The sequence below is a fragment of the Sorangium sp. KYC3313 genome (assembly GCF_052075895.1).
GTDB classification, from domain to species: domain Bacteria; phylum Myxococcota_A; class Polyangia; order Polyangiales; family Polyangiaceae; genus Sorangium; species Sorangium cellulosum_B.
On record NZ_CP197255.1, the window covers coordinates 6723698 to 6781368 of the forward strand.

The window sequence follows — 57671 nt, forward strand, 5'->3', positions numbered from 1 at the left end:
CACTCGCGCAACTTCGTCGGCCGGCTGGTCAACTGGTGGACGTACAACAACGGCTTCCACTCCATCCATCACATGGAGCCCGGCCTCCACTGGAGCCTCCTGCCGGCCGCGCACGCGAGGCGCGTGGCGCCCTTCATCCACCCGGGCCTCGACCAGCCGTCGCTCCTCGCCTACCTCTTCCGCAGCTTCGTCTGGCCTGGCAAGCGCCTGCGCTACGACGGCGCCCCGGTCGTGCTCCCGCCGGAGGAGCCCGACGAGGAATGGATCCCTGGCCCGAAGGAGACGCCCAGCGACGTCTCGCTGGGCGCGATCGCGCCCGGCTGATCGCGCCCGGCTGACCGCCGGCTCCTGCCCGCGCTGAGGCTCAACGCCGCCCTCCTGGGGCGGCGCGCCGGGCGCCTGGCCGAGATGTGCTGGGGGGGGCGGGGCCACGCCGGCGCGGCGCGCGCGGTCCTGTGGCGCCTGGAGACCTCCGAGAGGCACCTCGCGGCGACGACCGGGAGGCCAGGGTCGTGGCCGTCGCGAGGGGATAGGGGGCTGGCCCGGCGCCGCCGGCGCCGGGCCCTGCGCGTCCCCCGGTCAGCGCGGCTGATTCTCCCGCGGCTGGTCTCCCCGCGACTCGCCACCACGACGGCCGATCTCGGCCATGTGCTGGCGATCGCCGCTCACGGCCTCGCCGCCTTTGCGGCCGATCTCGGCCATGTGGGCCCGGTCCTGGCTCACGCGCTCGCCGCCACGCCGACCGATCTCGGCCATGTGCTTGCGGTTCTGGCTGACGACCTCGCCGCCCTTCTTGCCGGCGGCGCGGGCCTCGTCGCGCGTGAACTCGTGCGCCGTCCCCTTCTCGTGGGCTGCCTTCCCGCCCTTGCTGGCGATCTTGCGCTGCCGGTCCTCGTCCATGGCGGCGAAGCCACGCTGCTGCCGCTCGTTGGCAGCCCGCTGCGACGCCGACGAAGGCGGGGGTTCGCTCGGCGAGGCCCCTCTCTCCTCCTGGCCCTCCTCACTCCTGGAAATCATACGATCATCCATGCTCGCCATCATCCTCTCCTTACGGTTGGCTCGCTCGATTCAGGTCTCCGAACGGGGCCTGCGAGCCGGTAAAGGACGGCGTTCCCCCCGTCCCCTCCTGGGCCGGTCGAGACCGGCGATGGCCGTTCTCTTCCGGTGTTGGTCGGGGAGCGGCGTTCGCCGTCCCCTTCCGGTGTTGGTCGGGGAGCGGCGTTCGCCGTCCCCTTCCGGCGCTGGTCGGGGAGCGGCGTTCGCCGTCCCCTTCCGGCGCTGGTCGGGGAGCGGTGTTCGCCGCCTCCTTCCCAGCTGCGGAAAGGCCGACAGACCCTTTCCGCGAAGGCCTGTTGTGCCGGGCGGAACAACGTCAAGCGGGCTGAAGGTTGGGACGCGACGAATTAGGGGGAGGTTCGCCGAGCGTGTTTTGGAAACAGCGGCGAACCTGGAAATGCCGAGAACGTCGTGCTCCCGCCGCGAGTCAAGCCCTCTTGGCGAAATCCCGCATGAACGCCGTGAGGCGCTCCACCGATGCAACGGGTACTGCGTTGTAGATCGAAACCCGGATACCCCCGGTCGACCTGTGTCCGGCGAGCCCCACCATACCCTCCTTTGCGGCTTCGGCGACGAAGCGTTTTTCCATCTCCTCGCTGGCCAGCCGGAACACCACGTTCATGAACGAGCGGCTCTCCTTCTCGACCGGCGCCCGGAAGACGTCCGGGTGCGCGTCGATGGTTTCGTACAGCAGCTCACCCTTCTTGCGATTCCGTCGCTCGACCTCTTCGAGCCCACCGATCTCAAGCGTATACGCGAGCACGTTGCGCATGAGGTAGATTGCGAATGTCGGAGGTGTGTTGTAGAGCGAGTTGTTGGCAGCGTAAGTGGCATAACGGAAAATGACGGGAATGTCTTTTCGCGCGCTGTCAACGAGATCCTTGCGGGCGAGCACGACCGTGATCCCGCTCGGTCCGATGTTCTTCTGGGCGCCGGCGTAAACCAGGGCAAACCTGGAGATATCCATCTTCCGCCACAGGATGTCGGACGACATATCCGCGACGAGCGGCACGTCGCCCGTGTCGGGCAGCCAGTGCCACTGCGTGCCGAACAGCGTGTTGTTCGTCGTCATGTGGACGTAGGCGGCGTTCGGATCGAGCGAGAGCTCTCCCTGGTGGGGGATGCGGGTGTACCGCTTGTCGACGGCGGTGCTCCCGGCCACGCGCACCGTCCCGACGCGCTTCGCCTCCTCCAGGGCCTTCTCCGACCAGCCGCCGGTCAGGATGTAGTCGGCGCTCCTGCCGGGCGGCAGGAGGTTCATCGGCGCGACCGCGAACTGCATGGCCGCGCCGCCCTGCATGAACAGCACGTGGTAGTCGTCCGACAGGCCGAGCAGCTGCCGGAGCAGCGAGATCGCCTCGTTGTGCACCGCCCCGAACGCCTTGCCGCGGTGGCTGTGCTCCATGATCGACATGCCCGTCCCCTCGAAATCGAGGAGCTCGCGCTGTGCGCGCTCGAGGGCGGGGAGGGGGAGCCCGGCAGGGCCGGCGTTGAAGTTGTGGACACGCGCCATGGTGCTTCTCCTGAGGTTCAAGTCGGCGGTTCCTGATACCGCCGTGTCGGCCGTATACCACGGGGGGCGCCGCCTCCGCCGGACGGGCCGAGCAGGAGCGCCGCCGCGGCGCGGATCGCGCCGCGCCCTTCGCCTCGGACCTGCCGGCGGCCGCGATCTAAGCTAAATTCACCGCCCCGGAGGGCGAGTGATGCTGGTGACCCGCGAAGAGATGGCGTTCGATTTCCAGGGCGCCAGGCTCGATCCCGTCAGGGACAAGGACGTGATCGTCTGGGCCGTGCAGCAGTTCCTCTACGGGGAGATCACCGGCGTCCAGATTGGGCACTGGCTCTACAACGCCCCCGACCTGGAGTCCGCGCGCTTCCTCGCGCGCCAGGCCGTCGAGGAGTTCCAGCACGTCGGCAACTTCCTCCGCATCCTCGAGATCCTGGGCGCGCCGCCGGACAAGGCCGCCTGGAGCGTGCGCTTCCTCGCGACCGGGCTGATGGGCGGGGACTGGGCCGAGCACGTCGCCCTCGAGATGGCCCTCGGCGAGGGCCTCGTCCTCCAGGCCTTCTACGCGATGATCGAGACCGTGGATGAGCCGGAGATCGTCGCCATCCTGAAGCGCGGCGTGCGGCAGGAAGAGCGGCACGTCGACTTCGGCGAGCAGCAGACGAGGAAGGCCATCGCGGGCAGGCCGGCGCTCCGGAGGCGGCTGCTCGGCCTCGCGCTGGTGTCGCTCTGGGGCGTGTCGCGGCTCGAGGCGTTCATGAAGAAGCGCCTGCCGATGGACCATCCGGCGCTCAAGCGCCTGCCCGATCTGGTGCGCCACACGGTGCGGATCGCGGAGCTCCGGCTCATGCGGATCGGCCTGACCGAGGCGCCGATCTCGTCGATGTCGGCCGGCCGCAAGCTCGCGCTGGTGGCGGAGGCGTACGGGGGCAAGCTCGCGCTCGGCCTCGCTTCGTGGGTGCTCTCGGTGCTGCTCTTCCCGCTCCGGCTGCTCGGCGTCGCAGGGCCGAAGCGGCTGACGGACACGTACCTGAGCGATCCCCTGCTCGCGCGCGGCGGCCGCCTCGGCGCTGGCGCGGAAGCTGGCGCGGAAGACGACCCCGGCGACGCCGATCAGCAGACGGGCCCGGGCGGCACGCAGGCGGGGCACGGCGCGGCGGCGCGCGCCTGAACGCGAGGTGGAGCGTGGCTGACGGCGAGGACGAGGGGCGAGCCACCCGCGCCGGGGCGGCCGGCGCGGCGGGGCCTCCGGGGGCGCGCTCCGCCGCGTTGCCCGCGTCGCGGGAGCTGCCGCTCTTCGCCGAGCTGCCCGAGCTCTCGGGGCGGGTCCCGTGGCGCCCCCTCGCGCACGCGCCGACGCCGGTCGTCCCGTGCGCCGCGATCGAGGGGTACCTCGGGCGCGGCGGCGTCTGGGTGAAGCGCGACGATCTGATCTCGCCGCTCTACGGCGGCAACAAGGTGCGTCGCTTCGAGTTCCTGCTCGCCGACGCCGAGCGGCGCGGCGCGAGGACGCTCGTCACCGTCGGCGGGCTGGCGTCGACGCAGGTCACCGCCACGGCCCTCTTCGGCCGCGCGCTCGGCTTCGCCGTCACCGCGGTCCTGTTCGATCAGCCGATCACCCGGTTCGGCCGCGGCGCGCTCCTCGCCGACGCGGCCAGCGGCGCCGAGCTCGTCCATGGCGGCGGGTACGCGACCACCGCGGTCCGGGCGATCCGGGCGCTGCGGCGGGCCGACCGGCCGTATTTCATCCTGCCAGGCGCCTCGTCCGCCCTCCCGTGCCTCGGCTACGTCGACGCGATGTTCGAGCTCGCGGAGCAGGTCCGGCGCGGCGAGGTCCCCCGGCCCGATCGCATCGTCGTCCCCTCGGGGACGGGCGGCACGCTGGCGGGGCTCACGCTGGGCGCCGCGGTGCTCGGCTGGCCGACCACGATCGTCGGTGTTCGCATCACCGAGCGCATCGCGTCGAACCGCGCCGTCGTCCGGTACGAGATCGGCAGCATGAAGCGCCTGCTCGCCCGGCGCGCGCCGCGCTTCACCCGGCGTCGGCTCCCGCCGGTCCGCTTCGAGATCGATCACCGCGCGATCGGCCCCGGCTACGGCATGCCGACCCCCGCGTCCGTCGCCGCCATCCCCGAGGTGGAGCGGCTGATCGGCGTGCCGGGGGAGGTCACGTACAGCGCCAAGGCGCTCGCCGCGCTGCGCGGGATCGCGCAGGAGCGCCCGCGGGAGACGATCCTCCTCTGGCAGACGCTCTCGAGCGCGCGACCGCCGCTCGCGGAGGGCGGCGCTGCGGCGCTCCCGCCGGCGTTCGCGCGGTTCTTCGACGGGGAGATCGCGTACTGAGAGGGCGCGGCGCGTGGTCGACGCGCCGCGCTGTGGCGTCACTTCACGCGCAGGCTGTTCACGAGCTTGTCGAAGTCGGCGCGCGCCCCGGTGACCGTCTTCTCGGGGCCCGTCATCTTGAAGAACCAGGGATCGCCGGAGGGCGTCTCGACGATCGCGCCGAGGAGGGCGTAGTTCGGCTTCGGATCCGACGCGGGCATGCCGGGCATCCCGGAGCCGGCGAACGTCCCCTTCACCTCGACGATGGTGACCTTGAGATCGCCGGCCTTGAGGTCGGTGCGCTTGGGGGAATCGTCGCTCTTCTGGGAGAACTGGCCGGCCCAGCGCGTGATGTTCGCGTCCACGCTGCCGCCCGCCTGGCTCACGCTGAGCTCGGCGTCCTCGGCGTCACCGGCGGCGCGCTTGATCTTGTACGTGGCCTTGCGCATCGAGTTGGGGTTCGGCGCGCTCTCGAAGCTCGCCGGGGCGTCCCACGCGAGCGCGCCGCCCGCCTGCTGGCCGCTGGCCGGCGCCGGCTTCGGAGCGGGCGCCGCCTCGGCAGGCTTGCTGGTCGCGGGCGCCTCGGGCGCGGATGTGGCTGTCGGCTCGGGGGTCTTCGAGCACGCCGCGGCGAGCGCGGCGACGAGCGGCAAAACCATGGCGGAGCGGAGCTTGATCATCGTGGGAGGCCTCGGCGGGGTTCGCGGCGACTGTAGTCGCCGTGCCCGCGGCCTCAAGCCGGATCGGATCGCGGGGACCCCCCGGCGCGCTCTTGCCGGAGGCGCCCGGCGGGCCGTTCAGCCGCGCGCGTTGCCGTGATACCACCAAAATACAAAACCATGGACCCCACCTTCCGGCGCGCGTTCAACGCTGCCTTCGGGCCGTCGACCTACGCGGACTACCTCGGCCGGCTCGAGCGGCGGCTCGGGTGCGCGATCCCGTTCCGCGTCGCCGAGACGCCGCTGTTCCTGCCCCACAGGCTGCGCGACGACCTCGAGCGCTCCGCGACGGAGATCGTGCGACAGATCTCGAGCCCGGCGCTCATCGCGCGGATGAAGTGCGCCATCCCTGCGCACCTCGACGTCCCGGGCATGGATCCGCTCCCCAACTGCGCGCAGGTCGACTTCGCGATCGTGCGCGGCCCGGACGGCGAGCTCACGGGCAAGGTGGTCGAGCTGCAGGCGTTCCCGTCGCTCTACGCGCTCATGCTCGTCCAGGTCGAGGTCATGGCCGAGGTGCTCGCCGGGATGCCGGGGCTCGACCGTCGCTGGTCGTGCTGCTTCGGGGGCCGGAGCTCCGCCGACGTCATCGCGCAGCTTCGCCGCGCGATCCTCGCGGGAGAGCCCGAAGAGTCGGTGGTCCTGCTCGACCTCGCGCCGGAGAAGCAGAAGACGTACCCCGACTTCGTGGCGACGAAGCTCCTCGTCGGCGTCGACGCCGTCTGCCCGACGGCGCTCGTCCGGGAGGGGGACCGGCTGTTCCGCCGCGTCGGCGGGCGGCTCGTCCAGGTCCGCCGGCTGTACAACCGCGTCGTGTTCGACGAGCTCGAGTCGAAGCGGGTCGAGCTCCCGTTCCGGTACGGCGAGCCGCTCGACGTCACGTGGTGCTCGCACCCGAACTGGTACTGGACCTGGTCGAAGTACACGCTGCCCTACATCGATCACCCCGCGCTGCCGCGAACGTGGACGCTGAGCGCGCTGGACGGCGCGCCGCTGGATCTCGAGCGCTGCGTGCTCAAGCCGCTGTTCTCCTTCGCGGGCTCCGGGGTGAAGGTGGATGTCACGCCCGAGGACATCGCCGCGATCCCGGAGGGGGAGCGATCGGGCTGGCTGCTCCAGGAGAAGGTCGCGTACGAGCCGGCGCTCGTGATGCCCGACGGGAACGGGGTGAAGGCCGAGGTGCGGATGATGTTCCTGCGCGCGCCGGACGAGCCCGAGCTCTCGCTCGTCCTCAACCTGGTGCGGCTCTCGCGCGGGAGGATGCTCGGCGTCGATCACAACCGCGACCTGACCTGGGTCGGCGGCACCGTGGGGATCTGGCCTGTCGACTGAGGTAGCGCTCAGGCGATGAGCGCGCGCCGCGCGCCGAGGACGAGCGCCGCCGCGGTCGTGCGCTCAGGCGATGAGCGCGATCTGCCACGCGCCGAGGACGAGCGCCGCCGCGGTCGCGCCCAGCGCGACCTGGACGACGGGGCGCCGCGGCGCGGGCCGGTTGCGCAGCGACAGGCCGGCGACGACCCCGATCGCGGCGCCGCTGAGCAACCCGAAGGCGTGCGCGCCCAGGTCGGAGCGTGGGCTCGCGCCGAGGGCGCCGAGGAGGGCGAGGCCTCCGACGAGCGGCGCGGCGAGGTGGAGGAGGTGGCGCTTCTCGCCGCTCTCCTTGTCGTGCGCGCGGTCGAGCATCAGCTGCGTGGCGGCGAGCAGCCCGATCGCGCCGAACACCGCGGTGGAGGCGCCGATCGAGGCGTGGTGCTGGCCCATGCTCTGGTGCCAGAGCGCGTTCGCGAAGTTCCCGATCGCGCCCGAGGCGACCACGGCGAGCGCGGCGCCGCCCGGCCCGAGGCGGCGCTGCACGGCGGACGCGAAGACCGTCCCGGAGATGACGTTGCCGAGCACGTGGGCCGAGTCGGCGTGCAGCGTGAGCGCGGTGATGGCGCGCCACGGCTCCGGTCCCACGACGAGGTTGGCGACGGAGGTGCCGCGCTGGAACCAGCGCCCGCCGCCGCTCGCGGGCCCGGTGACGAGGAAGAAGAAGAGGGCGAGCGCGGCGAACGCGACGCCCGCGACCATGGACGGAGGGTGGCGCAGCCGCTCGCGCGGGCGGATCGGGGGCCAGTTGCGGTTCTCCGCTTCGTACCGATCGATCGAGCCCGCGGCGAGGGCGTAGTCCTCGTCGCGCACGAGGAGCACCCAGCCCGCCGGCGTGTACCGCACGGCGTGCCAAAGCTCGCTCGACTGGAGCACGAGGGCCCACTCGCGGATCTTGCGCTCCGGCATGACGGGGCCGATGGCTGTGAGCCCGAGGCCGTGATTTTCCGCCTCTCCGGAGGTGGGTTCGCCGTTCTGGATCATCGCCGCCCTCTCGCCGCGCGCCGGCGGCAGGATCGCGATCGGGACGAACGGCTCGCCAGCTGCATCTCGAACACAGATACGGTTCTGTTCGCCCACGGCGGGTCCTCCACGGTTCGTCGACCCAAGGTTCATCGAAACGTGCGGATGAGCCCGGAAGCTGTCAACGCCGGGCCTCCGGGAGCCTGGCCGTCTTCGTCGTCACGCCGAGCCGCGGCGCTCCACGCCGAGCCGCGGCGCTCCTTGCCGGTTGCCGGCTCTGTGCGCGCGCTGCGCGGCCGGGCCCTTGTGCGCGCGCCGCAGCGGTGGCAGTGCGTGGTTGTGTCGACGGCCATCACGCAGGGCATCCGGGTCACCGTCTCGACGGTCTACGTCCCCACGCAGTCATCCCCGACGGAGCACCGCTACGTCTTTGCTTACACCGTGCGGATCGCGAACGAAGGCACCGAGCCCGCCCAGCTGAGGACGCGGCACTGGATCATCACGCACGGCAGCGGGAAGGTGGAGGAGGTGCGTGGCCCTGGCGTCGTCGGCCAGCAGCCCTCGCTCAAGCCTGGCGAGCACTTCGAGTACACGAGCGGCTGTGTGCTCGAGACCCCGCGCGGCACGATGCGCGGCACCTACCAGATGCACCGCCCCGACGGCCGCGTCTTCGACGCCGAGATCGCGTCGTTCACCCTGGCGATGCCGCACTCCCTGAACTGACGCCGCCCCCCATCCCCCCCACCCCCTTGGAACAGCCAGCGAGGAGGGGGGGGCCCGTGCGCGCGGGCGGCGGGGTAGGGCCCCACGAACCCGAGCGCCGGCCCGCATCGCAGCCTATCGCTCCCGACCCGCCACTCCCGCACCCACGGCAATCGCCTCCCAAAAGGCGCGAGTTCGTGGGAGGGGCCCCCGCCGCCCGCGCGCACGGGCACCCCCCTCCTCGCTGGCTCCGTCGCTGCCGTCCTAGCCGACGGCCTCCGGCTCGACCGCCGCCCCGTTCGCCTTCGCCTTCTCCGGCTCCCCCGCGCTCGCCGCCGAGAACGTGAACGTGAACTCCCCGCCTTCGAAGTCGACGGCGACGTTGCCCCCGTTCTCGAGGGCCCCGAAGAGCAGCTCGTCCCCGAGACGCCGCTTGATGTCGTTCTCGATGACGCGCCCGAGCGGCCGCGCCCCGTTCGCCGGATCGTACCCTCGCGTCGCGAGCTCCGCCCGCGCCCGGTCCGTCACCTCGACCGTCACCGACCGATCCGCCAGCATCGCCGCGAGCTCGCCGACGAACTTGTCCACGATGCTGCCCATCACCGACGGATCCAGCGCCCGGAACATGATGCGCGCGTCCAGCCGGTTCCTGAACTCCGGGCTGAACGTGTTCTTGTAGGCCTTGTCGTCGTCGCCCGCCGTCCCTCGCTCGCCGAAGCCGACGCGCGCCTGCGCGAGCTCCCGCGCGCCCACGTTGCTCGTCATGATCAGCACCATGTGGCGGAAGTCGCTCTTCTTGCCGTTGTTGTCGGTCAGCGTGCCGTGGTCCATCACCTGGAGCAGGACCTGGAACACGTCCGGGTGCGCCTTCTCGATCTCGTCGAGCAGCAGCACCGCGTGCGGCGTCTTCGCCGCCGTCTCCGTGAGCAGGCCGCCGCGGTCGAAGCCGACGTAGCCGGGCGGCGCGCCGATGAGCCGGGAGACGGTGTGGCGCTCCTGGTACTCGCTCATGTCGAACCGCAGGAACCCGATGCCGAGCGCCTTGGCGAGCTGCTTCGCGAGCTCCGTCTTCCCGACGCCCGTCGGCCCCGAGAACAGGAACGAGCCGATCGGCTTCTCCGGCGCGCGCAGCCCCGCGCGCGACAGCTTGATCGCCGACGCGAGCTGCTTCACCGCCTCGTCCTGCCCGAAGATCACCGAGCGCAGCGACTGCTCGAGATCCTTGAGCTGCGCCTTGTCCGACGTCGACACCTGGCGCGGCGGGATCTGCGCCATCTTCGCGACGACGAGCTCGATGTCCGCCGCCTCGACCGTGTACCCGTCGCCGTGGCGGAGGCGCGCCGCCGCGCCTGCCTCGTCGAGCAGATCGATCGCCTTGTCGGGCAGCCGGCGATCTTGCAGGTACCGCGCCGCCAGCTTGGCCGCGGCCTCGATCGCCTCGGCCGTGTACGTGATCTTGTGGAACTCCTCGTAGCGCTTCTGCAGGCCCTTCAGGATCTGCGTCGTGTCGTCGACCGAGGGCTCCGGCACCTCGATGCGCTGGAACCGCCGCGCGAGCGCGCTGTCGCGCTCGAGGTGGCCGCGGTACTCCTGGAACGTCGTCGCGCCGATGCAGCGCAGGCGGCCCGAGGCCAGCGCGGGCTTGAGCAGGTTCGACGCGTCCATCGTCCCGCCGCTCGCGGCGCCGGCGCCGATGATCGTGTGGATCTCGTCGATGAAGAGGACCGAGCCCGCCTGCTTCTCGAGCGCGCGCAGCACCGCCTTGAGGCGGTTCTCGAAGTCGCCGCGGTACTTCGTGCCGGCGAGGAGCGCGCCCATGTCGAGCGCGTAGACGGTCGCGTCCTTGAGCGGCGCGGGCACGTCCTTCTTCTCGATCCGCTGCGCGAGCCCCTCCACGATCGCCGTCTTGCCGACCCCGGCGTCGCCGATGAGCAGGGGGTTGTTCTTGCGCCGCCGCGCGAGCACCTGGATCGTGCGGGCGACCTCGTTCTCGCGGCCGACCAGCGGGTCGATGCGGCCCTCGGCCGCCTCCTTGTTGAGGTTCGTCGTGAACGCCGCGAGCGGATCCTTGACCGGCTGCGCGGCGCCGGGCTCGCCGCCCTCCTCCGGCGGCTCCTCCCGGAGGCCGTCGTCCTGGCCCGTCTTCGAGATGCCGTGCGAGATGTAGTTCACGACGTCGAAGCGGCTGATGCCCTGCTCGCCGAGGAGCGTCACCGCCGGGCAGTCGCGCTCGGCGAACATCGCCACCAGCACGTTCGCCCCCTTGAGCTCCTTCTTGCCCGAGGACTGCACGTGCATCGCGGCGCGGCCGACCACGCGCTGGAACCCGAGCGAGAGCGTCGGGCTCGTGTCCGCGTCCTCCGGCAACACCTCGATCTCCTCGTCGAGGAAGCGCTCGAGCTTCTTCTTGAGCAGCGGGGTGTCGCCCCCCGCGTGCCGGAGGACCTCGGCCGTCTCCTCGTCGAAGAGCAGCGCGTAGAGCAGGTGCTCGATGGTCACGAACTCGTGCCGGCGGCGCGAGGCCTCCCGGGTGGCGAGCGAAAAGGCGATCTCAACTTCGGGGCTGATGCGCATGGTCATTCCGGCTCGGCGGTCAACCGAAGGGGCATCGCGTGCTCCTTGGCGAAGTCCTGGACTTGGGCGACCTTGGTCTCGGCGACATCCTTCGTGTACACGCCGGCGACCCCGTGGCCGCGATGGTGCACGCTCAGCATGATGTGCGTGGCCTCCGTCTCGGTGCGGTGGAAGAACTTCATGAGGACGAGCACGACGAACTCCATCGTCGTGTAGTCGTCGTTGTGGAACACGACCTTGTAGCGGCGGGCCTTCTCGACCTTCCGTTCGCGCTCGGTCGCGAGGTCGCCCTGCTTGTCTTCTCTTTCCTCAGGATCGTTCGGCATAAATCCGTCGGGAAGGATAGCAAGAGCCCCGCCCCGGCGAGCGGTCGACGAAGCTGGCTCGTGCCCCGGAAGCATGCTCCGCCGCGGCGCCCTTCGCCACGCGCGGGCCTGGATTTTCCGTCCGCCGTGGCGCTCGGCTCATGGAACCGGGCCGAGGGTGCTGCTGGGTTCGTTCGCGGGCGCCGGCCTGGTCCGGCTGCTGGCGGGGCCACGCCGCCCCGCCGCGGGCGCGCGAGCGGCCCGCGGCGGACGGCGCGCCGGCGTGGTCACACGAGCGACATGGCTGTGCCGAGGTCGATCTCGACGGGCGTGAGGCCCCAGATGTCGCGCGCGTACTCGCGCACGGTGCGGTCCGAGGAGAACTCGCCCACGCGCGCGATGTTGAGCGCGGACTTGCGCAGCCAGCTCTGCCGGTCGGCGTACGCCGCCTCCACCTCGCGCTGACAGGTGGAGTAGGCCTTGAAGTCGGCGAGCATCATGTACTCGTCCCGGCCGAGGAGCCGGTCGAGCAGGGGCTGGAAGAGCTCGCGGTACTCCGGGGAGAAGAAGCCCGACGAGATGAGCTCGATCACCTCGCGGAGCTCCGGGTCGGCGGCCACGGCGGTGCGCCCCTCGAAGTGCTCGCCGCGGCGGGCGATGACCTCGTCGGCGGTCAGCCCGAACAGGAAGAAGTTCTCCGGGCCCACCGCGTCGCGGATCTCGATGTTCGCGCCGTCGAGCGTGCCGACGGTGAGCGCGCCGTTCAGCGCGAGCTTCATGTTCCCGGTGCCCGACGCCTCCATGCCCGCGGTCGAGATCTGCTCGGAGACGTCGGCGGCGGGGATGATGCGCTCGGCCAGCGAGACGCGGTAGTTCGGCATGAACGCGACCCGGAGCCCGGTGTGGCGCCGGTCGCCGTTCACCACGTAGGCGACGGCGTGGATGAACTTGATGATGAGCTTCGCCTGCCGGTAGCCGGGCGCCGCCTTGGCGCCGAAGATGAAGGTCCGCGGCATGATCTGCTCGCCGCGCTTCTGGCGCAGGTAGAGCGCGACGATGTGGAGCGCGTTGAGCAGCTGGCGCTTGTACTCGTGGAGGCGCTTGATCTGGACGTCGAAGATCGAGGAGGGGTCGACGTTGATGTCGAGCTCGTGCGCGATGACCTTCGCGAGCGCCACCTTGTTCGCGCGCTTCACCGCGGCGATCCGCTCGATGAACTCCGGGTCGTCGAGGTGGCGCTCGAGCTCGCGCAGCCGCTCGAACTCCGTCACCCACTTCGGGCCGACCTTCTCGGTGACGAGCGCGGCGAGCGCGGGGTTGCAGGCGAGCAGCCACCGCCTGAACGTGACGCCGTTCGTCTTGTTGTTGAACCGCTCCGGCCAGAGGTCGTAGAAGTCGCGGAGCAGGTCGCGCTTGACGAGCTCGGAGTGGAGCTTGGCCACGCCGTTCACCGAGTGCGAGCCGACGACCGCGAGGTGGGCCATGCGCACGTGGCGCTCGTGGCCTTCCTCGATGAGGGACATCCTCGCCACGCGGTCCTGGTCCTGCGGGTGGGCGTCCATGACCTCGCGCAAGAACCGCCGGTTGATCTCGTAGATGATCTCGAGGTGCCGCGGCAGGAGCCGCTCGAAGAGCGCGACGGGCCAGCGCTCGAGCGCCTCGGGCAGCAGGGTGTGGTTCGTGTACCCGAAGGCCCCGACCGTCTGCTTCCACGCGTCTTCCCAGGCGAGCAGGTGGTCGTCGATGAGGACGCGCATCAGCTCGGCGATCGCGATGGCGGGGTGGGTGTCGTTCAGCTGGATCGCGTTCTTCTCGGCGAAGCGCGAGAAGTCCGGGTGGACGCGGTTGTAGCGGTTCACGATGTCGGCGATGGAGCAGGCGACGAAGAAGTACTCCTGCCGGAGGCGCAGCTCCTTGCCCTTGTCGAAGTTGTCGTTCGGGTAGAGGACCTTGGAGATGACCTCCGACTGGTTCTTCTCGTGGACGGCGTGCACGTAGTCGCCGGCGTTGAAGAGCTCGAAGTCGAACTCCTCGCCCGCGCGGGCCGACCAGAGGCGGAGGGTGTTGACGGTGTTCGACTGGTAGCCCGCGATGGGCGTGTCGAACGGGACGCCGATGACCTGCTCGGACGGTCGCCAGACCACGCGGAAGCCGCCGCGCTTGTCGGGGACGCGCTCGGTGTAGCCGCCGAACGAGACCGGGACGGCGTGCTCGGGGCGCTCGACCTCCCAGGGGTTGCCGAAGCGGAGCCACTCGTCGGCGCGCTCGACCTGGTAGCCGTCGCGGATGACCTGCTCGAAGATGCCGAACTCGTACCGGATGCCGTACCCGTAGGTGGGCAGGCCGATCGTGGCCATGGAGTCGAGGAAGCAGGCGGCGAGCCGCCCGAGGCCGCCGTTGCCGAGCCCGGCGTCGGGCTCTTGCTCGACGAGCTCATCGAGGTCGAAGCCGAGCTCGCCGAGCACGGTCTTGAAGCTGTCGTAGATATCGAGCGCCTGCAGGTTGGCGACGAGCGCCCGGCCGAGGAGGAACTCCGCGGAGAGGTAGTAGCCGCGCTTGACGTCCTGCTCGTAGTAGGTGTGCTGCGTCTTCGTCCACCGGTCGACGAGGCGGTCGCGCGCCGAGAGGGCGATGGCGACGTACCGGTCGAACGGCGTGGCGGACATGGACTCCCGGGCGCGCGAGTAGTGCAGGTGATCGGCGAAGGCACGGCGCAACGCGATCGGGTGCATGCCGGTGCGGGCGTCCGGCGCCGGGTTGCCGCGGAAAAATGCGGCGGGGGTGTCGCGCTGCTGGGCGTTGCCGTCTCTCTGGGCGGGGGTTTCTCTCTGACGGTTGGGATCGGCGTCGATCGGGTTGGCCATGGCGGCGCACTTTAGACGGATCCGGCCCGCTCTGGTTGGCTGCGCGACGTGCTCGGATGAGGTTCCGTGTGGGCGGGGGTTGTCGAGGGTCCCCGGGCTAAATTATTGTAGTAACGGAATCCAGCCCGGCGACCTGGTGCGGGGCGAGCGCCGTCAGCCGGCGCGGCGGGCGAGCGGCGGGATGGTCGACGGCGGGCGGGGCGCGGCGGCGGGCTCACGCTCGCTGACGCGGGCGGCCATGTGCGTCGACCCGCTCCGGCGGTGAAGCCGGACGCGCTCGCCTCAGCGCGGGCAGCCGCCGAGCAGCGGCGCCCCGAGCAGATCGAGCTGCTCGACCGCCCGCTGCGGCCGGCGGCGCACACCCGCGCCAGCCGCCGGGGCGGCGCTCCAGGAGCTCGCCCGCAGGACGAGCTCCTCGCGGAGCGCCACGAGCTCCCGCGCCGGCAGGGTGCTCGTGTCCGTCACGAGCCGCGCCCCGTCACGGTAGCCGGTCCACACCGTGTAGCCGTCCCGCGTGACCTCGATCCCGAACCTGGGGCCATAGTCCATGATCTCGTAGCTGCGCCCCAGGGCCAGGAAGCTCCACTTCTTCATCGCGACGGTCTCGCCAGTGTCCGTCGACGCGGTCGGCTCGGCCAACAAACCGGGGCCGGGCTCCGCGCGCTGCGGGCGGCGCGCGTGATCTGCGCGGAATCCGTGAGGAGCCCGGGTCACCCGGGTCCGCGCGCCGGAGCGGCGCACCCACACGAGCCGCCTTCCCCAGCCGCCTCGCTTCGCGAGGTGCCTGACGTCGTGGGGTACCTGTCGTGATGGCGGACCCACGCCATCGTGTAAGGGAGCGCGGCCTCGTCCCGCCCCAGGGGCGTGAGATCCAGGTAGTTGTAGGTGCCGATCAGGACGTCGAGCCCGCGCGCGTAGGTCGAGTAGGTGTGGAAGACCTCGTCGCCTTCGCGGGCGAAGACGCTCAGCCCAGGGGCCTCGGGGAAGGGGGAGCTCGCCTTCTTGAAGTTGTACTCCATATCTCCTCGAGCGCGCTCCTCCTCACGGAACGAGACGTGATGATCATAGTTGAAGTCCGTCTCGCCCGAGGAGACCCACGGGAACGTCCAGCCCATTCGCGCCTTGAACGCCTCGAGCTTGGCGAGCGGCGCGCGGGAGACGGCGCAGTACGCCGTGTCGCGGGCGGCCAGGTGGACGTGGCCACCCTGGATGTTGTCGGCCACGTACGAGCAGCTCTTGCAGCCCTCGTCCCAGCTCGGCGCGAACATGAAATGATAAACGAGGAGCTGCCGGCGCTCGCCGAAGAGCTCGCGCAGCGTCAGCTTGCCTGAAGGGGCGTCGAACACATAGGCCTTGTCGACCCTCACCCACGGCAGCTCGCGGCGCGCGGCGCTCAGCGCGTCGCGCCGCCGGTCGTGCTCTTTCTCTCTCTCCAGCAGCGCGAGGCGCGCCGCCAGCCACTCTTCCCTTGAAACGATCGTGGCGCGGCTCATCGGCGCTCTCCCTTCGACGCGGGGGCGCCGATGGCGCTCCTGCTCTGGTTCCGGTTCCGGAGCTTCTTGACGGCGATCGCGGTCACGGCCCCGGCGGAGGCCGCCTGGGCGAGGACCCATCCGATGGACGCGAGGCACGCAGGGCACATGGGGATCTCCTCCTGTGGGCGGCGCGCGCGGCGCCTCGCCGCGCCGGCCGCTGACCCGTGGAAATGACCACGGCGCCTCTGGCCGCGACAGCAACATCGATGTCGCGATCCGTTGGCGCGCGCTGCCGGGCGTGCGACGCTGCCGCGATGGATGCGACGGCCGAGGTCCCCGCCGAGCTCGGCGCGCTGGCGGCCCGCTCGCTCGCGGCGGGCGACGCGCTCGACGCGCTGAAGGTGGTCGGCCCCTTCGGCGGTCCACACGCGCTCGCGCTCCGCGGGATCGCGCTCGCGCAGATGGGCGCCTATCCGGAGGCGAAGGCCGCGCTCGGCCGCGCCGCGCGGGCGTTCGCGGCGGCGGGCGCCGAGCGCGCCCGGGCGCGCGCGAGCGCGGCCCTCGCGGAGATCGCGCTCGCGCAGCGGGACATCGGCGAGGCGTGGCAGGGGCTCGTCGAGGCGGGGGACGCCCTCGAGCGCGCGGGCGATCTCACGAACGCGGCGTGGGCTCGCCTGGGCGCGGCGCGGGCCGCGCTCCTCGAAGGCCGCGTCGCCGAGGCGGAGCGGGCGCTCGCGGCCGCCGAGGCCACCGTCACGAGCGACGCGCCGGTGTTCACCAGGGCCGCGCTGGCGCTCGTGCGCGCCGAGGTGCACGCGCGGCTCGTGCGCGCGTCCTCGGCGCGGCGCGCGGCCGAGCAGGCCGCGGCGTGGGCGCGGGCGAGCGGACATCCGCTGCTCAGCGCCGAGGCCGAGCGCTTCCTCCGCGCGCACGACGAGCCCGTGGCGCGCCTCGTCCAGGGCGGCCGCGACGAGCCCGCGCGCCTCGCCGACGTCGAGGCCCTGGTCGCCGCGCCCGCGGGGCGGGTCGTCGTGGACGCGCTCCGCCGCCGCGTGCTCGACGGCGGCGAGGTGCGGGCCGACCTCGCGCGCCGGCCGGTCCTGTTCGCCCTGCTCGAGGCGCTCGCGCGCGCTCACCCGGCGGCGATCGCGAGCGACGACCTCGCGCGCGCGGCGTTCGGCGTCCGCGCGGTCAACGAGTCCCACCGGCGGCGGCTGCGCGTCGAGGTGGGGCGCCTGCGCGCCGAGCTCGGCGGCGTCGGGGTCGTGCGCGCGCTCGGGAACGCGTACCGCTGGGAGCTCGGCGCGGGCGCGGAGGTGGTCGTCCTCGCGCCGCTCGAGCCGGGCGACGCGGGCGCCATCCGCGCGCTCCTCTCGGACGGCGCCGCGTGGAGCGCCTCGGCCATCGGCGCCGCGCTCGGCAAGAGCGCGCGCACGGTGCAGCGCGCGCTCGCGGAGCTCTCGCTCGCGCGCGCGGTCGAGGTCACCGGCAGCGGCCCCTCGCGGCGCTACGCGAGGCCCAGAGCGGCGCTGTCGATCGCGTCACAAATGTTGCTCCTCGGGCTCGCGCTCCCTGGTTGAGTGCGCGTTGAGTGCGGGGCGAGGAAGGAGCGGACCGTGAAAGCCCGGCAGGCCGAGATCATCGCGGAGCGCACGTTCGAAGGGGTGGAGTCGATTCACGGGGTCGCGTTCGACGGACAGGCGGTGTGGTTCGCGCACGGCGATCGCGGAGACCTCATGTCGGCCGAGCCCGAGAGCGGCCGCGTGCTGCGTCGCCTGAAGGCGCCCGCGAGCGCCGGGGTGGCGTTCGACGGGCGCCACCTGTGGGTCGTCGGGGGCGGCAGGATCCGGAAGATCGATCCCGCGAGCGGGGCCGCGGTCGGCGAGGTGCCGGGCTTCGACGCGACGCCCGTGAGCGGGCTCGCGTGGGCCGACGGCGCGCTCTATGCGGGCATCTACCGCGAGCGGAAGATCCTCAAGATCGATCCCGAGCGCGGGGCCGTCCTCCGCACGCTCGTCTCCGATCGGCTCGTCACCGGCGTCACGTGGACCGACGGCGATCTATGGCACGGCGTGATGTGCGAGGCGGAGGGCGCGCCGTCGGAGCTCCGCCGCGTCGATTCCCGGAGCGGCGACGTCCTGGACCGGCTCGCGCTGCCGGAGAGCGTGCGCCTCTCCGGCGTCGAGGCGGACGCGAGCGGCCGCCTGTGGTGCGGCGACCCGGCGACAGGCAGGCTCCGCGCGGTGAAGAAGCCGCGAAAAGCGGTCTGATTCACCCTGGGTTCGACCTGCCGGCTGCGGTGGGCCAGGGGTTCGAGACAAACTTACAGCGTGAGTGGCACCGCGCCGATCGGAAACGGCAGGGCCGCTGCGCGCGGCGATGATCAAAACCGAAACCTTCGGGAATGTGAAGGCGCGCAAGGTGCGCGCGGATTTCTGCGTCGATACAATGCCCTCAGGAGAGGCGGTTCGAGAATGCGACGACATCGGGCGCCGCGAGTCGCCCGCCCGGGGCACGGCGGCCCCGCCGAGAGCAAAGTCAAAGAAGGCGCCGCGGGCGAGGGGAGCGAGGCCGCAGCGGGACCTTCGCCATCCACTGCAGCGCAACAATGACGCTGTATGGGCGGCTTCGGGCGGTTTGACGTACGGACAGCGTTTGGACTTCCAGCCTCCTCGACGGGAGCGGTCTCGATCGGTGCCGTGTACCCATGTGGAGATCCGATATGCATCTTCGATCGTTTGGCTGGATCTTCGTTTTGGGTTCTCTGGCGCCCGCCTGCACAGGGCAGCTCGGCGACCTGTCCTCGAGCGCGGTCGGCGGCGAGACCGGCAGCGACGTTCCCCCGCCTCAGGCCGACGGGAGCTTGCCGTACGCGGCGCCCACGCCCGCCTCCGCGGCGTTGCGCGCCCGCACATGGCTGCTCACGCCGGAGGAGTACGGCCGCTCCGTCCAGGGCTTGCTCGGCGTGTCGATCGACGTCTCGGACATGGATCCCGTGCCGGACAACGGCATCTATCCGAACATGTCCACCAGCGGGCTCGTCCGCGTGACCCTTGCCGAGCAGTACGCGGCCAAGGCCGAGGCCGCGGTGCTCGCGCTCAGCGATCGGCAGCTCAGCGCGCTGATTCCGTGCGGCAAGGTCGACGCGACGTGCAAGGCGGACTTCGTGCGCGCGGCGGTCAGCAAGGCGTTCCGGCGGCCCGCGACGGCGGAGGACCTGACCAATTATGGCGAAGTGTTCGATCTCGCCGCCGAGTCCGGGGATCCGGCGCTGCCATTCCGCTGGGTGCTGAAGGGCGTGCTGAGCTCGCCCTATTTCTTGTACCGGACCGAGATCGGCGCGCCGAGCGACGAGGCGAAAGCGGCGTTCCGGCTGACTGACCACGAGATCGCGACCTTCCTTTCGTACAGCGTGCTCGGCGAGCCGCCCTCTGCGACGCTGGTCGCCGCCGCCGATCGCGGTGAGCTGGCCGATCCCGCGCTGCTTCCTGGTCACATCGACCAGCTGCTCTCGACGCCGGGCGCCGCCGACCAGCTCGGTCACTTCCTCGTCCAGTGGTTGCGGTTGCACACGTTCGAGGCCGAGGTGGAGAAGTTCGAGGACGTGTTCCCCGGCTTCGCCGATGTGAAGGGGGCGATGTTCGCCGAGACGCAGCGCTTCCTCCGCGCGAACGGGGGCATGGAGGGCTCGATCGCGAGCCTGCTCACGGCGCCTGTACCCGAGGCCGATCCAGCGCTCTCCGCGTTTTACCGCAGCGACGCCTCGGGCGCGACGGACACCGCGCGGAGCGGCCTGCTCTCCCTCGGCTCCGTGCTCTCCAAGACCGCCAAGCAGTACCTCACGTCCCCGACGCTCCGCGGCCTGTTCATCCGCGATCAGCTGCTGTGCCAGCACATCACGTTGCCCGAGAGCTTCACGCCGCCGCCGATCGAGGAGAGCGAGCTGCGCATGACCCCGAAGACCACGCGCGAGCTGTACGAGACGCACAACGCGCAGGCGGTCTGCAAGAGCTGCCACGCGCTGATCGACAACGTCGGCTTCATGCTCGAGAATTTCGACGGCGCGGGCCGCTATCGGACGCTCGAGCAGTACAGCAGCCCGTCGCTCACCGCGCCCATGGCCGCGCCGCAGCCGATCGACGCGGTGGGGCGGCTGCTCAACACCGACGTCGACGGCGAGTACGACAGCGCCGCGGGGCTGGGAGAGGCGCTGTCGCGCAGCACCTGGGTCCGCGAGTGCGTGGCGCGGCAGGCCTTCCGCTTCTATTTCGGCCAGGTCGAGGCTGCGCGCGGTATTCCGCCGGTCGTGCAGGGCACGGCGGCGCTGGATCGCACCGGCCTGCTGCGCGACCTGCTCGTGGCGCTCCTGTCTTCGCCGAGCACGGTGGAGCGCGTGCGCGACTAGCTACGGCCATCGAGGATCGAACATGCCCAGGCGCTTCGACGTATCCAGACGAGACATCCTGAGGACGGCGGCCGGCGCGATCTTCCTCGGTCCGCTGCTGCGCCACCGCGAGGTCGAGGCGCAGACCGTCGTGCCCAAGCGGCTGGTGCTGATCTTCACGCCCGACTCGCACCCGCCCGAGTGGTGGCCGACCGGCAGCGGGTCGACGTTCCAGCTCCAGGAGCCGCTCGCCGATTTCCGCGGCCTCGAGAGAGACATGCTGTTCTTGCGCCGGCTCGACCATGCCTGGACGGTCGGGAATCACCACGAGGCCGGCATGGCGCAGCTGTTCACGGGCGCGCGCTTCATCGACGAGAGCTCACACCACGCGAACGGTCCCTCGCTCGATCAGATCCTGCTCAAGAGCTCCGACCTGCGCGGCGGCACGCCGATCGCGAGCATCCACCTGTGCGTCGCCGATCGCGGCGGCGCCGACAAGCGCCATATCATCTCGTACAGCGGCCCCGGTCAGCCCATGACCCACACGGCCGACCCCGCGCGCGCGTTCAGCACGATCTTCAGCGGCGTCACCTTCGACGGCGCCGCGCCGACGCCCACGCCCGGCGGTATGCCGGACGCCGTCGCGGCCGCGAAGCGCAGCGCCGACCAGCGGATCCTCCAGATCAACACGCGCGAGCTCAGGACCATCCAGCGCTTCCTCGGCCAGGCCGAGCGCCAGAAGCTGGAGCTCCACGTGGAAGCGCTGTTCGAGCTCGAGAAGCGCATCGCGGGCATGGGCGGCGGCACGTCGGTCCCGGCCGGCGCGGCGTGCGAGCGCGCGGACACCTCCGGCTACAACGGCAGCACCAACAACGCGACGACGATCACGCGCTGGGCGCAGATCCAGGCCGACATCATCGTGAGCGCGTTCACGTGCGATCGCACGCGGGTCGCGGACTACCACTTCAGCTTCTCCGGCGGCCACCACGAGGGCCTCCTCGGCTTCGGCCAGAGCTGGCACGACGTGGTCGCGCACGTCAGCCGCACGAACGACAGCGTCAGCGTCGGTGGTCAGTCGATGACCACGCGCCAGGCCTTCATGCTGTTCGATCGTTTCTGGGCGAGCCACATCGCGTACCTGGCGAAGCGGCTCGCGGGCATCCGCGAGGGCAGCGGCACGATGCTCGACAACACGATCCTGCTCTGGGGCGTGGAGAGCGGCACGAACCACAGCCACAACCCGCGGGACATGCAGTACCTGGTCATCGGCGGGAAGAACCTGGGCGTGAACGTGGGCCAGTACATCAACAACACCACCGCGCAGAGCTCGAACAAGCTGCTCACGTCCGTGATGAACGCGCTCGGCCACGCCGCGACGGGCATCGGCATCGAGCCGAACTGCGGACCGCTGCCGGGCTTCCTCGCCTGACGCCTGATCGAGGCGGGGCGGCGCTCGCTCCAAACAGTCCTCTCTTGAGTGAGAAACCGGGAACCAACAGCCGCGATCCCGTGCCCCATCGGCCCAGGTGGGCCCCGCGCCGCGGCCCCAGGTTACCGGACCCTCCGGGCCCCACGACGACCAGAGGACACTCCGGTCGGAGGAGATATACAAGGTTCCTTGCGCGATCCGCTCCCCTCCTGCAAGAGTGATGCTGTATCAACAACGTGTCCATGGTTCGAAGGGCCGAGGCCGCTCCGCCGCCTGCGGGCGGTTACACGCGACAGACAAGCCACGCGATGTTGAGAGGCCTATTGTTGAAATTTCCGTTGTTTAGGATGGTCGATAGGCGCACGCTATTTGCTCCGTTGTTGAGTCGAAAGACCATTACGTTGCTGGCTATGATTGTTGGGTGGCTATGGTACACGATGCCATTGAGTGGATGTATGTTGGTGTTATGGGCCAAGGTGGCAAAGTTTGCAGGGAGCCAGGGCACCAGATTGGGAGGTAGTGTTGGGTCTTGTAGCAGGTGCTCAGTTATCTGAGCTCCGCCGATTCTGCTGGACTTCTCCTGGGACCACCCCACTGGGATTGCGCCTGCGTTCGCAATGATGGAACTCATTGCCTCGTCGTATACCTTCGAAGGCTTCCCTTCTGCAGCCCAGAAATAGATCTTCGAGGCGTTTGCTGATGGCCTTCGAAAATCGAAGCTGGTTCCGGCCTGAGCTGCTCCGTGTCCAAAAAGCATGAGAGTGGGCATGATGGCTCCTGTTGTCTCGAAGAATAGAGTGTGGAATGAGGATTCATCCTAGTGGGCGTCGGGCTCTGGTGCAATCTTTGTGGGCGTGCTGGAACGGCAAGCGAGTTGAAAGCGCGGGCAAGCAGCAAGAATTCGAGCCGCCAAGGCGCCATGATACGCCAAGGTTGGTGTTTTCTTGGCGACTTGTGGCGTCTTGGCGGCGGTTTTCTCTGGTTTCCAGGCGGATCGATGCTCTATGGCCCCGCGCTTCCCGACGAGGTACGACGTGCCCCGCAGCGCGCGCAGCGCAGGCGCGATGACGTCGGCGACCAAGGGGCTGTGACAGGCGGCCAGCGCCGCGCCGGCGTACGCGCTCGTCAGGCCGGAGCGGCGCGCGGCGCGGCGCACCTTCGTCGCCCGTGGCCTCGTGCGCGGCCGCGAGCCTGTCCGCGGGGGTCCTGGCAGCCATCGACTCCAGCGCGAGCCGCGTCCTCACCTGCCGCTTGCTCCAGGCGGGACGGCGCTGGCTCCATTCCGTCCTCTCTTACGTGAGAGGCCGGGAACAAACCGCCGGGCCCCCGTGTTCCATCGGCCATGGCGCGACGTGTGATGGGCTGGGTCCTGATTCTGTTCACGCTGGCCCTGGTGGGGTGCGATCATGCCACCAAGGCGGTCGCGCAGGCCGCGCTCGAGCGGCGAGGTCCCCTGTCGATCGTGCCGGGGGTGCTCGATCTCCGCTACGCCGAGAACCGCGACATGGCCTTCAGCCTGCTCCGGGGCATCCAGTCGCCGGCGAAGGTGGCGGTCCTCCTGGTGTGCTCGATGATCGTCCTCGGCGTGGTGCTCCTGGGCTGGTGGAGCAGCCGCCGCGCTTCGGTCACCGAGCAGGCCGGGTACGCGCTCATCGTCGCCGGCGCGATTGGGAACGCGATCGATCGCGGCGTCCGCGGCTACGTCATCGACTTCATCCACCTTCACCGCTGGCCGGTGTTCAACGTCGCTGACATCGCCATCGTGGCGGGCGGGATCCTGCTCGGGATCGCGATGTTCCGGCGCGCGCGCCAGGAGCCGCGCGAGGTGTCCTGAGCTTCGCCTCATGAGACAGCCTCGCCCGAGCATGCCGGCTCCACGAGCAGCTCGGCCAGCGGCGGCGAGACCCGGAGGAAGAGCATGCGCGCCGCATGTCTTCCGGTCCGGTGTCTGAGAACTCTCGAGAAGACTCGCCGCCCGGTCGCGCCGCTGGGCTCAGTTGCAGAGCAGCCTCTTCAGCTCATCCCTGGTCTTGGGCTTCGCGCCGGCGAGGGCGGCGGAGGCGATCTGCTGCGTCTCCTTGGCCCTGGAGCAATCGTCAGGCCCGTTGGGCGCCTGCTCCAGCAAGGGGCCGAGCTTCTCCGTGGGGCCTTTCGCGTGCTTCTTGATGCAGAGCACGGGCTCGCCTTCGTGAACATAGTACCGGCGCTGCGTGACGCTGCTCGTCGTCGCCGGCTTGTCCGGCGTACCCCTCGTCCCGTCAAAGGCCCAGGATCCATCGTCGTGCAGCGCGAAGACCAGCTGGCCCTGGTCGTAGTAGAACTGGTACGCCGACTCGCCGTGCCCCGCGTCGGCGGCCGCGATCTCCGCCTTCTGGATCGCGCCGTCCGCCTTGTACAACCGGAGCTCGCCGCGCCCCTCGCCGCCGGCGCACTCGAAGCGGAGCTCGCTTCGCGTCAGGTCCTTGCGGGCCTGGATGTCCTGATACCGGGCCCTGATCTTCTGGATCCGCGGATCGTCGAGGCTCACCTTGGAGCCGCCGGCGGTGTCCGTGGCGACCCGGGGTGCTGCCGCGGGCGCCGGGCTTTCCACGACGGAGGTGCCGGCCGGGGGCGTGGTCGCGTCGGGCGCCGGAGCTCGGCCTGGCTCTGCAGGAGCCGCGGAGACGCTCGCCGACGGGCTGGGAGAAGGCGGGCTACACCCGATGACGGCGGCGACCAGCAGGGCGATGGAGGATCGGCTCATGAGGACCCGGAACGCCTGGTGCGACCGTCCCATTCAGCGGTCGGATTACCCGCCCTTGCGTCGAAACTCCACGAAGAACCGCACCGGGCCGTCGGGGTCGACGTGGTGCAGCACCTCGGGGACGACGATCCCTGGGCTCTCCGGATCGAGAGCGAGCTCTCGACCGCCGAGCCCATCGATCCGGTAGCGGAGCCGCCCCGAGAGCACGTGGATCACCCCCCATACGCCGGGCTTGGTGGAATGGTTCTTTCGCAGGCCGGAAGGGATCGTGACCTCGTCGAACTCGGCCGTCCGCTTGTACGCGACCAGCCCGTCGGGCATCTCGAGCCGATCGCAGCGCACGCAGTCGAGCTCGGTGCCGAGCATCGATGCGCGGCCCTCGGACGTGACGACCCAGGGGCGCGAAAAGAACGGCGGCTTGTGCCGGACGTGCTGGCCATGTCCACAGCTCAGCTCGGCCACCCAATCGTTCGCATCGTCCTGGTGGTAGCCTGTGATCGATCGACGCATCGTCTCGATCTATTGACCGTTTTCTGGATGTTTTTCCACTCGATCGGCGTGCAGCGTGTCCGGAGCGAGCTGCGCCTGCGCATCGTCCACCTTCCGGTACAACACGTCGGATCGCGTCCTTGCTAGGACCACGCGCCCAGCAGCGCGCGCATCGCAGGCGCGATGACCTCCGCGACCGCGCGGCGGTGGGAGGCGGCCAGCGCCGCGCCGTCAGGGCGCCCGTGGGCGGCGAGGGCGTCGGCCTCGGCGTCCGGCGCCGTGGCGGCCGGAGGAGGCGAGGCGAGGGCCGCCTCGAACGCCTCGGAGACCGCCCGGCGCACAGGCTCGCCGCCCGTCTGGAGCGCCCAGGCCACGAAGCGCCACGCGAGCTCGGCGTGCCGGGCCTCGTCCTCGGCGATCGTGGCAAGGGCGCTCCGGACCGCGGCGTCGGTGGCGCGCGAGCGCTGCTCGCTGGCTTGCGTGGCGGCGAGCGTCTCGCCGACGCAGCCCTCGCGGACGGCGCGCGCCGCGAGCTCGGGCAGGCCCGAGGCGACCTCGACTCGCCCGCCGAACGCGAACGGCGCCGGCGCGAGCGCCGCGCCGGCGTACACGCTCGCCAGGCCGAAGCAGAGCGCCGCGTGCCGCACCTCGTCGCCCGCGGCCTCGTGCGCGGCAGCGAGCATGTCCGGGGGGGCCCCGACCGCCATCAGCTCCAGCGCGAACCGCGCGAAGGAGGCGACCGACGCGTGCTCGAGCAAGGCGTCGCGGAGCCACGCCTCGGCCAGCGCGGCGCGGGTCGACGGCGTCAGCGCCGCCACGTCCGGGGGCGCCGCGGCGCCCCACGCGCTCGCCGCTCGCCGCTCTGCCCGCGCCGTGCGCGCGCGCTCGCCCACGAGGAACGGACGGCCTGAGCCGCCGCAGGTCGCGATGAACTCGTAGCAGCACTCGCTGCCTCGGAGGACGCCTTCCCCGAGGCTTGTATACCAGCACCCCGCGGGCGCACCGGACCCCGATCCCGGGACGGAGGAGCTGTAGGGGCCGTAGGTCGGGCACGTGCCCGCGGGTGAGCCGCCGATGCCGCCGTCGCCGGCAGTCCCCCCTTCGCCGGCAGCTCCCCCGACACCGCCCTGTCCTCCCTGTCCCGAGGTCCCCAGGGCGACACAGAGCGTTCCTTCCTCGGTCCACTGGACGCCGCCTGCCTGGATTGACGTGACGGCATCGCCGCCTGGCCCGGCATTCCCGCCCATCCCTCCGCGCGCCCCCGAGCTCTCGTCGCCCGACGCGGGGCCACCGCCTCCGCCCGACGCGCGCTCCAGGGTGACGTCGCCGCCGCAGGCGGCGCCTCCAACTGCCACGTTGAGCGTCGCGGTGGCGAGGATCGCGCGTGTCAGCTGGTGAGCGAGCGCGAACCGAAATTGAGCCGGAGAAGAGGGGGGACTGGCCATGGTGCCAGAGAGCAGCAGCATCCATACCAGCGCAGGATCCGCGGGCGCAGCCTCTCAGCGCGGGATGCCCGGCACAGCATGGCACAGGCCTGGTCTGCATCGATTGCGCCGCCGCCGCGGCGAGCCCTCGCGGGCGGCGTGACCCGCGCGCGCGTCGACGTCGCGCTGCGCTGCGCCCGCCTGGCGTCGAGCCGGCCGCCCAGGTCCCGGCGCGACGCGGCGCCTCCGGTTGCGCTCGGCGCCGCCGTCGCGCGGAGCTCGGCTCCGCAGTCGCCGCGTCGCCGCTGCGCCGAACCGCGGTCGCTGCTGGTATAGAGGCGCTCATGACCCTCCTCCGAGACGTCCTTTCAGCGCTCGAGTCGATCGCGCCGCTCCGGTTCGCGGAGTCCTGGGACAACGTCGGCTTGCTCGCGGGCGACCCGGCGCGGCCCTCGTCGGCGGCGCTCCTCGCCATCGATTACACCCCCGAGGTCGCCCGGGAGGCGCGCGATCTCGGCTGCGATCTCGTCGTCGCCTACCATCCGCCCCTCTTCGAGGCCGTGAAGCGCGTGGTCGCGCCGAGCCCGATCTTCGCGGCCATCCGCGACGGCATCGCGCTGTACTCGCCCCACACCGCGCTCGACGTCGCGGAGGGCGGCACCAACGATGTCCTCGCCGACGCGCTCGGGATCTCGGCGGACCGCGCGCCGCTCCGGCGGGCGCCAGCCAAGGCGTGGCAGCACAAGCTCGTCGTCTTCGTCCCGGAGGATCACGCCGACGCGGTAGCCGACGCCCTCGCCGAGGCGGGCGCGGGCCGGATCGGCCGGTATTCACGCTGCAGCTTCCGCACGCTGGGGACGGGCACGTTCTTCGGGGAGGAGGGCGCGAGCCCCACGGTCGGCGAGAAGGGCCGGCTCGAGCGCGTCGCCGAGGTGCGGCTGGAGATGGTCCTCCCCCGCGACCGGACCGCCGCGGTCGTGCAGGCGATGCGCGCAGCGCACCCCTACGAGGAGGTGGCGTTCGACCTCGTCGAGCTCGCCGCCGAGCCGCTCAGGGCCGGCATCGGGCGGATCGGGCCGCTCGCCGGCGCGGCGCCGGTCTCCGAGCTGCTCGGCCGCATCAAGGAGGGCCTCGGGGTCGACGCCTTGCTCGTGGCCGGCCCCGAGCAGCGCGCCGTCTCCCGCGCGGCCACGTGCGCCGGCGCGGGCGGCGCGCTCCTCGAAGACGCCATCGCGCAGGGCGCCGAGCTCTACCTGACCGGCGAGCTGCGCCACCACGACGCCCTCCGCGCGGCGAGCGCGGGTGTCACCGTGGTGTGCGCGCTGCACTCGAACAGCGAGCGCGCCGCGCTGAAGCGCCTCGCCGAGCGCCTGCGCGCCGCGGTGCCGTCGCTGCGCGTCGAGCTCAGCGCGCAAGACCGGGATCCGTTCTCGATCCGCTGACGCGCGGCTACCTTAACCTTGGTCGGATCGTTACCCGACAGAGTGAAGAAGGCGGATTTTGCATATGCGTACGGTGTTCAGACTCCTGCTTGCCGTCGCCGGGATCGCTCCCGCTGCTTGTTCTGGGTCGTCTCCCCCTGAGCCCGGCTCATGCACGGATGCGCCTCTCATCGGGTTCGCCAACCAGGGAGCATTGTACCGGCACGATGAGTCTGTCAACGTCTTCACCGAGGGGGTGAGTCGCGCTCGCCAGCTCGGCGCGCGGGCAATTCACGTCTCGCTCCGTCCCGACAAGTCGACCCACGAAGGGACCGTCGACTCCGAAAGGTGGCTCTCGGTCAGCAGTCCCTTGGAGGCGGCGCAGCGGCCCTTCGTCACCCGCGCGCTCGGCGACCCCAGCCTCAGCCTCGTTGCGATGAGCGTCTCCGCCATGACCGGGCCGGGGAGGTACATCGAGAGCATGTACCACGGAGCCAGCACCGGTACGCCGGAGACGGTGCTGCAGCTCGAGAAGCGACAGCACTACGAGCTCGCTCGCTACCTCCTCGAAGAGTACAACGGAACGAAAAAGACGTTCATCATCAAGAACTGGGAGGGCGACTGGCTGTTTCTCCGCGCTCAGGCGAGCTGCTTACCCCAGCCGCCAGCGGCAGACGTGAAAAAGGCGATTGAGTGGTTTCGCGCGAAGCAGGAGGGGGTCGCGCAGGCTCGTGCCGCCGTGGCGTCGGACGTCAACGTCTACTTCGCGGTGGAGGTCAACCGCGTGCGCGAGGCGCTGGGACTCGAGTGCAACGGCGAGCAGCTGCGCCTGTCGCACCTCCTGCCGTTCATCGGGCCGGACATGGTGAGTTACTCGTCGTACGACTCCATGCTGCAGGGGGTGAACGACGCCCAGACGCAGATGGCCTTGACCCAGGCGCTCGACTTTCTCTATGCCGACGTGGCGCAACGTAACGCGTTCATTCGACTCGTGCCGGAGCTGGCCGATTTGCCGACCTTTCCGACGGATCCGATGGCTCTCGGCAACGGGCAGGTCATCATCTCCGAGTTCGGCCTGCCGGAGCTGGAATATCCAGAGGCCGAGGTGCGACGTCGCATCAACAATGTGCTGAACGTCGCACGGGGTGGGCGGCTGGCTGCAGCGTTCTACTGGCAGCTCTACGATAACGAAGGCCGGGGGTTCTATCTCTACAAGCCGGATGGGACGGAGTCGGTCGCGCTCGACGAGCTGAAGCGCAACGCGGGCTGGTGCCCTGGGGGAGATGGAAGTGGGGGCGGCGGGGCAGGGGGAGATGGCGGCGACGGTGCAGGCGGCAGCGGCGGGGCAGGGGGAGATGGCGGCGACGATGCAGGCGGCAGCGGCGGGGCAGGGGGAGATGGCGGCGACGGGGCAGGCGGCAGCGGCGGAGCAGGTGCCGCCGGTGGGGCAGGGGGCGCCGGCGGCGACGGGGCAGGTGGCGCCGGCAGCGGATCGGGCTCGGGCAGCGGGGCAGGAGGATCGAGCGGAGGGATGCCTGGCGCCTCCGATGTGGGTGACCCCCACATCGTCACGTTCGATGGATTGGCCTACGATTTTCAGGCGGTCGGCGAGTTCGTCGTCCTCGAATCCACCTCGGGAGCACCGCTCGCCGTTCAAGCCCGCCAGGGATCTCTGGGCACATCGCGTCGCGTCTCCGTCAACACGGCCGTGGCAACCGCGCTGGGCGCCGACCGCGTCGCGCTCTATGCGGGGAGATCGCCTCCGCTCTATTTGAATGGAACCGCGACAGCCCTCGCGGACGGCGCCGCCCTCACCCTGGCCGGTGGAGGCCAGGTGCTCCTGGAGAGCAGCAAGTACACGCTCAACTGGCCTTCGGCCGACGGCGAGCGGGCCGAGATCACGGTGGCCTCGGATCACCTCGATCTTCGGCTCCTGCTCCCTCCATCACGGCGAGGACAGGTTCGCGGGTTGTTCGGCAACTTCAACGACGATGGCTCCGACGACGTCGCCACGCGGACCGGCGCGGTCCTGATCTCGCCGACGTTCCAGGAGCTCTATGCCTCCTTCGCCGAGAGCTGGAGGGTCGCCCGGGAGGAGTCTCTGTTCGACTATGCCGAGGGAGAGAGCACCGACACCTTCACGGATCGGACGCTCCCCGAGCGGCCCGCTTTGCTCCGCGATGTGCCGGACGACCAGCGCGCGTCGGCGAGGCAGGTCTGCAGCGACCGGGGCGTCACGGACCCCACGCTCCTGGAGTGGTGCACCCTCGACGTCGCGCTGAGCGGTGATCCGAGCTATGCCGACAGCGTCGCGGCGGCCCAGCCTCCGAGCTCGACCTTCGAGGTGCTCGTCAACCTCGCGGCCGCGAGGCCCGTCACGGCGGACGGAGCGCCGCGAGGAGATCTGCAGTTCGTCACCGATACGATGTTCGCGCCGGAAGGTCAGCCCTGGGATGATCCGATGTATTCCGTGGTCACCCCCGAGGGCACGTCGCTCGCGGTGGACCTGGGAGCGATCTACTCCCTCGCTCGCGTCGTGGTGCAGGCCGACAACAACGACGAGTACCTCGTCGAGTCGTCCACGGATGGGGTGACATGGGTCCCGCTGGCGGCTGTGCCCACGTTCGGGGGTGTCGGGACGCGCACGCGGCCGGCCTATGCGCTCCCGCGGAGGGTCGAGGCTCGCTACGCGAGGATCCGGGCGACCTCCGGAGACGCGTCGTACTCCGTCTCGGAACTCGAGCTCTATGGACCGGTGAATCCCGTCGGGCCGTGAGGTGAACCGCGCGCGGCCAGCGAAGCCGCTGGACGAAGCGGCCCGCAGCGATCAGCTTGCCGGCCCTCATGCGCGACCACGGCACGCCACCCGCCCCCGACCTGCGCGCGGACGCTCTTGCACCCTCGCCCGGCTCGCGCCGCGGCGCGGGCGTCTGGTCCACGCTCCGCGACGCGGTCCGCGGCGGCGAGCACGACTTCACCGCCGGCTCCATCGACCGGGCGATCGCCCTGCTCGCGATCCCGATGGTCATGGAGATGCTCATGGAGTCGCTCTTCGTCGTGGTCGACGTCTTCTGGGTCTCGCGCCTCGGGGCCGATGCCGTCGCCGCCGTCGGGCTCACGGAGTCGCTCCTCGCGCTCGTCTACGCCATCGCGATGGGCCTCGCGGTCGCCGCGTCCGCGACGGTCGCGCGGCGGGTCGGCGAGGGGCGCCACGAGGACGCGGCCGCCATGGCGGGGCAGGCGATCGTGCTCGGCCTGCTCATCTCGCTGCCCATCTCGGCGGTCGGCGCGCTGCTCGCCCCGCGGCTGCTCGCGGCGATGGGGGCGACGCCCGGGGTGATCGCGCTCGGCGCGCCGTTCGCCTCGATCATGCTGCTCGGCAACGCGACGATCCTGATGCTGTTCGTCATCAACGCGATCTTCCGCGGGGCGGGCGACGCGGCGCTGTCGATGCGGGTGCTCTGGCTCTCGAACGCGCTGAACATGGCGCTCGGCCCGTGCCTCATCTTCGGCCTCGGCCCGTTCCCGGAGCTCGGCGTGGCCGGCGCGGCGGTCGGGACGACCCTTGGCCGCGGGACCGGCGTCGCGCTGCAGGTCTTCTTCCTCACGCGCGGCAGCGGCCGGGTGAGGGTGCAAGCGCGGCACCTCGTCCCCGACCCGGGGGCGCTCGCGGCGCTGCTCCGGCTCTTCGCGAACGGCGCGCTGCAAAACGTCATCGGCATGGCGAGCTGGAGCGGCCTGGTGCGCCTCATCGCGCCCTTCGGGAGCGCGGCGCTCGCCGGGTACACGATCGGGATGCGCGTCATCGTGTTCGCCATCCTGCCGGCGCTCGGGCTCTCGAACGCCGCCGCGACCCTGGTCGGGCAGAACCTTGGCGCGGGGCGCCCCGAGCGGGCCGAGGCCGCCGTGTACCGCGCGGGCATCTGGACCACCGTCATGCTCGGCGCGGTGGGCGTCGCCTTCGCGGTGGGCGCCCGCGCCATCGTCGGCGCGTTCACGGACGACGCCGAGGTGCTCCGGTTCGGCACGCAGACGCTGCGGATCCTCTCGTGCGGGTTCCTTTTCTACGGCTTCGGCCTGGTGTTCACGCAGGCGTTCAACGGCGCCGGCGACACCTGGACGCCCACGCTGCTGAACTTCGTCTGCTTCTGGCTCTGGGAGATCCCGCTCGCCTGGGGCCTCTCGGGCGCCGCGGGGCTCGGCCCGGCGGGCGTGTTCGTCGCGATCGCGGTGGCGTTCTCGACGTTTGCCGTGGCGGGCGGGCTCGTGTTCCGCCGCGGCGCGTGGAAGCTGCGGCGCGTCTGAGGCGCCGCTAGCGCGCCGGCCGCGCGAGCCAGGCCTCGATGAGCTTCCGGGCGATGCTGAGCGGCGGCGGCAGGAGCGGCAGCGCGTCGCGGTGGAACCAGCGCGCGTCCTCGAGCTCGCGCGTGTCGACGCGCAGCTCGCCGCCGGCGTAGCGCGCGGTGAAGCCGACCATGATCTGGTGGGGGAAGGGCCACGGCTGGCTGCCGAAATAGACGATGTCGGCGACGTCGACGCCCGTCTCCTCGTGGACCTCGCGCGCGACGCACGTCTCCAGCGTCTCGCCCGGCTCGACGAACCCGGCGACGAGGCCGTACATGCCCGCAGGGAACCGCGCCTGGCGCGTCATCAGGACGCGCGGGCCGTCCTCGACGAGCACGATCGTCGCCGGCGTGATCCGGGGGAAGTAGTTGCTCGCGCAGCGGACGCAGCGCTTCACGCGCTCGTCCTGCCCGGTCTCGAGCGCGGCGCCGCACGCCGCGCAGTACTGGTGCGCCCTGTCCCAGTGCTGCACCTGGTACGCCGTGCCCGCGATCTCGAACAGCTCCGGATCGATGCGCCCGTGGAGGCGCCGCAGCGAGACGTAGGCATACCCGGCCGGCGTCGGCGCGCCCTGCGCGAGCTCGGCGGAGCGGCAGGCGCGCCCGTCGAGCTCGCCGAGCGGCTGCGCGCGCGTGACGATGACGCCGAGATCCGCGAGATCGGCCGCGATCGGGAGGTCGAAGCGATCGCCGCCGTCTTCGGACTCGCGCGCGCGGACGAGGAGAGCGTCGCCGTGGAAGGCGAACCACGCGATCTCGGCGGGCGCCGCGCTCGGACGGCCGAGCCCGGCGCGGAAGCGGGAGGACGGCATGGCGTTACCGGGGGCAGAGCCGCGCGGGCTCCCCGTCGAGGCGTCGCTCAGGTGAGCCGATCGGCTGCATGCGGGGGAGCCTAGCGTCTCGATGGAGGCGGCGATACCGCGACGTCGCGGGAAGGAGGAGGTATGGGCGTCGCGTCGCGGCTCAAGCGCCGCGGGCTCACGCGGGGCCGGCGAGCGTCGCGGCCCAGGCGAGCGCGACGAACGCGACCTCGACGTCGTTCTTCCTGGGGACGAGGCGCTTCGTCTCGATGCCCTCGCCGGCGCGGAGGGGGAGCTGCTCCAGCGCCGCGAGCTCGGCGGCCTGCGCGGCGTGGAGGTCGCGGAGCGCGGCGTCCGCCTCGGTCCACTCCTGCCGCGCGCGCTCGAGCTTCGCGGCGGCCTTGTCGCGCTGGGTCCCGGCGCGCCGGGCGGTGTCCCGGCCGGCGACGAGCCCGAGGAGCGCGGCGCCCACCGCGCCGGGGAGCGCGGCCACCTCGGCCTCGGCCTGGCCGTACCGCGCCTTCGCGGCGGCGATGCGCTCGCCGAGGCGCGCGATCTTGGGCGCGAACCGGCCGACGACCTGCTGCTGCTCGGCGGCGGCGAGCCGGGCCGCGGCGGCGCGGCAGCGGGCGGCGAACGCCTCGAGGGGCTCGCCGTCGTCCTGCGCGAGCCCGAGCTCCTTGTGGACGGCCACGGCGGCGTCGATCGTGCGGTAGGCGTGCTCCCGGAGCGCGCGCGCCGCGGCCTGCGCGGTGGCGCGCTTCGCGAGCGGGGCGGGCAGCTCGGCGAAGCGGGCGCCCGCGGCGGGCGATGTGGCGAGCAGCGAGGCGTCGAGCCGGGCGACGCGCGAGAGATCCGGCTTGCCGTCGGGCAGGAGCGGGGCGGCGAGGAGCTGGCTCCGGTTGAGGGCGACGCCGAGCTTCGCGTCGCGCAGGTGGGCGATCACGGAGGCAGCAACCCAGGGGATGTAACGGAAGCCCTCCGGCGCGGCGGCGGGGGCGTGCGCGTAGAGGCTCCGCCATCCATCGGGCGCCGGCGGGGGCGCCGTCGCTGCCCGGGGCGGCGGTGCGGGCGCGGGCGCGCCGGCGTCCGCACGAGCCGCCGCGCTGCGCCGCGCGGGCAGCGGGGCGGCGGGCGTGTGGCGCGGGTCGAGCACGACCGTCCCGCCCGGGCCCACGGGCGCGCGCGGGGCGGGGCTCCCCGGACCGGGCGAAGCGCACCTCGGATCAGGAGATGCAGGCCTGGGATCGAGAGAATCGACTCTGGGATCTGGATGTTTAGACCTTGAATCCAGAGAATCGACTCTGGGATCCGGATGTTTAGACCTTGAATCCAGAGAATCTGCTCTGGGATCTGGATGTACAGACCTGGAATCGAGAGAATCGCGTGTCGGATCGGGCGCGGGCGGGGGAGGGGAGATGCTCCGGACGAGGCGGCCGACCTCGCGCCGGGTGACCGGGCCACGCAGCCACGACAGGCTGAAGCGCGTCTCGGCGAGGAACGACGGCGGCTGCATGTGGACGTCGCGCACGAAGAACGTGCGCGGGGGGAGCGCCTTCAGCGTGGCCGACAGGGCCGCGGCCTCGACCCCGCCGGCGCCGCCGTCCGCGCCCGAGAGCCCCTCGACGACGCGCTCGCGGTCGGCGTCGGTCTGGAGCCGGCCCACGAACCACGCGCCGGCGTTCGAGAGCGCCTTGTAGTCGAGGTCCATCGGGTTCTGCGTGGCGAGGACGACGCCGACCCCGAAGGCGCGCGCCTGCTTCAGGAGCGCGAGCAGCGGCCGCTTCGTGGGCGGGTTCGCCGGGTGCGGGGGCAGGAAGCCGAAGACCTCGTCGAAGACCACCAGGGCGCGCAGGTCGCTCGTGCCTGAGAGGCCGCGCACCCACGAGAGCAGCTGATCGAACAGCAGCCCGAGGACGAGGAGCCGCTCGTCGTCGTCGAGGTGCGCGACGCTGACGATCACCGCCGGGGTCTTGCCGCCGCCGCTGCCTTCCTGCGGCGCGAGCCACGCCGCGACGTCGAGCGGCGCGCCCTTGCGCCAGGTGGCGAACGTGGGCGAGGCGAGCAGGGTGTTGAGCTCGCGGGCGAGCGCCTGGCGCTCCTTGGGGGCGAAGAACTCGTCGACGCCGAGGGCGCCCACGGCGGCGATCGGCGGATCGGCCAGGTCCGCGAGCAGCTCCTCGAGCCCCGCGGCCCGGCGCGCGCGCAGCCGCCGCTCGGCGAGGTGCGCGAGCAGCACGTGCTCGCGGCTCCGGGCCGGGTCCGGGTCGCGGCCGACGAGCCGGAGCAGGAGCGACAGCGAGGCCGAGAGCGCCTCGCGGGCGGCCTCCTCGTCCTCGTCCCAGAGCGAGGAGGGGGCCTCGAGCGACGACAGCACGTGGACCGGCTCGCCCGCCGTGGTGCCCGGCGTCAGCAGGCGCGGGGCCATGCGGGCGCGGAGCGCGGCGACGTCGCCCGGCCCGAGCCCCGACGAGGCGAGGCCGTCGCGCCAGCGCGCCGCGAGCCCCTCGGCGACGTCGGCCGTGGAGCGGCCGTCGCGCGCGGCCGCCGAGGGGTCGATCCACGGCTCGAACTCGGCCGCCGAGAGCTCCGGGAACGTGAAGAGCAGGTTGGGCAGGTCGCCCTTCACGTCGACCATGAGCACCGGGACGCCCGAGCGCAGCGCCTCCTCGACGAGGACCATGACGAGCCCTGTCTTGCCGCTGCCGGTCATGCCGACGACCACGCCGTGGGTCACGAGGTGGTGCGCCGGGAGCTCGAACGGGCGCGCGCCGGCGGCGCCGGGATCGCCCGAGAGCGGGCGGGAGCGGCCCAGGGTGAAGGGGCGGGTCGGCATGAGGGCGGGCTCGTGCCATGGCGCGAGGGCTGTCGCAATGCCGGAGGGGGGCGGGGAGGGCGTCCGCCTCGCGAGCGAATCAGCATGAAGTTCGCGCGACGGCGATGGCTCCGGACGCGCTGGGCTCACCCGAGCCAACGCTGCGCCGCGGCCCCCCTACGCGACCCTCGCGACCGCGTTCCGCTGCCCCCGCATTCTGCCGCGTTCACCCCGGACGCCCCGCATCTTCGCGTCAAAAAAAGCGAGAGCGCGGCTATAGTGTGCGCATGGAGGTCGGGCCATCGGAACCGGATGCCCCCGCGTCGACGGCGGGCATCCCAGCGATAGGCGAGGTCTTCGCGCAGAAATACCGCCTCGAGCGCAGCCTCGGCCGGGGCGCCATGGGCGTCATCTTCGCCGCCGAGCATGTCTCGCTGCGCCAGCGCGTGGCCGTCAAGTTCCTCCTTCCCCGCGCGATGACGCTGCCCGGCGCGAGCGCCCGGTTCCTGCGCGAGGCGCGCGCCGCGGCGGCGATCCGCAGCGAGCACGTCGCCCGCGTCATCGACGTCGGCACGGCCGATCTCGGCGTCCCCTACCTCGTCATGGAGTACCTGCGCGGCCGCGATCTCCAGCGGGAGATCGAGGCGCGCGGCCCCTTGCCCGTGTCCGAGGCGGTCGATTACGTGATCCAGGGCTGCGAGGCCATCGCCGAGGCGCACGCGCGCGGCATCGTCCACCGGGACCTCAAGCCGGGGAACCTCTTCCTCACGACCGGCGCGACCGGCGCGCCCATCGTCAAGGTGCTCGATTTCGGCCTCTCCAAGTCGGCCGCCGCCGAGGACGACGGCAAGCTCACGGCGTCGGAGGTGATGCTCGGCTCCCCCTGCTACATGTCGCCCGAGCAGGTGCGGTGCTCGAAAGACGTCGACGCGCGCACCGACATCTGGTCGCTCGGCGTCATCCTCTACCAGCTCCTGACGGCGCGGTTTCCCTTCGAGGTGTCGAGGATCTCGGCGCTCTTCGTCGCCATCGCCATGCACGCGCCCACGCCGCCGCGGGTGCACCGGATGGATCTGCCGGCCCGGATCGAGGACATCATCCTCCGCTGCCTCGAGAAAGAGCCCGAGCTGCGCGTCCAGACCGTGGCGGATCTGGCGCGAGAGCTCGCGCCCTTCGGCTCGGAGCACTCCGCCCGCGCCCTGGCGCAGATCGAGGCGATCGCCCGGGGTAAGGCCTTTCCGTCGTCTCGGCCCCTCGGGCCCTCGGGCGACGGCGTCGCGAGCACGCTCCCCGCCGCGGCCAACGACGGGCCGGGCGCGTCGTCGACCCTGCCGGACGCCGACAAGCGGGCGGGAGCCGGGGCAGGTCCCTGCTCGACGGCGCTCTCGCCCGGCGGCGACCACGTGACCACCCTGCCCAGCCAGGGCGCCGCGGCGGCGACCTCGTCCAGCGAGCGTCGCACGCTCCCCCACGTGGCCGTCGCGGAGCGGCCCTCGCTGGGGCTGGCGCGGAGCAGCGGCCCCACGACCCCGGCGCAGGACAGCAGGCCCACGCTGAAGATGGTGCGGAACGACCGGTCCTCGCACGGGGGGAGCTCCGAGGAAGGCCCCACGCTGACGATGTCCCGGAGCGACGGCCTCGCGCTGAAGATGGCGCAAGGCGGCGGTTCCGTGCTGGCGACAGCGCAGGGCAGCGGCGCCGCGCTGAAGATGGCGCAGGACGTTGGCCCCGCGCCGGCGACAGCGCAGGACAGCGGCGCCGCGCTGAAGACGGCGCAGGACAGCGGCATCGCGCTGAAGTCGGCTCCCGAAGACGGCCCCACGCTGACGATGGCGCGCGAGGACGCTCCGACGCCGACGCCGACGATGGCGCGCGAGGAAGGCCCCACGCTGACGATGGCGCGCGAGGAAGGCCCCACGCTGACGATGGCGCGCGAGGAAGGCCCCACGCTGACGATGGCGCGCGACGACTCCCCCACGCTGACGATGGCGCGCAAGCGGGGGGCGCCGCCGCGGCGGCTCGGCGCGGGCAAGCAGGCGGTGCCGCTGGCCCAGCCGGACGGGAAGGAGATCGCCTGGAGCCCGCGCGAAGGGACCGAACGCCGCCGCGATCGGTGGCGCTCCGGCGCGTTCCGCTGGCACCGCGGCGCGGGCACGTGGATCGCGGCCGCCGCAACCCTCCTCGCCGCGGTAGCGCTCGGCGCGGCGCGCTGGACAGCGAGCTCGAGCGCGCCGGTGGCCGCCAGGTCGCCGGCGGGCCAGGACGCGCCGATGGCCGTCGCAAGCACGGCCGGCCCTGCGCCGTTCGGCACGCCCGCGCCCTCCGGCGGCGCGCCGGCCCCGGAAGCGCCCTCGCAATCCGCGGATCCGGCCGGGGCCGACTCGCCCTCCGCGGTCGACGCCGCCGCCACGACGCCCGACCCCGCAGCGGTCCCCGAGCGCCGCCGGCAGGGGGGCCGGCCTCCCAAGGTGCGGCGGCCCGGCACCCTCGCGCCCTCGCGCTCGGGCGCCGTCTCGCCAGAGCGCGACGTGAACGGCGGAGGCGCCGACGACGTGTACGAGGGCCTGGAGTCGATCCGCGACAGGCGGTAGACCCGGCCTCGCGCTCCCCGCGCGGGCGGCGTCCCCGCGCCGGCGGGCCGCAGGGACAGGCATCATGGCGAAGAAGAAGCTCTCGGCCCGCGCCGCCCGGCGCGAAAGCGATCGCTCCTCGGCGAAGCTCACCCGCGACATCGAGCGGCTCGCGCTGCTCGAGCCGGGCTACACCCCCGGGCGCGCCATCGCCCTCGACGCCGCCTCGCAGGTCGAGGTGGCCGCCCGGTCGATCCCGTGCCCGCGCTGCCGCGGCGCCTTCCGCGTGGAAGACCACACGGCCGAGACGCTCGACGGCGTCCGCCTCCGCGTCGCGAAGGTCGCCTGCAGCGCGTGCGGCGCAGGCCGATCGCTCTACTTCCGGCTCGGCGCCGCCTCGCTCAACTGAGCTCGTCGATGGGGGATCAGTACCGCGGGACGCTCTCGTCGATGTGGATCGACCACGCGTCGATGCCGCCCTGGAGCGAGGCGACGCGCTCGTGGCCGAGCTTCTCGAGGAGGGCGGCGGCCGAGAGGCTCCGGACGCCATGGTGGCAGTAGGCGACGACCAGCGCGCCCTCGCCGGGGGCGACCTCGTCGGCCCGCTCGACGAGCTCGTTCAGCGGGATCAGCGCGCTGCCCGGCAGCGCGGCGATCTCGTGCTCGCCGGGCGTGCGCACGTCGAGGAGGTACACGGGCTCGCCCGCCTTCAGCTTCAGAAAGAGGTCTTTCACGGAAATCTGTTGGACCATGACCGTGCTCGCCATCCCGCCGTGGACGGCGGCGTAAAGGCTTCTACCTAATCCAAGGAGCTCCCCCGGAGCAACTGCCGCTCATTGGCCCGTCCGATCGGTCGGATCCGTCTGGCTGGTCTGGTTCGTCTGGTTCGCCCGATCCTTGGCCAGCGCCGCGATCACCCCGACGAGCTCCGCCGGATCCAGCGGCTTGGCGACGTGCGCCTGGTACCCGGCGCCGAGCGCCCGCGCCTTGTCCTCGACACGAGCCAGCGCGCTGAGCGCGACGGCCGGCGTCGCCCCGCCGCGCGCCTCGCCGAGGCCCCGCACCCTGCGGATGAGCTGGAAGCCGTCCTCGCCCGGCATCCCGAGGTCGCTGACGAGGACGTCGGGCCGATCCTGCGAAAGGATGGCCAGCGCCTCGGCGGCGGATCCCGCGGTCGTGACCGTCGCCTTGCACTCCTCCAGCACGCGCTGGGCGACCTCGCGCGCGTCGGGCTGGTCGTCGACCACCAGCAACCGCAGGCCGGCGAGCGACGCGCCCGGGTAGTCGGCCAGCGCCTCGACGCGCGCCTCGCTGGGGCGCTCCGCCGCGCCGGGCGCCTCCTGCGAGACGCCGGCGAGCGGCAGCGTCACGGTGAAGGTCGCGCCCAGATGCTCGCCCTGGCTCGCGACCTCCACGGCGCCGCCGTGCAGCTCGACCAGGTGCTTGACGATCGACAGCCCGATGCCGAGCCCGCCGTGCTTCCTCGTCGAGGACGCGTCCGCCTGCCGGAAGCGCTCGAACAGGTGGGGGAGGAACTGCGGGGCGATGCCCATCCCGGTGTCGGTCACCGACAGCGCGGCGTGCGCGCTCGCGCGCCGCAGCGCGACGTCGATCCGCCCGCCCGGGGGCGTGAACTTCACGGCGTTCGACAGGAGGTTCCAGACGACCTGGTGGATCCGCGCGGGGTCCCCCCTCAGCGAGCTCACTGAGGGGTCGATGCTCGAGGCGACCGCGATCCCCTTCGTCTCGGCCGCGAGCTGGATCGCCTCGAGCGCGCTCCGGATGACCGACGCCAGGTCGACCGGCTGCACGTCGAGCCGCAGCTTCCCCGAGACGATCCGGCTCATGTCGAGCAGCTCGGACACCATGTCGGCCTGGAGCCGCGCGTTGCGCTCGATGACCTCGAGCCCCCGCGCGAGCGTCGGCGGCTCGGGCACCCGGCCCCGCAGGATGCGCGCCCAGCCCAGGATGGCGTTGATGGGCGAGCGCAGCTCGTGCGAGAGCGTCGCGACGAAGTCGTCCTTGACCCGGCTCACCCGCTCCGCCTCGTCGCGCGCGGCGCGCTCGCTGTCGAGGAGCTTCTGGCGCTCTTCCTCGGCCAGCCGCTCCGCGGTGACGTCCTCGGTGATCCCCATGAACGAGTCCACGGCGCCGCTCGGCCCGAGCTCGGGGATGACCCGGGCGCGGAATCTCCGCTCGCCGATGCCGAACTCCAGCCGCAGCGGCTTGGAGGTCGCGAGCACCTCGCGGCACACGGCCTCGCTCATCTCGACCACGTCGGGCGGGAGCCCGTTCTCGCGGGGCGTCTTGCCGAGGTAGTGCTCCGGCGGGAACCCCATCACCGTCGCCGAGGTGGGCGACATGAAGGTGCAGCGCAGGTCGCGATCCAGGCGGTAGATCACGTCGGGCGAGTTCGCCATCAGCGACGCGAGCTCCCGCTCGCGAGCGCGGAGCTCGTCCTCCAGGCGCTCGCGCTCGGTGAGGACCCGCTGCGCCTCGTCGAGCGCCGCGAGGAGGCGGCCCTGGCTCTCGCGCAGCGCCTCCTCCGTGCGCTTGAGCCGGCTGATGTCCAGACAGATGCCGACCCAGGCGGTGATCTTGCCTCGCTCGTCGCGGACCGGGACGCCCCGGTTGAGGACGGGGTGGACGACGCCGCCGGGGCCGAGGTACCGGAGCTCCTCCTCGAACGGCTCACCCGTCTGAACGCACCGCTGGAAGATCGCCACCTTGTGCCGATCCTCGGGGTGGAGCGCCTCGACCCACCCGTGCTCCGAGCACTGCTCTTGCATCATCCCGGCCATTCTGAGGAACGCGTTGCTGGCATAGACGTTCCGCCCGTCGGCGTCGCTGACCCAGATGCCATAATCGATGGATTCCCCGATGGCGCGGAAGAACTGTTCGCACCTCCGGACCGCCGCCTCCGCCAGCGCCTGCTCCGCGGCCAGCGCCCGCTCCTCCGCGTTCCTCGGCTCGGTGATGTCCTCGACGAGCATCACCGCGCGATACGGCCTCTGCCGGAGGTCACGGACGAAGACGCCTGTCACGTGGAGCCAGCGGACGCCGCCGTCCTTGCAGCGGCAGCGCATCTCGAACGTGAGGTCCTCCTCGTCCGCTTCGAGGAGCGAGCGCCACGCCGCGAGCGAGCGCGTGCGGTCTTCCGGCAGGGCGAGCTCCGACAGCTTCTTCTGGCGCAGCTCGTCCTCCGAGTAGCCCAGCAGCAGGCAGAGCGAGCTGCTGACGCGCACGATCCGCCCGCTCGACGCGTCGATCTGCGCGGTCCCCCTGCTGGGCGATCGCGTCGCCCAGGCTGGCTGTCCGGCCGTCTCCCCCATCCCCGCCCGCCCCGATCCTCCATGCACCCGCCCGATCGGCCGTGTGTGCATGGCGCTCCCTCCCGCTGTTTCGTCCGGCCACGCTATCACGATCGCGTGACGCTGCGGGCGGCATGGCGACCCGATCGCCTCCGTCCTCTGCGCGTCCGGATCGCCTGGACGGAGCCTGCTGCGTCCGCTTTGCCTCTTCGGTCTGCTGTGTCGGTCGCGCCGGCGCGTCAGCGGTGTCGGTCCCGCTCGCTGCGTCGGTTCCGCCCCCATCGCGCGTCGCTGGCGATCCGACCTGGACATGGAGGAGTTTGCTTGCATTCTCGCTGAAACCAGGCTTCTGCATGGTGGGCGCGCGCCCATGGGCGCGCGCCCGACAGCCGCCATGGATCAAGCCGCCGCACCGCTCCTCGCTCGCCTCCCGCCGTCGCCGCACGACTTCACGGCCGACGATCTGCTGAACGGCTTCCTCGACTACGTCGCCGAGCGGGGGCTCGAGCTCTACCCGGCGCAGGAGGAGGCCATCCTCGAGATCTTCGGCGGCAAGAACGTGATCCTCAACACGCCGACCGGCTCGGGCAAGTCGCTCGTCGCGGCCGCGATGCACTTCAAGGCGCTCGCCGAGGGGATGAAGTCGTACTACACGTGCCCGATCAAGGCGCTCGTCAGCGAGAAGTTCTTCTCGCTCTGCAACGACTTCGGCCCCGAGAACGTGGGCATGTTGACGGGCGACGCGGCCGTGAACCGCGACGCGCCCATCATCTGCTGCACCGCGGAGATCCTCGCGAACATCGCGCTCCGCGAGGGCGAGAAGGCGCTCTGCGACTACGTGATCATGGACGAGTTCCACTACTACTCGGATCGCGATCGCGGCGTGGCCTGGCAGATCCCGCTGCTCACGCTGCCGCAGGCGAGGTTCTTGCTCATGAGCGCCACGCTCGGAGGCACCGAGTTCTTCCAGGAGGAGCTCACGCGCCTGACGGGCGAGCAGACGGCCGTGGTCAAGTCGACCGTGCGCCCGGTGCCGCTCGACTTCGAGTACCGCGAGACGCCGCTCCACGAGACCGTCGCGACGCTCGTGAAGAGCGGCAAGGCGCCGATCTACATCGTGAGCTTCACGCAGCGGGGCTGCGCCGAGGAGGCGCAGAACCTGATGAGCCAGGACTACTGCACCAAGGAGGAGAAGCGGGCGATCACCGCCGCCCTCGCGGGCGCAGGGCCGGGGTCCGCGTTCGGGGGTCCGTTCAAGTTCTCGAGCCCCTACGGCCGCGAGGTGCAGCGCTTCGTCAGGCACGGGATCGGGCTCCACCACGCGGGGCTCCTGCCGAAATACCGGCTGCTCGTCGAGAAGCTCGCCCAGCAGGGGCACCTCAAGATCATCTGCGGCACGGACACGCTCGGCGTCGGCGTCAACATCCCGATCCGCACGGTGCTGTTCACGAAGCTCTGCAAGTTCGACGGCGAGAAGACGGCCATCCTGAGCGTGCGTGACTTCCAGCAGATCAGCGGCCGGGCCGGCCGGAAGGGGTTCGACAACCAGGGGAGCGTCGTCGCCCAGGCGCCGGAGCACGTCATCGAGAACATGAAGCTCGAGGCGAAGGCGGGGAACGACCCGGCCAAGCGGCGGAAGATCGTCAGGAAGAAGCCGCCGGAGAAGGGCTATGTGCACTGGGACCGGCAGACGTTCGAGCGGCTGATCCAGTCGCCGCCCGAGCCGCTCGTGTCCCGGTTCCAGGTCACGCACGGCATGCTCGTCAACGTGCTCGGGCGCGAGGAGGGCGGCTGTCAGGCGCTGAAGCGGCTCATCCGCGGAACCCACGATCGGCCGGCGGTCCGGCGCCAGCACGGCAGGACGGCGATGCTCCTCTTCCGCTCGCTCGTGGAGGCGCGCATCATCGAGTTCGTCCCCAGGGAAGACGGGCCGGGCAAGCGCCTCCGCATCAACGCGGATCTCCAGGAAGACTTCTCGCTGAACCACGCCCTCTCGCTCTACGTCCTCGAGACGGTGGGCAAGCTGGATCCCGACAGCGGCACCTATCCGCTCGATCTCTTGACGCTCGTGGAGTCGATCCTCGAGAACCCCGATCTCATCCTGCAGAAGCAGCTCGATCGGCTGAAGACCGAGAAGCTCGCGGAGCTGAAGGCGGCGGGCGTCGAGTACGAGCAGCGGATGGAGGAGCTCGAGAAGCTCGATTATCCGAGGCCGAACCGCGAGTTCATCTACGGGACCTTCAACGACTTCGCGCGGCGGCACCCCTGGGTGGGGCAGGAGAACATCCGTCCGAAGGGCGTCGCGCGCGAGATGTACGAGCAATACCTGTCGTTCAGCGAGTACATCCGGGAGTACAACCTGGAGCGGGCGGAGGGGCTGCTCCTCAGGTACGTCTCCGAGGTGTACAAGGCGCTCGTCCAGACGGTGCCCGAGTACGCGAAGGACGGCGACACCATCGACATGATCGCCTATTTCCGGGCGCTCATCCGCGGCGTGGACTCGAGCCTTCTCGACGAGTGGGAGCGGCTGCGCGACCCGTCGTTCCAGCCGCGCGCGGCGGCCCCGGGCGGCGCCGGGGAGCCGGCCGCGTTCGACGTCACGCGGAACGTCAAGGAGTTCACCGTGCTCGTGAGGAACGAGCTCTTCTTCTTCCTGCGCGCGCTGTCCCGCCGCGACTACGAGGTCGCCGCCGAGATGGTGGAGGGGGAGGAGGCGCCGTGGACGGCGGAGCGGCTGGACGAGGCGCTCCGAGGCTATTACGCGGAGCACGCCGCGATCCGCACCGATCCGGCGGCCCGGAGCCCGAGCAACACGATCGTCCACCCCGCCGAGGACGGCGGCTCCTGGGTGGTCCAGCAGATCATCGCCGATCCGGAGGACCACAACGACTGGATGCTCGACTGCAAGGTGGATATCGATCGCTCGCGCGAGGCGGGGCGGCCGGTCATCGTGCTCCGGCGCATCGCGAGCTGATCGAGAGGGAGCGGCAGCGCTGACGGGGCTCGACCATCGCATGGGATGCTCCAGGGCCGAGGCGGAGCAACGCGCGGAGAAGGGTAGGGTTGAACGATGCTGAGGCGGGTCCGCCTGGTACGGTTCAAGAACTTCGAGGACGCGACGCTCTCGCTGGGTCCGTTCACGCTGCTCGTCGGGGCGAACGCGGCGGGGAAGAGCAACGTGCGCGAGGCGCTCCGTTTCCTGCACGGGGTCGGGCGTGGGTACACGCTGGCAGAGATCTTCGGGGGCAAGTACACGGCCGGCGAGCGGCAATGGGACGGGCTGCGCGGCGGCGTGCGGGAGGCGAGCTTCCGGGGGGCGGGGAGCTTTGTCCTCGAGGTGGACATCGATCTGGCCACCGAGGGGGGCGATGTCTATGACGTGGGACGATACTCCATCGAGGTGGAGACAGCTCCGTTGCCACGGGTTGCTGCGGAGTCGCTTCGCTCTGGCGGAACGAGCCCCATCCTCGTCTACGAGGCACGCCCGCACCGCAATACGTCGGGAGGACAGCCGCCGGAGCAGCTGATCATCACGGTCAATGAGACCTACTCGATCGAGGGGCCCGGCTCCTGGATGCAGTCCGAGCGCTCGGATGCTCCAGCGCTGACGAGGCTCCTTGGCGAGCCCCCTGACGCCGTGATCAGCGCCGAGCGCGCGCTCGGGTCGATGCGCTTCATCGACCTCGCTCCCACCGCCATGTGCCAGCCGAGCGTTCCGGGACAAGCCAACCTCTCCGATCGTGGAGAGAACTTGTCCTCCGTCCTGCAGACCCTTTGCTCGCGCGAGGACACCAAATCGGAGCTCCTGCACTGGCTCCGCGCGCTGACGCCGATGGACGTGGTCGATCTGAAGTTCCCAGCCGATCTTCGAGGGCAGGTGCTGCTCGTCCTCGTCGAGAAGGACGGGACCGAGCTGTCCGCGTACAGCGCCTCGGAGGGCACGCTGCGCTTCCTCGGCCTCCTCGCCGCCCTCCTTTCACCCGAGCCGACGCTCTTCTTTCTCGAGGAGATCGAGAGCGGCCTCCACCCGAGCCGGCTGCGGCTCCTGCTCGACCTCATCAGCGCACGGGCGCGCGACGGCCGCGTCCAAGTCGTCGCGACGACGCACTCGCCCGCGCTCCTCGCGCAGCTCGACGACGAGCTCCTCGCGCACGCATCGCTCGTCTACCGACTGGAGGGAGAGCCGTCCGGTCGCATCGTCCGCCTCGTCGATGTCCCCGACGCGGAGCGCGTCCTCCGCGGCCATGATCGCGGTGATCTGCTGGCGTCGGGGTGGTTCGAGGACATGATGGAGTTCGCCGCATCCCCGAGAGAGCCCACGAAGCGAGCTTCTCCCGAGGAGAGCGGGCCGTGAACGTCTTGATCATCCCCGAGGATTCACGCCGGGACAAGGAGCTGCTCAGGCCCATCATCCAGGCGCTCATGGCCGAGCTGGGCAGGCCCAAGGCCAAGGTCCGCGTCTGCGAGCAGCCGGTGCTCGGCGGTGTAGGGGAGGCGCTCAAGTGGGAGCGCATTCACAAGATCATCGATCGCTGGGGAGGCCAAACCGATCTCTTTCTGCTCCTCGTCGATCGCGATGGTGCGCAGAACGCCGGGCGGCGAGCCGCCCTCGATTCGTTGGAGCAGCGGAGCGCCGCCGTGCTGGCGGAGGGGCAGGCTCTGCTCGGCGAGCTCGCGATCGAGGAGATCGAGGTCTGGGTGCTCGCGGGGCACAACCTCCCCTCGGAGTGGAAATGGCTCGAAATTCGCGCTGATGCTCACCCGAAGGAATCCTTTTTCGCGAGCTTCCTGACACAGCACCGCAAGATGGCCGCTGATGCTGCTGGCCGGGCTATCGTCGCGGAAGAGGCGGCGCGCTCGATACGACGTATCCTCCAGCTCTGCCCGGAGGACCTCGGGCGCCTCGCCGCGCGGATCCGCGCGCGGATCTGACCCGGACGACGCGGCGGGCAGCACTGTTTGACATCCCCGCGGCAGCGGGAGAGATAGCGGACATGCGAAGTCCGCTGCTCCCCGCTCGCTGGTGGTCGCTCCCCCTCCTCCTGGCCGCCGCCTGCGCCCCGCCCACCGGCTCGTCCCCGCCGAGGGCCGCCCCGCCGAGGGCCGCCCCGGCCGGGGCCGCCGCGGCGGTGAAGCAGGCCGCCCCGCCGGACAGGGCGCGCATCGCCGGGCCGGAGGCGAGCCGGATCACGTTCGCCCACCTCGGTAGGCAACCGCCGCTCGGAGCGCGGCTGCCCAGGGCGATCCAGTACGCGCCCGGCGGCAAGCTGATCACCTACCTCCAGCGGCAGGCGGACCGGCCGGAGCAGTCTCTCTTCGCCTTCGACACCACATCGCGCGAGACTCGGCAGCTCGTCGCGTCGGGCGACCTGCTGAAGGACGCGAAGCCGCTGTCCCGCGAGGAGGAGCTCCGCCGCGAGCGACAGCGCATGTTCTCCAGGGGGATCACGGCCTATTCGTGGGCGAAGCGGGCAGAGGTCCTGCTCCTCCCCTTCGGCGGCGACCTCTTCGTGCGCGACCCGAAAGGGGCGATCGCGCGGCTCACCGACACGCCCGAGCCGGAGATCGATCCGAAGGTGTGCGACGGCGGTGAGCGCGTGGTGTTCGTCCGCGGGCGCGAGCTCTTCATGATCGACGTCGCCTCGCGCCGCGAGACGGCGCTGACCCGGGGGGCGCCCGAGGGGGTCTCGCGCGGCCTGAGCGACTTCAACGGTCAGGAGGAGTTCGATGAGCCGAGCGGCTTCTGGATCTCCCCCGGCTGCGACCGGGTGGCTTACCTGGAGGTCGACGAGCGAGAGGTCGAGAAGGTGCCAGTCCTCGGCTTCCGCGACGGCAAGGAAGATCTCATGATGGCGCGTTACCCGCGCGTCGGCGGCAAGAACCCCCGCGTCAGGGCGGGCATCCTCGATCTCGCCACCAGGAAGACGACATGGCTCACGTGGAAGGGCGGCGATGGCGAAGACGAGCGCTACCTCGGCCGGTTCGCCTGGGCGGAAGACGGCAAGGCGCTCTGGTTCCAGACCCTCTCGCGCGACCAGAAGCGCCTCTCGCTCCTCCGCACGAGGCCGCGTTCGGGCGAGGCCGCCGAGGTCGTCGTCGAGACCTCGCCGACGTGGGTGGACTTCGCGGACATGCGGCTCCTCGAGCGCTCGCCGAGGTTCCTCTGGTCGACCGCCGAGGGCGGCCACCGCCACCTCGCGCTTCGGGACACAGGCTCGGGCGCCGAGCTCGCGAGGCTCACCGCGGGCGACTGGGACATCACCTCGCTCCTTCCGCCGGACGAGGAGCGCGGCCTCGCGCGCTTCGTGGCGACGAAGGATGGCCCGACCGAGCGCCACCTCTACACCGTGCCGCTCGCGGGGGGCGAGGTGAAGCGGCTCACGTCCGACCCGGGGATGCACCAGATCACCGTGGATCCGGGGGGGCCGGGGTACGTCGAGCTCCACGCGGCCCTGGATCGCCCGTGGAGAGGGGCGGTGAGGGGCGCGGACAACGCCGAGGTCGGCGCGCTGCCGGCGCCCGTGGACCGCGAGCTCGCGGAGCTCGAGCTGCGCGCCCCCGAGATCGTCGAGGTGCGCGCCGCGAGCGGCGACACGCTCTACGGCGCGCTGCTCGCGCCGCGGAGGATCGAGCCCGGCCGCCGCTATCCGGTCGTGGTGAGCGTGTACGGGGGGCCCGGCGTCCAGACGGTCTTCAACTCGTGGTCGCCGTGGCTCCTGTGGAATCACCTCGCGGACCGCGGGGTGGTGGTGTTTCAGCTCGACAACCGCGGCTCGGCCAACCGCGGGCGCGCGTTCGAGTCCGCCATTTACGGGCGCCTCGGCGAGGTCGAGCTCGCCGACCAGCTCGCGGGCCTCGATTTCCTGAAGACGCTGCCTTACGTCGACGCGGGCCGCGTCGGGATCTACGGCCACAGCTACGGCGGCAGGATGGCGCTGGAGGCGCTCCTCATGGCGCCGGACCGCTTCCACGTGGGCGTCGCGGGCTCACCGGTGAGCGATGATCGGCTGTACGATACGGGCTACACGGAGCGGTACATGGGTCTCCTCGCCAAGGAGGCCGCGCGGTACGAGGCGACCGATCTCACGAAGCGCGCGGGCAACCTGCGCGGCAAGCTGCTCCTCATGCATGGGCTCATGGATGAGAACGTGCACTTTGCGCACACGGCGAAGATGATCGAGGCGCTCATGGTCGCGGACAGGCGGTTCGACACCCTCGTGTTCCCGGGCGAGCGGCACGGTTACCGGTCGCCTGCCGCGAGCCATTACGCGAACCGCGCCATCGTCGAGTACCTGACAGAGCACCTCTGATCGCCGCGCGCCGCGCCCGGCCGGCCGGCCCTCTGCCCGCCTCGCAGGCGCGGCGCGCGGCGGCCTGCGAATCGCATGCGCCCCGGTCGGAGGCATCGATGAAGAAGCTTGCACAGACGAACCGGGACAAGGCCATCGACCTGCTCAGCGAGCGGCTGACCTTCGAGCGCGCAAGCGTCAAGCTCTACGACTCCATCGTGGAGAAGATCGGCCGCGCGGCCGATCCCCTCCTGATGGCCCGGCTCGGCGAGCTCAAGGAGCACCGGGACCAGGAGAAGGAGCACGAGGAGTGGCTCGAGGCGCAGATCCGCGCGCTGGGCGGGGACGCGCACGCCGAGACAGACATGTCGCGGCTCGTCACGGTCGAGTCGCGGGGCATCGAGCAGATCGTGCTCGACGGGGACATGAACCCGACCCACCTCTTCCACGCGCTGCTCACCGCGGAGCTCGTCGACAACGCCGGCTGGCAGCTGCTGCTCGAGCTCGCCGACGAGGCGGACGACAGCGAGGCGAGGCAGGCGTTCCGGCGCCGCCTGCACGAGGAGGAAGATCACCTGATCTTCACGCGCAAGGTCGTCGAGCGGCTCACCCGCAAGGAGCTGCTCGGGCCGCCAGGCGAGCTGTTCACGACAGCGCACCCGGCGTGATCCAGCGCCGGACGGCGCGTGTGGCGGAACCAGCGGGCTAGAACACCCATCACGTTGAAACCCGGAGAATTTTCACAGGGAGACGGGGAGGCGGGGAGGAAGAAAAAAACGAATTTCTCCCTCTTGCCGTCTCTCGCTCCCCGCCTCCCCGTCTCCCTGTGAAATTCCTGCTTTTTCTCGTGGTTTCAACCCGTTTGTCGCTCTAGGCCCGCTTCGCGGCGGCGGCCTTGGCGGGCTTCGCAGCGGCCTTGGCGGGCTTCGCAGCGGCCTTGGCGGGCTTCGCAGCGGCCTTGGCGGGCTTCGCAGCGGCCTTGGCGGGCTTCGCGGCTGGCCCGGCGGCCGGCTTCCTGGACCAGATCGCCTCGATGTAGGCGGTCGCGTCGGGCGTCTTGCAGTTCGTCTCGCCGTGGTCGATCTCGACCTTGCCGATGCGCCGCGCCGCCGTGAGCGCTTTGCCGCGCAGGGGCTCGTTCCTCCCGCCGATGCTGATGAGCGCGCTGTTCATCCCCTCGCGGGCGCGGTTCCTGGCCCGGTGGATCGACGCCTCGATCACCGAGAGCCGCTCCTCGAACACGCTGTCGGGCAGCGAAGGGTCCTCGGTCGCGAGCAAGCCGAGGAGCGTCCAGCCCGCGCGGCCGAGCCACTCGTCGTTCGACGCGGTCCAGCGCGCCATCGCGTCCCGGGCGAACGGCGTCTTCAGCGCGACGCGCATCATGAGGAGGTCGATGAGCAGCGGAGAGCGCAGGCCGTCGAGCCACGCCTCGAGCTTGTCCCAGGTGAAGCGCTCCGGATCGGCGATCGCCACCGCCAGCGTCCTCGCGTCGGCGTTGCCCGTCGCCCAGAGCGCCTCGGCGAGCTCGTGGTCGCGCTTGATCCGCTTCTCCAGCGCGTTCATGTGGGCGAAGCTCACGCCGAAGAGCGGATCGGTCATGCCGTGGCGCCGGTACACCTTGCGGTTCTGCTCGGTGCCAAGCCGCTCCAGCTCGCCCATCACCTTGGCGAAATCCATGGGCCACACCTAGCCCTTCTGGCCATCGTGCGCCATGGCGCGAGCGCGCCGCCGCGCCCTCCGCGGCGCCGCGGCCTCGGTCCGCTCCGCGCCGTCGGCGGAAGGTGCAGGACCACGAACAGAGACGCTGACAGAGCGGCAGGCAGCCCCCCGAGGAGCACGATCAGCGCCTCCACGCCTCCTGCCGACGTCCCTCCCCGCAGCGCCGCCCGGCCGGCCGCGTGCGAGCGCAGGAGAGCGGGGTCGATTCAGCGCATCAAGTCGTGTGCTCGTCGGTCCTCGATCCGGGGCAGCCGGACCGTGAAGGTCGCCCCCTTGCCTTCCGTGTTGCGCACAAAGATCTGGCCGCCGTGCGCCCTGACGATCTCCCTGCAAATGAAGAGCCCGAGGCGCATGCTCCCGCCGGAAGGGGGAAGCTCAATCCGGCGGCTTCGGACTGCCGTCGTGCCCGCCTCAGCGGCGCGGTTCGGAGCGCTCCGGGCGAGCGGCCGCCTCGCCCCCCTCCCGGAGCGCCTCCGGCAACGCCGACGCCACGGCGGACCTGCACGCCTCCATCGAGGCGTGCAGCGCCTCGAGCGACGTTCCCGGCGGGTCGAGCGGCGGGTGCACCACGACCCGCACGACGCCGGGCGCGGCGGCATAACGTCCCTTCGGCTGGAGCGCGCCCGCGCCGTCGATGGTCACCGGCAGGACGCGCGCGCCCGCGGCCGAGGCGGTCCGGAACGCGCCCAGCCGGAAGGGCAGGAGCCGGCCCGTCGCGCTCCGCGTGCCCTCGGGGAAGAACATCGTCGACCACCGCTGCATCACGTTGCGCTGCGCCTCGCCGAGATCCGCGAGCGCGCCGCGGGCGCGCCGCCGATCGACGGGCGTGTGGCCGTACAGGCGCATGCCCCAGCCCAGCACCGGCACGCGGAACAGCGCGCGCTTCGCCAGGAAGCGCATCGGCGTGCGCCCCTGCAGCACCACCAGGAGCGCGAGGATGTCGAGCGTGCTCTGGTGGTTCGCCGCGATCACGTAGCGCTCGCCCGGCCGCACGTGCTGGACGCCCTCGGCCTCGACCCGCACGCCGACGAGCCAGAGCGCCCCGCGCGCCCAGACGACCGAGAGCCGGTCGTGCATCCGCTGCCGGGGATCGAAGGGAAAACAGAGCAGCCCGACGGGGAGCAGCACGACGAGGAACAGCATCGCCCAGGTGTGGGCGAGCGCCGTGCGCACGACCTCGACAGGGCCGGCCGGCGCCGGCCGTGCGGCCTCCGCCGTCACTTGGCGACCGGCGGGGCCTCCGGCCCGTCGAAGCGCGGGACGAAGCCCTCCACCGAGGCCAGCGTCTCCAGCAGCGTGACGTGGCGGAGGCGCGGGATCGCCACGATCGTCGGCCCGCCGAGCTCCTCCTCCGGGACCGCGATCGTCGCCGCCGCCGCGAGCTCCGCCACCGTCGCGCCCACGACCTGCGTCGTGCCGACGCCGCCCGGGTTCGCCGTCCGGACCTCGCGCGGCAGAGCGGCCCAGTACGCCCGCGGATGGCCCTGGAACGCCGCCTCGGCCGGGACGCGCGGCCAGAACGTCGGATCCGTCAGGCCGAGCTCCTCGACGAGCGCCGCGCGCTCGGCGCGGACGCCGCGCGCAGCCCCCCCGTCGCCCAGCGCGTCGAGCGCCTCGGCGTGACGCTCGAGCGCCGTCACCAGCAGCGTCCGGTTGCCCGACGCGCGGATGAGATCGAGCGTCTCCCGGCCATACGCGGCGAGCTCGCCGGCCTGGCCGGCGTCGCCGGCGTCGCCGGCGAGCAGCGCCCGCGCGTGCATCCGGCCGACCCGGCCGAGGCACACGGCGTACGCGTCGCCCGTCCCCGCCGAGCCGATCTCGATCGCCCGCTCGTAGGCGGCGAGCGCCTCGCGGAGCAGGCCCTGCACGAAGTACACGTCGCCCAGGTACCCCTCCGCCCAGCCGCGCCCCATGCCGATGCCCAGCACGCCGCTCAGGTTGACGGCGTTCGCGATCAGCACGCGGGCGCGCGTGAGCTGGCCCATGTGGAACTGGTGCCGGCCCGCGTACATCGTCCCCATGTACAGGTAGAGCCCGCTCAGGCCGTGCTCCTCGGCGTACGAGAGCAGCTGCGCTGTCGACCGGACCCCGAGATCCCAGTCGAACCGGCCCTCCGCGAGCACCGCGTGGTAGAACCACGTGCCGAGCAGCCGCACCGGGTCGCGCAGGCGCTCGGCGAGGCGCGCGGCGTCCGCGGCGCTCTGCTCGGCCTCGGCGTAGAAGCCGGACTGGCTCAGCGCGACGCAGAGGATGCCGCGCGAGTGGCAGAGCTCGACGTACTCGCCCGCCGCCTCCGCGAGCTCGCAGCCGCGGCGGAGCGGCTCGGTCGCCGGGCCCACCTTGCCGGCCGCGCACAGCGCGCGCCCGAGGATGTTCGCCGGCAGGCACTGGTACGGCCGCAGCTCCGGGCTCGCGCCGATCGCCTCGAGCGCCTTGCGGCTGTGCGCCACCGCGTCGGCGAACTCGCCCCGCACGTAGTGCACGCGCGACAGCGCGCTGGAGAGGGCCGCCGTGACGAGCGGCGTCTCCGGCAGCGCCCCCTGCGTGCGGCGGAGCAGATCGAGCGGCTCCGCCGTGCTGCCGAGCAGGCACGCCACGCGCGCGAGCTCGTGCGCGCAGCGGGCCCTGAGCTCGATCCGCGCCGGATCGAGCGGCAGCCGCTCGAGCAGCGCGAGCGCCTGCTTCAGCCGGCGGCTGGCGCCGTGCGGATCCTGGAGCCGATCGGCCTCGCCCGCCGCGAGCAGGTACGTCGACGCGGCGCGGTCGAGCTCGCCGGCGCGCTCGACGTGGTGCGCGAGCGTCCCCGGATCGCCGCCGCGCAGCTCGATGCGCCGCGCGATGCGCCCGTGGTAGTCGGAGCGCTCCTTGGGCGGCACGCGGGCGGCGAGCTGCTCGCGCGCCGCGTCGTGCGAGAACGACGCGAGGCCGCCGTCCTCGCCGAGGCAGACGTAGTGCGCCGCGGCGTGGCGCAGGGCGCTGTCGACCTCCGCCGGGTCGAAGAGCCCGAGCTCGACCAGATCGTCGCGCAGGAACTGGCGGCCGATGAGCGCGGCGACGCCGAGGACCTGGACCGTCGTGGGATCGAGCGCGTCGATGCTGCGCGAGAGGACGTCCGAGACCGACGCGGGCGCGAGGTAATGCGCGTCGGCGCGGGAGATCTCGAGCGCGCCGCTCCGGCTGCGCTGCAGGAAGCCCTCGGTCTCCATGTTGCGGACGACCTGGATGTTGAAGAGCGGGTTGCCCGCGGCGAGCAGCGGGACGCGGCGCACGAGCTCCTGGACGAGGTCGTCGCCCGCGCCGCGGCCGAGCGCGGAGAGGAGCGCCCGGTTCGCCTCGGGCCGGAGCGGGCCGAGGTCGATGCGCTCGACGTCCTTCCACGCGAGCCACCCCGCCGCGCGCGGCGTCATCGGCGACGAGCCCGGCGGGCCGCGCAGCGCCGACGAGCCGGGCGAAGGCAGCAACGAGCCGGGCGGAGGCAGCGACGAGCCGGGCGGAGGCATCGACGAGCCGCGAGCGAAGGGCGGCCGCGCCGTGCCGAGCAGCAGCACCGGCATCTCGCCGAGCTGATCCGAGAGGCGCAGCAGCACCTCCTGCGTCGCCTCGTCGGCCCAGTGCACGTCCTCGATCGCGAGGACGACCGGGATCTCCTCGGAGATCGCGCCGAGCAGCCGCAGGATCAGATCGGCGATCCAGCGCGTTCCGCCCGGGCCGATGGCGCCGCCCTCGTCGGCGAGCCCTACCGCGCGCGTCAGCTCTGGCACGAGCCCCCGGAGGAGGGCGGCGTCGTCGGCGATCACGAGGCTCACCAGCCGGCGGATGCGCGCCGCCCGGCTGTCGCCGTGCCGCTCCAGCCAGAGCGCAATCTGCGTCAGCGCCTCGCGGATCGCGGAGTAGGGCACGAGCCCGGAGAGCTCCCTGCACCGGCCGTACGCGACGATCGCCGTGCCCGCCTGCTCGGCGCTCCGGAGCAGCTCGGCGACGAGGCGGCTCTTGCCGACGCCCGTGTCGCCGACCACCACGGCCGGCCGCGGCTCGCCGCGCACCGCGCCCTGGACGAGCTCGATGAGCCGCCCGAGCTCCTGCTCGCGGCCGACGAAGGGCGCGTCGTGCGCGTCGTCGAAGGTCTCCGGCGCGGCGGCGTCGCGCTCGTGCGCGCCGTCCTCGGCCCCGGCCGGGGGCTGCGAGGTGCCGTGGAGCGTGACGTAGTAGAGCTCCTTGAGCCGAGCGCAGAGCCGGGCCGCGCTGGAGAAGCGCCGCGCCGGGTCGCGCTCCAGGAGCTCCTCGACGAGCGCGACGACGGGCGCCGGCGTCTCGGGCGCCGCGTGGGCGAGCGGCACGAGCGTGCCGTAGACCTTCTGGTTGATGACGCTGTTGACGGTGCCGTCCGAGAACGGGAGCCGGCCGGCGAGCAGCTCGTAGAGCATGACGCCGACCGCGTAGAGGTCCATCCGGGGGCTCGGGCGCCCGAGCGCGCCCCGCTTCAGGCACTCGGGCGCCAGGTACGCGATGGTGCCCGCGCTGACGCGGGCGTGCTCGGGCTGGAAGCTCACGGTGAGCGTCGCCAGGCCGAAATCGAGGATCTTGAGCCGGGGCTCGTACGGATCGGTGAGGACGATGTTGCTCGGCTTGAGGTCGAGGTGGAGGACGTTGAGCGCGTGGCAGTGCGCGAGCGCCTCGGCCACGCGGCGCGCGATGCGCAGGGCCTCGATCGTGTCGAGCGAGCCCATCCGTGCGAGGTACCGGTCGAGCGTCTCGCCCTGCACGAGCTCCATCGCGAGGTAGAGGCCCACGCCGTCGAGGACGCCGTACGAGGAGAGCTTGACCAGCGAGGGGTGGCGCAGGCGGAGCAGCGCCTCGATCTCGTTCTGCTGGGCGAAGAGCTGCCCGGCGTTCTGGGCGCTCACGTCCTTGAAGATCTTGATGGCGGCGTCGTTGCCGGCGCCGTCACGGCCGCGGAACACGGCGCCGAAGCCGCCCTCGCCGAGGCGATCGTCGATCGTGTACTCGCCGATCCTGGCGCCGCGCTCGATCAAGGGATCGCCGACCATCGCTCCTGCCCTTCCGAGTGCCCCGTCATCGTTCGCCGACGCACCATGATACTCCGGACGAGCGCCGCGACAGCGCGCAATGGCCCGGCAGCCTCCCGGAAGCACGCCGCTTTGACGGCTTGCCGCATCGCGGCTGTCTGGCCAAGAAACCTGCCCGCAACGTTGGGCGGCGCATCCGGCGCCGATCTCGACCCTCGCGCTCGCGCGCCGCGACAGGAAAGGTGAGCTCGCATCCAAAGCTGCGCCGCGAGCCCGGATTCGGCGCCTGAAATGACGACGGCGGCAGCCCCCAGGAGGGGACCGCCGCCGCGTCCGCGCTCAGGCCGCGCCGGGGATCAGGTCCCGCCGCTGGCCGAACCGCTCGCCGAGCCGCTGACGCTCGCGCTCGCCTTGATGTTGACGTCGATCGACGCCGACGCGCTGGCCGACGCGTCGACCGCGGCCGCGACGCAGGCGACCGCCTTGCCGCCGGCCTTGAGCGCCACGTCCTTCACCTCGACGCCCGCCTTGCCGACGCCGGACACTGCCGCCGCCAGCTTCTTGCCGGAGCCGAGCTGCACCTTCGCGATCGCCGGGAGCGACGTCCGGAGCGCGGCGACGAGCTTCTGCGCGTCCGCGTTCACCTTGCCGTTCGCCACGATGCGGACGTTCGGCGGATCGCACTTCGCCTCGCCGGCGGTCTTCGCCGTGCACTGCATCTGGCAGCTCGGGTCGACGCTCGGGGGCTTGAACTCGCCCGAGCACTTCGGCTCCTTGATCTCGGCGCTGCAGCCGCCGGAGCAGGACCCGGAGCACTTCGCCGCGGCCTTGACCTCGCAGGAGCCGGAGCAGCTGCCCTCGCAGGTGCCCGAGCAGGACCCCTCGGCCTTGGCGTCGCACTTGCCCTCGCAGGAGCCGGCGCACGCCGCGCCCTTCGACTCCTTGCCGTCGCACTTGCCGTCGCACTTGCCGCCGCAGGTGCCCTTGAAGCCGACGTCGCACTTGCCCGAGCAGCTCGCGTTGCAGGTGCCGGTGCACGCCGCGCCGGCCTCGACGCTGCACTTGCCCTTGCACTCGGCGTCACACTTGCCGCTGATCTCGCCGCCCTCACAGCTCGCCTCGAGCTTGCCCGGCTGCACCGGCGACCCGCACTCGCCGAGGCACGTCTGCATGGCCGTGATGTCGGCGTAGCACTTCGGGGGATCGATCTGGACGGTGATCTTCGCCTCGGCGTTCGCCTTCACGGCGGCGTTCACCTTGGCCGAGACCGCGCCGCAGACCTTCTCGGCGCCCTTGCCGCCGCCTGCGTCGGCCTTGAGCTCCGCGTCGCTCATGCCGAGGTCCTTGCCGAGCTTGCCGCACGAGGCGATGAGGTCCGCCTCCATGGAGGCGGTGAGCTTGTCGAGCGACGCAGCCGCGTCGAGGAAGCCCTTGATCTTGCCCTCGACCTCGGCGCCGCCGTCGAACTTGAGGTTCGCGATGCCGCCGTTCTTGAGCTCGTCGCAGCCGCTCGCGGCCGACGCCAGGTCACCGGCGGGGCCAGGAAGGCTGTCCGCACCGGGGAACCCCTTACCGCCGCAGTTCACGAGGAGAGGCGAGGCCAGGCCCAGAAGGGCCACGGGCATCGCAAACAACTTCCATCGATTGACGCTCATCTCAGAAACCCTCCGGCACCTCGATCGGTACCCCATGGAGCGCGGACCCTACACCAGCAGCCGCGACCTTGAAAGCTGGGACAGCCGCGATCCTGCGCGACGGTCCCTCGCAACGCTGAGCAGCCCCCGCACTGCGGGCTCCAGCGACGGACGGCCCTCATTGCCCCAAGTCAGGGTGGCTGTAAAGAATCAAGCTGAGCTCATCGCGCGGGGACGGCGGTTTGCATCGCAGGTGAGGCGAGGCGTTTCACCTGGTTATCGCCCGAGGGGCTTCGCATGGCGCGCACGGCACGTCGCCCGCGGCGCCTCACGCGCGGCGCGCCGCGCTCCGCGCGCCCCGTCCCTCGCCCGCCGCGCCCTCGCGGGCGCCGCTCACTCGTCGTCCTCGTCGAAGGGG

General features: G+C 71.6%; 43 protein-coding genes and 1 pseudogene (2 of these 44 running past the window's edge). 20 read left to right on the forward strand and 24 right to left on the reverse strand.

Features of this window, described 5'->3' with window-relative positions; translation table 11 throughout:
• Positions 1-324, forward strand: partial view of a fatty acid desaturase family protein gene (locus ACSRUE_RS26155; RefSeq protein WP_441285960.1) — the final stretch only. Its footprint begins 621 nt before the window's first position; only the last 324 of its 945 coding nucleotides appear in the window; its start codon lies beyond the left edge, outside the window; its stop codon occupies positions 322-324.
• A 255-nt stretch (positions 325-579) separates the two neighbouring features.
• Here the strand turns inward: ACSRUE_RS26155 and ACSRUE_RS26160 are convergent, their stop codons facing one another.
• Together ACSRUE_RS26160 and serC are read right to left on the reverse strand one after the other, a co-directional pair.
• Complete coding sequence (locus tag ACSRUE_RS26160) at positions 580-900, reverse strand: KGG domain-containing protein (RefSeq protein ID WP_044965509.1); 321 nt, start codon at positions 898-900, stop codon at positions 580-582.
• A gap of 583 nt (positions 901-1483) precedes the next feature.
• Positions 1484-2569 (reverse strand): 3-phosphoserine/phosphohydroxythreonine transaminase, encoded by a 1086-nt coding sequence (serC, locus tag ACSRUE_RS26165; protein ID WP_441285961.1) that lies wholly within the window; start codon positions 2567-2569, stop codon positions 1484-1486.
• 190 nt (positions 2570-2759) lie between these two features.
• Here serC and ACSRUE_RS26170 point away from each other — a divergent pair, with 190 nt between their 5' ends.
• Positions 2760-3734 carry a ferritin-like domain-containing protein gene (locus ACSRUE_RS26170; protein WP_441285962.1) on the forward strand — a complete coding sequence of 325 codons (975 nt, stop codon included), beginning with the start codon at positions 2760-2762 and terminating at the stop codon, positions 3732-3734.
• A gap of 14 nt (positions 3735-3748) precedes the next feature.
• On the forward strand, positions 3749-4906 hold the full coding sequence (locus ACSRUE_RS26175; protein WP_441285963.1) for a 1-aminocyclopropane-1-carboxylate deaminase/D-cysteine desulfhydrase: 1158 nt from the start codon (positions 3749-3751) through the stop codon (positions 4904-4906).
• A 38-nt stretch (positions 4907-4944) separates the two neighbouring features.
• On the opposite strand, the gene ACSRUE_RS26180 is transcribed toward ACSRUE_RS26175, so the two are convergent.
• A complete protein-coding gene (locus ACSRUE_RS26180; protein ID WP_441285964.1) occupies positions 4945-5565 on the reverse strand; it encodes a hypothetical protein in 621 nt (206 codons plus the stop codon).
• A gap of 159 nt (positions 5566-5724) precedes the next feature.
• Between ACSRUE_RS26180 and ACSRUE_RS26185 the strand changes: the two genes are divergently transcribed.
• Positions 5725-6936, forward strand: coding sequence for a hypothetical protein (locus ACSRUE_RS26185; RefSeq protein WP_441285965.1), 1212 nt, complete (start codon positions 5725-5727; stop codon positions 6934-6936).
• Positions 6937-6999: 63 nt separating this feature from the next.
• Here ACSRUE_RS26185 and ACSRUE_RS26190 read toward each other — a convergent pair whose 3' ends face one another.
• Complete coding sequence (locus tag ACSRUE_RS26190) at positions 7000-8052, reverse strand: rhomboid family intramembrane serine protease (protein ID WP_441285966.1); 1053 nt, start codon at positions 8050-8052, stop codon at positions 7000-7002.
• A 222-nt stretch (positions 8053-8274) separates the two neighbouring features.
• On the opposite strand from ACSRUE_RS26190, the gene apaG reads away from it, so the two are divergent.
• Positions 8275-8658 carry a Co2+/Mg2+ efflux protein ApaG gene (gene apaG, locus ACSRUE_RS26195; protein WP_044965505.1) on the forward strand — a complete coding sequence of 128 codons (384 nt, stop codon included), beginning with the start codon at positions 8275-8277 and terminating at the stop codon, positions 8656-8658.
• 243 nt (positions 8659-8901) lie between these two features.
• On the opposite strand, the gene clpA is transcribed toward apaG, so the two are convergent.
• The 6 genes from clpA to ACSRUE_RS26225 all read right to left on the reverse strand — a co-directional run bounded on the left by clpA (position 8902) and on the right by ACSRUE_RS26225 (position 16022).
• A complete protein-coding gene (gene clpA / locus ACSRUE_RS26200; RefSeq protein ID WP_441285967.1) occupies positions 8902-11217 on the reverse strand; it encodes an ATP-dependent Clp protease ATP-binding subunit ClpA in 2316 nt (771 codons plus the stop codon).
• The gene (gene clpS, locus ACSRUE_RS26205; RefSeq protein WP_272093285.1) at positions 11214-11537 is read right to left on the reverse strand and encodes an ATP-dependent Clp protease adapter ClpS; all 324 of its coding nucleotides are present in this window, start codon (positions 11535-11537) and stop codon (positions 11214-11216) included. The genes clpA and clpS overlap by 4 nt, the downstream gene beginning before the upstream one ends.
• A gap of 266 nt (positions 11538-11803) precedes the next feature.
• Positions 11804-14380 (reverse strand): glycogen/starch/alpha-glucan phosphorylase, encoded by a 2577-nt coding sequence (locus ACSRUE_RS26210; RefSeq protein ID WP_441285968.1) that lies wholly within the window; start codon positions 14378-14380, stop codon positions 11804-11806.
• 282 nt (positions 14381-14662) lie between these two features.
• Entirely contained in the window at positions 14663-14974 is a 312-nt protein-coding gene (locus ACSRUE_RS26215; protein ID WP_441285969.1) for a hypothetical protein, read from the reverse strand.
• Between the two features lie 116 nt (positions 14975-15090).
• Positions 15091-15873 (reverse strand): DUF899 domain-containing protein, encoded by a 783-nt coding sequence (locus tag ACSRUE_RS26220; RefSeq protein ID WP_441285970.1) that lies wholly within the window; start codon positions 15871-15873, stop codon positions 15091-15093.
• Positions 15870-16022 carry a hypothetical protein gene (locus ACSRUE_RS26225; RefSeq protein ID WP_441285971.1) on the reverse strand — a complete coding sequence of 51 codons (153 nt, stop codon included), beginning with the start codon at positions 16020-16022 and terminating at the stop codon, positions 15870-15872. Before ACSRUE_RS26225 ends, ACSRUE_RS26220 begins: the two co-directional genes overlap by 4 nt.
• Before the next feature lie 99 nt (positions 16023-16121).
• On the opposite strand from ACSRUE_RS26225, the gene ACSRUE_RS26230 reads away from it, so the two are divergent.
• From ACSRUE_RS26230 to lspA, 5 genes are all read left to right on the forward strand, one after another.
• Positions 16122-17435 carry a helix-turn-helix domain-containing protein gene (locus tag ACSRUE_RS26230; RefSeq protein WP_441285972.1) on the forward strand — a complete coding sequence of 438 codons (1314 nt, stop codon included), beginning with the start codon at positions 16122-16124 and terminating at the stop codon, positions 17433-17435.
• Between the two features lie 36 nt (positions 17436-17471).
• Positions 17472-18125 (forward strand): Vgb family protein, encoded by a 654-nt coding sequence (locus ACSRUE_RS26235; RefSeq protein WP_441285973.1) that lies wholly within the window; start codon positions 17472-17474, stop codon positions 18123-18125.
• A 452-nt stretch (positions 18126-18577) separates the two neighbouring features.
• Complete coding sequence (locus ACSRUE_RS26240) at positions 18578-20260, forward strand: DUF1588 domain-containing protein (RefSeq protein ID WP_441285974.1); 1683 nt, start codon at positions 18578-18580, stop codon at positions 20258-20260.
• Positions 20261-20282: 22 nt separating this feature from the next.
• Positions 20283-21668, forward strand: coding sequence for a DUF1552 domain-containing protein (locus ACSRUE_RS26245; protein ID WP_441285975.1), 1386 nt, complete (start codon positions 20283-20285; stop codon positions 21666-21668).
• A 1342-nt stretch (positions 21669-23010) separates the two neighbouring features.
• A complete protein-coding gene (gene lspA / locus ACSRUE_RS26250; protein WP_012237010.1) occupies positions 23011-23502 on the forward strand; it encodes a signal peptidase II in 492 nt (163 codons plus the stop codon).
• Between the two features lie 159 nt (positions 23503-23661).
• Here lspA and ACSRUE_RS26255 read toward each other — a convergent pair whose 3' ends face one another.
• The 3 genes from ACSRUE_RS26255 to ACSRUE_RS26265 form a co-directional block, all read right to left on the reverse strand.
• Positions 23662-24411 (reverse strand): hypothetical protein, encoded by a 750-nt coding sequence (locus ACSRUE_RS26255; RefSeq protein ID WP_441285976.1) that lies wholly within the window; start codon positions 24409-24411, stop codon positions 23662-23664.
• Positions 24412-24456: 45 nt separating this feature from the next.
• A complete protein-coding gene (locus ACSRUE_RS26260) occupies positions 24457-24921 on the reverse strand; it encodes a DUF3565 domain-containing protein (RefSeq protein ID WP_441285977.1) in 465 nt (154 codons plus the stop codon).
• A 122-nt stretch (positions 24922-25043) separates the two neighbouring features.
• Positions 25044-26255 carry a ferritin-like domain-containing protein gene (locus tag ACSRUE_RS26265; protein ID WP_441285978.1) on the reverse strand — a complete coding sequence of 404 codons (1212 nt, stop codon included), beginning with the start codon at positions 26253-26255 and terminating at the stop codon, positions 25044-25046.
• A gap of 413 nt (positions 26256-26668) precedes the next feature.
• Between ACSRUE_RS26265 and ACSRUE_RS26270 the strand changes: the two genes are divergently transcribed.
• The 3 genes from ACSRUE_RS26270 (at position 26669) to ACSRUE_RS26280 (ending at position 32050) form a co-directional block, all read left to right on the forward strand.
• Positions 26669-27766, forward strand: coding sequence for a Nif3-like dinuclear metal center hexameric protein (locus ACSRUE_RS26270; RefSeq protein WP_441285979.1), 1098 nt, complete (start codon positions 26669-26671; stop codon positions 27764-27766).
• A gap of 193 nt (positions 27767-27959) precedes the next feature.
• Entirely contained in the window at positions 27960-30521 is a 2562-nt protein-coding gene (locus ACSRUE_RS26275) for a VWD domain-containing protein (RefSeq protein ID WP_441285980.1), read from the forward strand.
• A 68-nt stretch (positions 30522-30589) separates the two neighbouring features.
• Entirely contained in the window at positions 30590-32050 is a 1461-nt protein-coding gene (locus tag ACSRUE_RS26280) for an MATE family efflux transporter (RefSeq protein WP_441285981.1), read from the forward strand.
• A gap of 7 nt (positions 32051-32057) precedes the next feature.
• On the opposite strand, the gene nudC is transcribed toward ACSRUE_RS26280, so the two are convergent.
• Together nudC and ACSRUE_RS26290 are read right to left on the reverse strand one after the other, a co-directional pair.
• Positions 32058-32900 (reverse strand): NAD(+) diphosphatase, encoded by an 843-nt coding sequence (gene nudC, locus ACSRUE_RS26285; RefSeq protein WP_441285982.1) that lies wholly within the window; start codon positions 32898-32900, stop codon positions 32058-32060.
• Positions 32901-33066: 166 nt separating this feature from the next.
• Positions 33067-35724 (reverse strand): helicase HerA-like domain-containing protein, encoded by a 2658-nt coding sequence (locus tag ACSRUE_RS26290; RefSeq protein WP_441285983.1) that lies wholly within the window; start codon positions 35722-35724, stop codon positions 33067-33069.
• Between the two features lie 266 nt (positions 35725-35990).
• Between ACSRUE_RS26290 and ACSRUE_RS26295 the strand changes: the two genes are divergently transcribed.
• Entirely contained in the window at positions 35991-38294 is a 2304-nt protein-coding gene (locus tag ACSRUE_RS26295) for a protein kinase domain-containing protein (RefSeq protein ID WP_441285984.1), read from the forward strand.
• Between the two features lie 64 nt (positions 38295-38358).
• Positions 38359-38682, forward strand: coding sequence for a hypothetical protein (locus ACSRUE_RS26300; RefSeq protein WP_441285985.1), 324 nt, complete (start codon positions 38359-38361; stop codon positions 38680-38682).
• 16 nt (positions 38683-38698) lie between these two features.
• Here the strand turns inward: ACSRUE_RS26300 and ACSRUE_RS26305 are convergent, their stop codons facing one another.
• On the reverse strand, positions 38699-39007 hold the full coding sequence (locus tag ACSRUE_RS26305) for a rhodanese-like domain-containing protein (RefSeq protein ID WP_441285986.1): 309 nt from the start codon (positions 39005-39007) through the stop codon (positions 38699-38701).
• Between the two features lie 99 nt (positions 39008-39106).
• Positions 39107-41605: a hybrid sensor histidine kinase/response regulator gene (locus ACSRUE_RS26310; RefSeq protein ID WP_441285987.1), complete on the reverse strand. Its 2499-nt coding sequence runs from the start codon at positions 41603-41605 to the stop codon at positions 39107-39109.
• Positions 41606-41978: 373 nt separating this feature from the next.
• Between ACSRUE_RS26310 and ACSRUE_RS26315 the strand changes: the two genes are divergently transcribed.
• From ACSRUE_RS26315 to ACSRUE_RS26335, 5 genes are all read left to right on the forward strand, one after another.
• Positions 41979-44558, forward strand: coding sequence for a DEAD/DEAH box helicase (locus ACSRUE_RS26315; RefSeq protein ID WP_441285988.1), 2580 nt, complete (start codon positions 41979-41981; stop codon positions 44556-44558).
• 96 nt (positions 44559-44654) lie between these two features.
• The gene (locus ACSRUE_RS26320) at positions 44655-45938 is read left to right on the forward strand and encodes an AAA family ATPase (RefSeq protein ID WP_441285989.1); all 1284 of its coding nucleotides are present in this window, start codon (positions 44655-44657) and stop codon (positions 45936-45938) included.
• Positions 45935-46516 (forward strand): hypothetical protein, encoded by a 582-nt coding sequence (locus tag ACSRUE_RS26325; RefSeq protein WP_441285990.1) that lies wholly within the window; start codon positions 45935-45937, stop codon positions 46514-46516. The genes ACSRUE_RS26320 and ACSRUE_RS26325 overlap by 4 nt, the downstream gene beginning before the upstream one ends.
• 62 nt (positions 46517-46578) lie before the next feature.
• Positions 46579-48894 carry an alpha/beta fold hydrolase gene (locus ACSRUE_RS26330; RefSeq protein WP_441285991.1) on the forward strand — a complete coding sequence of 772 codons (2316 nt, stop codon included), beginning with the start codon at positions 46579-46581 and terminating at the stop codon, positions 48892-48894.
• 98 nt (positions 48895-48992) lie between these two features.
• Entirely contained in the window at positions 48993-49541 is a 549-nt protein-coding gene (locus ACSRUE_RS26335; protein WP_441285992.1) for a DUF892 family protein, read from the forward strand.
• 361 nt (positions 49542-49902) lie between these two features.
• Here ACSRUE_RS26335 and ACSRUE_RS26340 read toward each other — a convergent pair.
• The 7 genes and pseudogenes from ACSRUE_RS26340 to ACSRUE_RS26370 form a co-directional block, all read right to left on the reverse strand.
• Positions 49903-50550 (reverse strand): annotated as a pseudogene (locus ACSRUE_RS26340) (DNA alkylation repair protein); the annotation flags it as partial.
• A complete protein-coding gene (locus ACSRUE_RS26345) occupies positions 50532-50726 on the reverse strand; it encodes a hypothetical protein (protein ID WP_441285993.1) in 195 nt (64 codons plus the stop codon). The pseudogene ACSRUE_RS26340 and the gene ACSRUE_RS26345, both read right to left, overlap by 19 nt.
• Positions 50727-50798: 72 nt before the next feature.
• Positions 50799-50945, reverse strand: coding sequence for an ATP-binding protein (locus ACSRUE_RS26350; protein WP_441285994.1), 147 nt, complete (start codon positions 50943-50945; stop codon positions 50799-50801).
• 58 nt (positions 50946-51003) lie between these two features.
• On the reverse strand, positions 51004-51813 hold the full coding sequence (locus ACSRUE_RS26355) for a lysophospholipid acyltransferase family protein (protein WP_441285995.1): 810 nt from the start codon (positions 51811-51813) through the stop codon (positions 51004-51006).
• Positions 51810-55640 carry a serine/threonine-protein kinase gene (locus tag ACSRUE_RS26360; RefSeq protein ID WP_441285996.1) on the reverse strand — a complete coding sequence of 1277 codons (3831 nt, stop codon included), beginning with the start codon at positions 55638-55640 and terminating at the stop codon, positions 51810-51812. The genes ACSRUE_RS26355 and ACSRUE_RS26360 overlap by 4 nt, the downstream gene beginning before the upstream one ends.
• A 335-nt stretch (positions 55641-55975) precedes the next feature.
• A complete protein-coding gene (locus ACSRUE_RS26365; RefSeq protein ID WP_437766948.1) occupies positions 55976-57244 on the reverse strand; it encodes a hypothetical protein in 1269 nt (422 codons plus the stop codon).
• A 402-nt stretch (positions 57245-57646) separates the two neighbouring features.
• A protein-coding gene (locus ACSRUE_RS26370; protein ID WP_012236988.1) for a DUF433 domain-containing protein crosses the window boundary here: on the reverse strand, positions 57647-57671 show its 3' portion. Its footprint extends 320 nt past the window's final position; only the last 25 of its 345 coding nucleotides appear in the window; its start codon lies beyond the right edge, outside the window; the stop codon is at positions 57647-57649.

Bases quoted from the DNA above. Each gene is read 5' to 3' on its own strand.
- ACSRUE_RS26160 (WP_044965509.1), bottom strand. From the start codon at position 900: ATGGACGAGGACCGGCAGCGCAAGATCGCCAGCAAGGGCGGGAAGGCA.
- serC (WP_441285961.1), bottom strand. From the start codon at position 2,569: ATGGCGCGTGTCCACAACTTCAACGCCGGCCCTGCCGGGCTCCCCCTC.
- ACSRUE_RS26170 (WP_441285962.1), top strand. From the start codon at position 2,760: ATGCTGGTGACCCGCGAAGAGATGGCGTTCGATTTCCAGGGCGCCAGG.
- ACSRUE_RS26180 (WP_441285964.1), bottom strand. From the start codon at position 5,565: ATGATCAAGCTCCGCTCCGCCATGGTTTTGCCGCTCGTCGCCGCGCTC.
- ACSRUE_RS26185 (WP_441285965.1), top strand. From the start codon at position 5,725: ATGGACCCCACCTTCCGGCGCGCGTTCAACGCTGCCTTCGGGCCGTCG.
- clpA (WP_441285967.1), bottom strand. From the start codon at position 11,217: ATGACCATGCGCATCAGCCCCGAAGTTGAGATCGCCTTTTCGCTCGCC.
- clpS (WP_272093285.1), bottom strand. From the start codon at position 11,537: ATGCCGAACGATCCTGAGGAAAGAGAAGACAAGCAGGGCGACCTCGCG.
- ACSRUE_RS26210 (WP_441285968.1), bottom strand. From the start codon at position 14,380: ATGGCCAACCCGATCGACGCCGATCCCAACCGTCAGAGAGAAACCCCC.
- ACSRUE_RS26215 (WP_441285969.1), bottom strand. From the start codon at position 14,974: ATGAAGAAGTGGAGCTTCCTGGCCCTGGGGCGCAGCTACGAGATCATG.
- ACSRUE_RS26220 (WP_441285970.1), bottom strand. From the start codon at position 15,873: ATGAGCCGCGCCACGATCGTTTCAAGGGAAGAGTGGCTGGCGGCGCGC.
- ACSRUE_RS26225 (WP_441285971.1), bottom strand. From the start codon at position 16,022: ATGTGCCCTGCGTGCCTCGCGTCCATCGGATGGGTCCTCGCCCAGGCG.
- ACSRUE_RS26230 (WP_441285972.1), top strand. From the start codon at position 16,122: ATGTCGCGATCCGTTGGCGCGCGCTGCCGGGCGTGCGACGCTGCCGCG.
- ACSRUE_RS26240 (WP_441285974.1), top strand. From the start codon at position 18,578: ATGCATCTTCGATCGTTTGGCTGGATCTTCGTTTTGGGTTCTCTGGCG.
- ACSRUE_RS26245 (WP_441285975.1), top strand. From the start codon at position 20,283: ATGCCCAGGCGCTTCGACGTATCCAGACGAGACATCCTGAGGACGGCG.
- lspA (WP_012237010.1), top strand. From the start codon at position 23,011: ATGGCGCGACGTGTGATGGGCTGGGTCCTGATTCTGTTCACGCTGGCC.
- ACSRUE_RS26255 (WP_441285976.1), bottom strand. From the start codon at position 24,411: ATGAGCCGATCCTCCATCGCCCTGCTGGTCGCCGCCGTCATCGGGTGT.
- ACSRUE_RS26260 (WP_441285977.1), bottom strand. From the start codon at position 24,921: ATGCGTCGATCGATCACAGGCTACCACCAGGACGATGCGAACGATTGG.
- ACSRUE_RS26270 (WP_441285979.1), top strand. From the start codon at position 26,669: ATGACCCTCCTCCGAGACGTCCTTTCAGCGCTCGAGTCGATCGCGCCG.
- ACSRUE_RS26280 (WP_441285981.1), top strand. From the start codon at position 30,590: ATGCGCGACCACGGCACGCCACCCGCCCCCGACCTGCGCGCGGACGCT.
- nudC (WP_441285982.1), bottom strand. From the start codon at position 32,900: ATGCCGTCCTCCCGCTTCCGCGCCGGGCTCGGCCGTCCGAGCGCGGCG.
- ACSRUE_RS26290 (WP_441285983.1), bottom strand. From the start codon at position 35,724: ATGCCGACCCGCCCCTTCACCCTGGGCCGCTCCCGCCCGCTCTCGGGC.
- ACSRUE_RS26295 (WP_441285984.1), top strand. From the start codon at position 35,991: ATGGAGGTCGGGCCATCGGAACCGGATGCCCCCGCGTCGACGGCGGGC.
- ACSRUE_RS26300 (WP_441285985.1), top strand. From the start codon at position 38,359: ATGGCGAAGAAGAAGCTCTCGGCCCGCGCCGCCCGGCGCGAAAGCGAT.
- ACSRUE_RS26310 (WP_441285987.1), bottom strand. From the start codon at position 41,605: ATGGGGGAGACGGCCGGACAGCCAGCCTGGGCGACGCGATCGCCCAGC.
- ACSRUE_RS26315 (WP_441285988.1), top strand. From the start codon at position 41,979: ATGGATCAAGCCGCCGCACCGCTCCTCGCTCGCCTCCCGCCGTCGCCG.
- ACSRUE_RS26320 (WP_441285989.1), top strand. From the start codon at position 44,655: ATGCTGAGGCGGGTCCGCCTGGTACGGTTCAAGAACTTCGAGGACGCG.
- ACSRUE_RS26330 (WP_441285991.1), top strand. From the start codon at position 46,579: ATGCGAAGTCCGCTGCTCCCCGCTCGCTGGTGGTCGCTCCCCCTCCTC.
- ACSRUE_RS26335 (WP_441285992.1), top strand. From the start codon at position 48,993: ATGAAGAAGCTTGCACAGACGAACCGGGACAAGGCCATCGACCTGCTC.
- ACSRUE_RS26350 (WP_441285994.1), bottom strand. From the start codon at position 50,945: ATGCGCCTCGGGCTCTTCATTTGCAGGGAGATCGTCAGGGCGCACGGC.
- ACSRUE_RS26360 (WP_441285996.1), bottom strand. From the start codon at position 55,640: ATGGTCGGCGATCCCTTGATCGAGCGCGGCGCCAGGATCGGCGAGTAC.
- ACSRUE_RS26365 (WP_437766948.1), bottom strand. From the start codon at position 57,244: ATGCCCGTGGCCCTTCTGGGCCTGGCCTCGCCTCTCCTCGTGAACTGC.